This window comes from Dubosiella newyorkensis, from assembly GCF_001945605.1.
In the GTDB taxonomy this organism is placed as follows: Bacteria; Bacillota_I; Bacilli_A; order Erysipelotrichales; family Erysipelotrichaceae; genus Dubosiella; species Dubosiella newyorkensis.
The window spans coordinates 1-45,615 of sequence record NZ_MPKA01000045.1 but is presented as its reverse complement, the minus strand read 5'-3'; the positions used below and the strand labels follow the sequence as shown (position 1 = coordinate 45,615).

Below are 45,615 nucleotides of genomic sequence, written 5' to 3'. Positions count from 1 at the left end.
ATAAGCTTGGGGCTTTTCAAGCCGCAGCAAGAGCTGGGAGTTTGAAAAGCAACAAGAAATGGGTTCTTAGGGATAGGGACCCGTAGTCAATGGAAAGCGGAACAAATTTTTTCGGATTTGTCAAAAAACAGAAATTTAGGTTGTCCTCAAACTTGACATAGTACCAGATAGAACTAGGAATTTATAATCTGCTAAGAGAATTCTTTTTGAAAACATTGCGTGAAATTCGAAAGTAGGTGATCAAGAATGAGTGCGAAAGGACCATGGCTTTTAGGATGCCTATGGCTTGTCTTATCCTTTTTGATGTTCGCAATAGACAACAAAGTGCTTGGTTCAGTTTGGCTAGGCGCTTCCATCCTGGAGCTGATCATAGAATGGAGAAAGGAGAACAAATAAAAAGATTTTGATTCATTTCATCACTCGACTGGATATTGATCAAAGAGTGCGACGATCCTCGATCTGTTTTCCGCTTCTTCGCGTAAAGAACAGACGTTCGCTACGCTTCTAGAAGAAGAATTTTGAATATCCGTTGTTTCGATCGTCAAAACGACGCCTTCTTGCGTCATGGTCCAAGAATGGATGCATTGGCTGCTTGTAGAAAAACCCGACTTTGTAAAACGTGATCCGCTCAGCTTGTCATAAAGCGCGTCAGGATCTAGCGCCATCCAAGTAATTGTCCATTCGTTCTCGCTCTGGTTCAGACTGCCTGAAAACTGATCTGGAAATGATCGAAGGATCTCGATCCCCTCGGCGGAGAGCACGTCGACTAGCGGACATCTTTGATAAGTCGAATCGACTGTACTCCAGTATGGGTCGCGCTCAAACGAATTCGATGAGATGACTCCATTCACATCCAGAGAAAGATTGATATTCGTTTGTGTTTTCCCGTCGGTACGCGCCAGTGAGACTGCCTCGCTAATTGGTTGTTCCGGCCCGTTCTGTAAATCTTGAACATAGTAAATCCATCCATCCTGTTGAAAACACCAGATTGTCTGGAAACCAAGGAGTCCTTTGTCGATGTCGATCGCATATCCTTCCGGATTGGCTGTGATGGTGGCTTGCGCCACGCAATCCATCCAACGAGCAAGAGCAGTCCCATCGAGATGGTCTTTGGTTTCGAACTCTTTCAGAAGCTTCGCCACCGGTTCCGGCTTTGATTTTTCACCACCAGAACATCCACTCAGTATAGTTGCGATGGTCAAAACGGCAAGTAGAAATCGAATTCTTTTCATTCTGTATTCCTTTCTCTTTCTTCTGCTTTTGGTAAAATAATTTCCTTATTAAATAATTATAACCGAAGAGTGTTAAATAGAAAAACCCATTTCGCTGTTGTTGTGTTCATCATCGATGACAGAACCGCTCAATGGGTTTAAAAGAATTTGTATTTTGCTTTCTACTGTTTTGCTTTTCCTTGGTTGGCGACTGCATCCATCTTCGCTTGAAGCTCTTTCTCGTCCGCTAGATAGTAGTGGTCTTTAAGCTTCATGTCATCATCGAATTCAAAGACAAGCGGGATCCCTGTAGGAATGTTGACTTTCATGATCTCTTCATCGCTCAAGTTTTCTAAGTACTTCAACAACGCCCGCAAGGAATTGCCGTGCGCGACGATCAATACATTCTCGCCACCTTCGATATGCGGTTTGATCGTCTCCTCATAATAAGGAATGACGCGCTCGATGGTCGTCTTTAAACTTTCTCCTAAAGGAAGCTCGTCCTTTGGCACGTTCCGATATGGTTTTTCATTGCGAGGCGCTCTTTCATCTGTTTCTTTTAAAAGCGGAGGAAGAACGTCGAATGAACGCCGCCAGATCAAGACTTGCTCGTCTCCATATTTTTTGGCGGTATCGGCTTTATTCAAACCTTGCAAAGCGCCATAATGGCGTTCGTTGAGCTTCCAGCTTTTTTCTACTGGAATATAATCGAGATCCAATCCATCCAATACGTGATTGAGTGTGTGGATCGCTCGCTTCAAATACGAAGTATAGGCGATATCAAAATCATAGCCTTTATCTTTTAAGATCTTTCCGGCTTGTTTCGCTTCTTTGTGTCCTTTTTCGCTTAGATCGACATCGCTCCAGCCCGTGAAGCGATTTTCTTTATTCCATTCGCTTTCTCCATGACGAATGCATACGAGTTTTTTCATAGTTTGTTTTTCTCCTCTTTTTGTTTGGCTTTATCATACATGCCTTTGACTTGGATCAAATTAATGCCCACGACGACAAGAATTGCGCCATTGAGCCAAGACGGGGAACGATACATTTGAACCGCAAACGCAATAAGCAAGATCACATCAACAAGTGCGATCACATAAATTTGATTTTTCTGCATGGGATTTCCTTTCTGTGAACTAACTTTATTGTAGTCGGAAAAACTTGGATTTCCTATTCAGACACTTAGAACATCTTGCGTGCGATAATAATTGCGACATCTTGTAAGTTCAAATTGAATGAGCTAAACTAAAAATAGAATTGAGCGCTTGGTTCAATGGGTGTGAGAGTCCATGTGGGGTGGATTCTCATTTTTTGTTGTATCAATAATATTTTTTTCATAAAATAAAAGCATGAAGGAATTTGCTGAAGTATATGAAGAAGTGAGCCAAGGAAAATCGGTCCGCGTATATGAAATGGCGGACTTTTGTCAAATCGCTCCTCAAAGCCTCTATCAAATCTTAAATGGAAAACGAAAGCCGACTTCTGGCGATCTTGTGCTACGGATCGCCGAATATTTGCAGCTGCGCCCAAAAGAACGAGAAAAACTAGTCAACAGCTATTTTATGACGATCATCGGCAAAGACGTGTATATTCGAAGAAAAAGCGTGACGAATTTTTTTGATTCCTATAAAGAAGGAATCGGCGATTTGCGCTTTTTTCGAACGAGCACGATCGAAGAGCTCCCCAACTTAATGACGATCTCGAATACGCTTGATCTCGCGCAGCTTGTCTACAATATGTTTTTTGAAACCAAAAAAGAAGTGCTATGCATGTATTTGCCCTCTACTTTTCCGATCCTTGCCAATCTTGTTCGCTCTTATGAGAAAGAAGGCGGGCAGCTGCATATAGAACATATATTTGGGATCAATCGTCAAAAACAAGACACGGAACTCGAAAACAGCACGTTAAGAACGCTGCAAAACTTGATCCCGATCTATATGGGAACGACCGACTTTAAAAGCTACTATTTCTATGAAGACATGGATAGCTTCATGTACCCGTTTCCGTATTATATATTGAGTCATGCCGGATTGATCCAGATCGCTTCCGATTTCAAGAATGCCATCTTGATCAAAGATGAAAAGATCCAAAGCCTCTATTATGCCCATTTTAACGCGCAACGAAAATATTCGACCCCTTTCAATGTGGAACTAACAAAATCGAATCAAATCATGAAAAACAGCCTGTATTATTGGCAGAATAATCAAGAAAGCGTCGTATCCTATCGGTATTATCCATTTCTGTATCCGCTTTTGGATGAAGAACTTTTAAAAGAAACGACAATGGGCATGGATCCAGACTTTCTAGCTGAATCGATCGAATATATGGACTGCGTCCGCGCCAAGCTAGAAGCCTATCCATCGAAACTCTTGTTTACGTTTGAAGGAATCCAAAAATTCATGAAGTTTGGCTATCTAGGCGATATCGATTCTATGACCGAAAATACATTCAATTTGCGCGATCGCAAAGAAATCATTGGCCGATTGATCGATAAATACGATGAATATGGCTATGTGATGCTCAAAGGCATGTTTGGCGGGATCGACCCGCTCATCCAGCTGATGGTCACACCTTCAAGAGGATATGTGCAGATCTTCAACGAACACAAGCAATCCGTATTTTTAGGGATCCGCAACGAAAAGGTGCTCTTCTTGTTCAAAGACTATTTAGAAAATATCCCAGAAAATTTAGTGTATACACCCCAAGAGGCCAAACAGCTTCTAAAACGATTATTGGAGTAAGGCAATGAAAAAATGGATCAAAGCTTTGTTTTATCCTCCCAAAAAGTGGATCGGCCTTTTCGTTCTTGTTTCCATAGCTTTATTTTTGTCGGCCCATTATAGTCAAAACTTATATGGGATCACATGGATCGTATTCTGCTATACGCTTTTCATCAGCGCGCTGGCCAGCCCGCAGCTCATACGCGACCTTTTTATCGTGCTCAACCGCCATAAATGGACATCGATGTTTGTGAATGATGTCAACATCCGCATTTTTGTCTCGCTCTATTTCAATATGTTCATCACGAGTTTGAACGCGTGCTACGATTTTTTCTTCGGCTTGATCGATCAAAGCGAATGGCTCATTGGGATCGCTTTCTATTATGGTGTATTGACGGCTATCCGTTTCTATTTGTTGTCGTATGTCAACCGCTACCATGGCACCTACAAAATTCGCGGAAAACAATTTTTGGAAGATCTAAAGCGATATCGAGCGACAGGCTATTTGTTGATCGCGCTCCTAGTCCCCTATACGTTGATCGCCTATTTTATGCTCGAAAAACAACAGGCGTATTCGTATCGTGGGCTGACTCTGTATGTGATGGGTCTCTTTACGATCTATCAATGGATCATGGTCGTATTCGGACACCTTGTTTACCGTAAGATCGACGCGCCCATTTTAACAAGCAAGCGCGCTTTGAATTTTGCTTGTTCGATCGTATCGCTTTTAGCTTTTGAGACCGCTTGGTTCTCCAACGCGCCTTTTTCAACCCGACAGACGATCCTAGCCTTCAGCGCGAGCATGGGCGGGATCGTGATCTTCTGCATCGCCTTTTATATGGTTCGGCGCGCCCATTCGATCTTATCGCTCAACTTCGTTCCATTAGGAAAAGACAAGCAACACTTTTGGGAAAAGATCCAACAAAAGAAAGCGGACTATGCGGAAGAAAAGAAACGCTATGAAGAAAATCTACGCAAAAACTGGAATATGGAAGAAATCGACTCCAAAAATTGGTGGCATAAAAAAGAAAAATAAGGCCAAACAGGAATCTGTTCGGCCTTTTCAATTGCCTCGAGGAATACGAAGCTCATTTTGACGCATCGCCAAATATAGAATAGGAAGGATCCCTAGGATCCCTAAATAAAAATACCAGGCATAGGCGAATGTAGAAAACTCATATAAGATCGAAGAAAGGATCGCGCTAGCGAACAAAAAGCCAATCGTATAGCGAGAGTGCCGATTTTGTTTCCTCAATAAGATGCCCACCACCAATAAACACAAAGAAATCGCTTTGATCACGCTCTTGATTTGAAGGATCGCTTGAAAAAAACGAGCCGAACGCATGAAAGAAACGCTCAAATAGACGGCTGAATTGGCCACGATCAAGTTAGGAACACACGCGCACAACAAAAATAAATAAAAGACGAGCACGAGCCCCCACGTATTTTTTGACCACGAAAAAAGGCGGCCTAGAAAGTAGCTAGTCATCAAGCATACGAGCACATTCAAGATCGGAAACCAAACTTCATCATGCACCGTCACAAATTTGTTCAAATGCTCGCTGAACTGGATCTTGATCGCATATAGATCGATCCAGTAAAGCGCCAAAAGACCCAAGATCGAAATGAGGATCTCGACACCCGTTTTGATCTGCTTTTTTTTCATCGCTTTCTCCGAACTTGTTTTTGCTTATAAAAGACGCAAAACAACAAAAAGGCAAGGATCCCTACGATCATCACGATCCAAAATTCTCCCCACAACACATAGGTGCCCAACAAAACAAGCGAAACGACCCATAAAAGAACGCTCAAACAAAGCTGAGCGATCATAAGCGCCTCATCTTGTAAATATTTATCCCCCTTGAATGGGGTCCCAAACACTTGCAAGCCTTGGTCTTTGGCATACTTGGAAACGAGTGTCTCAACCAATAGACAAAGAGCGACGCCAATCAAAAAATAGATCCATCCAATCTCAGGAATCCAAAATGTTGAGCCTACGCAAACCCCTTGCCACACAAGCAATGTATAATAATCTTTATTCATGATGCTTTTCTCCTGTTGATTGTATTTTAGGACACCTCCTAAAAAAAAGGTACTCGCTTGCATTATACCCCCAAGGGGTATATTATGGAACTGGGTGATCGATGTGGAAGAAAAAACAGTGATCCGCGACGAGCAAGACGTCCGCAAACTCAAAAATCGTCTCCATCGAATGATGGGACAGCTGAGCGGGATCGAAAAAATGATTGATGAGAATCGGTATTGTGGCGATATCTTGATCCAGGTCGGCGCATTAGAATCTGCCCTGCAATCCTTCGGATATACGCTGCTCGATAAACATCTGCATTCCTGTGTCGTTCATGAAATCAACAACGGCAATGAGAAAGTGCTCGATGAAGTGATGGATTTAATGAAAAAATTAAAATAGGGGTGATATATAATGGAAAAACAATTTGATGTTTCCGGCATGACGTGCGCTTCGTGTTCCGCCAATGTCGAACGAGCCGTCAAAAAAGTGCCTGGCGTCGAACATGTCGATGTTTCGCTGCTCAACAATACGATGAAAGTCGACTACAACGACGAAGAAACGAACCCTAGCCAGATCATGGCTGCCGTGGATGCGATCGGCTATGGCGCCACCCTAAAAGAACAAGGAAACACAGCGTCCAAAAATTCGATGCAGGAAGAATGGGACCGACGCCAAAAACGCATGGAAGAAGAACAAAAAGAAAAAAAATCAAACCTTGTCTATTCTTTGATCCTTCTTGTTCCGCTGATGATCGTCGCCATGGGACCTATGATGGGTCTCCCGTTCTGGCAAGGCATGGAATGGGGCATGATCTCTGCGATCACGCAGCTCGTATTGACCATGATGATCTTATTCTTTCAGCGCTCCTTCTTTATCCATGGCTGGAAAGCGCTCTTTAAAAAGGCGCCCAACATGGATTCGCTTGTCGCCTTAGGGGCGAGCGCCGCCTTTGGCTATGGGCTGTATGCCATGTATAAAATGGCGTATGGCTTTGGCTTTGGTGATATGGAAATGGTCCATGGCGCCATGCATTCAATGTATTTTGAATCAGCTGCCATGATCGTGACACTCGTTTCTTTAGGCAAATACTTAGAAGCGCGCTCCAAATCAAAAACAAGCGACGCCCTAGGAAAACTGGTCGATCTTGCCCCGAAAAACGCGACCGTCATCCGCAATGGTCAAGAAGTGCAAGTGAATGCCGAAGATGTCATGGCGGGCGATATCGTCCTGATTCGTCCTGGACAGCGCATTCCAGTCGATGGGATCGTGATCTCTGGCCATGGCTATGTCGACCAGGCCGCCATTACCGGAGAAAGCATACCAGTCGAAAAAGAAGAAGGCGATCCGATCATTTCCGCCACCATGAACGTGAATGGAACCTTTCAGTTTCGCGCCACGAAAGTGGGCGACGATACGACCCTCGCTCAGATCATTCGCTTAGTCGATGAAGCCGGGAACACAAAAGCGCCTATCGCCCGCTTAGCCGACAAAGTCTCTGGCATCTTTGTTCCGATCGTGATCGGGATCGCTCTTGTGACATTCATCGTCTGGCTTGTAAGCGGCACAAGCTTTGAATTCGCCTTATCGAACGCGATCAGTGTGCTTGTTATCTCGTGTCCATGCGCCTTAGGTTTAGCGACACCTGTCGCTGTCATGGTCGGCACAGGAAAAGCGGCCGAAAATGGAATCTTGATCAAATCAGCCGAAAGCCTAGAGACGATGCATAAAGTCGATATGATCGTTTTGGATAAAACAGGAACGATCACTTCCGGAAATCCAAGCATTCACGATATTGTCGTCTTCGATCCAAAGTATGATGAAGACTCCTTTTTGCGACTGGCCGCTTCGATTGAAACGGGAAGCGAACACCCTCTTGCCAAAGCGATCGTGCTCGAAGCCAAAGCTCGAAACCTCGTTCTCGATGGACTCGAAAACTATGTTGCTTTGTCGGGCAAAGGCTTAAAAGCAAAGCTGGAAGGAAAAGAATATGTGGCCGGCAATCAAAAATTGATGGAAGAAGAAAAGATCTTCTTATCTAAGCCGATCAAAGACTATATTCATAAGCTCGCCGATCAAGGACAGACGCCACTGCTTTTTGCCTGCGAAGACAAGGTGCTTGGCATTATCGGTGTAGCGGATACGATCCGCCAAAGCTCGATCCAAGCGATACGCGCCTTTAAAGAAAAAGGAATCTACGTGGTCATGCTCACAGGCGACAATATCAAGACCGCCAATGCGATCGCCCAAGATATCCAGGTCGATGAAGTGATCGCGGACGTTTTGCCGACCCAAAAGGAAAGCGTCGTGCGCCGCTTCCAAGACGATGGCAAGTTTGTCGCGATGGTTGGGGATGGGATCAATGACGCCCCTGCGCTCGCTCGAGCCAACGTAGGGATCGCGATCGGCGCCGGAACCGATATTGCGATCGATTCAGCCGACATCGTATTGATGAAAGACAACTTGATGGATGTCAATACGGCCTATGAACTTTCAGACAAAGTCATCAAAAACATTAAGATGAATTTGTTTTGGGCGTTCTTCTACAATGTATTGGGAATTCCGGTGGCAGCTGGCGTGTTCTATCCACTGTGGGGAATTTTGTTGTCGCCAATGATCGGCAGCGCTGCCATGTCTTTATCGAGTGTATGCGTCGTATTGAACGCTTTGCGATTGCGTTTCTTTAAACCAAGCCAAGAAAGCGTGCAAGAAAAGAAAGAAGCGACAAAAGCGAAGATCCAGTATACAGAAGACTATACTGTAGGTATCGAAGAACACAAGGAGGAAAAAACAATGGAAAAAATCATGAAAGTCAATGGAATGTCGTGCAACCACTGCAAAGCCCATGTGGAAAAGGCTCTAGATGAAGTATCGGGTGTCAAGAAAGCCGTGGTCGATCTCGACAAAAAAGAAGCCCGCATCACATTGGAGGCGCCTGTCGAAAACCAAGTCTTGATGGATGCTGTCAAAAACGCGGGTTATGAGCCCGTATCGATCCAATAAGGAAAAGGAGATCCCGCGATCTCCTTTTTTTAAACGATTCGAGCTCCAAAGGGCATCAAGGCAAGCTTGGCGAATTTGAAGCACTGCAAGCCAAAGGGAATGCCAATGATCGTAACACACAAGATAATACCGCATCCAATGGTCTCGATCGCCAGGGCGAATCCGCCAAAAAGAAGCCACAATACGTTGACAAGAAAACTAACCGTCGATGTAGAATAGACGATCTGTTTGCCAAACGGCCACAACATCAGCGTTCCGAATTTAAAGCACTGCGTACCAATCGGAATGCCAATAATCGTGATACACCAAAGGATCCCGATGAAATACCAAGAAATCGCAAGCAAAAATCCTCCAAACAAAAACCAAATAATATTTCCTAAAATAGACATACGACCTCCTGACTATCCACTTATTCTACAAGCATGGATCGCAGGATGCCAGTATATTGTTGAACCTCCTTTCTTTTTTGTTGTAAATATAAATCCATGGTCCAGTCGTTTGGAAAAAGATGAAATAAGAAAGAAATACAAACTTTTTTGAATGGTTTTATCATATTTCATACGATAATCCGATATAATTAAGAATAATTAGACACAAAAAGAAAGATTTTCTTAAAACGCAACAACCAGTTGCGCACTTTCTAAGCGCGCTTGGTAGTTGATAGAGAGCGAATATGGAAAGATAAACGCAAGAAAAGGAGATTCAACTATGAATTTAGGAGAAAAAATCATTGAACTTAGAAAGAAAGAAGGATACTCGCAAGAAGAGCTAGCTTCTTTACTCGATGTATCAAGACAATCGGTATCGAAGTGGGAATTAAACGCTTCGACTCCCGATCTTGACAAGATCGTACGCTTATCGGAAATCTTTCACGTAAGCATCGATTCTTTACTGCAAGAAGATCGGATCGAACCCGAAGAACATGTAGCGCGTCTAATGCCCCAAACAGAAGTAGAAGCGCTCGTGAACTTAAAAGAAAAAAGCCGCCTCTATATCGCCATTGCTGTTTTCTTGTTTATCGTATCCCCGATCGCGCTGTTCGTGTGTGGAGGCGGATATTCGCTTGGCTTTTTTCATGATGTATTTAAAAGCGAAGATCAAGCCGGCATGATCGGATTGATCGTTCTTTTGATCCTTGTCAGTATTGGAGTGGCGATTTGCGTCTATTTTGGAAGCCGCTTAGAAAAGTATGAATGGATCGAAAAAGAACCTGTCCGTTTATCGAATACTACAAGAAATTGGGTCCAAGAGCGTTTGGAAACGATGCAGTCGAAATCTGCCCTTTGGACGATGACCGGCGTTACGATTTGTATTTTAAGCGTCATTCCATTGTTTGTTTCGATCATGATCAGCGAACAGTATGTGTTTGTAGGATTGAGCATCCTTCTGTTTTTTGTCGCTTGCGGCGTATTCATCTTTATATATAATGGCACCATGAAAGAAACGTATGAAGCGCTTCTCAATCAAGGTGAATATTCCATCAAAAACAAGCAGTTCAATAAGAAGTATAGCTACTTGCCTGGCGCCTATTGGTGCATTGTCACAGCCATTTATTTAGCGTGGAGCTTTACCACCAACGATTGGGATCACACATGGATCGTCTTTGCGGTAGGAGGTGTTCTCTTTGCGGCGATCACGATCTTGTTCAAAGGAAGTCTCGAGAAAAAATAATCAAAAAAATGTCCTGTGCGTACGCTTCAGGACATTTAATATATATAGGTGTATTTTACCAAGCCGTCGCGATATCGAGCTGATTTGGATTTGAATGAGCAAATCCTCCTGTATCGCAGACGATCGCTTTTCCAAGCGAAGAATCGACGATCGATCCGCGAGGATGCAAGCCAAGATGGGCGGCGACCATCACATAATCGCCAAGCATTTTGACGCCATCTTCCCTAACCCAATAAGGATCGTTGTTGCCCATGCCGCGCATGATCGAGACAACGCCTTCCATCGGTAAATTATAATAGGTTTCTTTTCCAGAAGGCCCGACGATCGTTCCAGCGCTTGGTGAAAGGACTGGGCCGTTCCAATTGGTTTTTAATTGTTCTTGTCTTTTTGCTTCTTCTTGTTCTTTCATGTCTTGGATGACTTCTTCATCGAGCGTGATCGAATCTTTCTCGAGATAATATGTTTTTCCATCCACTTCGACTTTCCAATAGTCGTAGTTGTTGATGCCGCTTAGTTCTACGGCATCGTATTTTGAGAAGGAAATCTGATCGATCCCGCTCTCTTCTGGTATATCTTTGCCTTTCGCATCTTCTATAAGATAGGCCGTTTCTTGTGTTGGTTCAAAAAAGTACTTTTCAAAACGAAGATTGGCTTGTTCATAGATCGGATCATGCACTTTGTTGAGTGTTATTTCCGGTGTGCTGATTGCGCTTAATCCCCCTAATAAAACGCTCGCAAACAACTGTTTCATCATGGTTGTTTCCTCCTTTTTTATTTCACAAGGAAACACTATACACGATAGAACGGGGGTTGTCAAAAAAATGTTTATTTCTTAAAAACAAAAACCATCGATTTGATGGTTTTGTTTACGAAGTGTGAACGGTTACATTAAGTCTTCCAAAAGGACGATTTCTTGTTTTGCGAGGGAAGCCGGAACATCGATGATCCGCTGGTTTTCGCTACCCCGAAACTTGAGCATGATATTCTTGCGTTCTTCCTGAAAAGGACCATCGACAAGCACATTGAGATACGAAAGCATTTCTTCGGTATATGGGCCATGTCGTTTACCGCCTAAGAGCAAATCTTGATCGAGCACGAAGCCTGTATAGCACCAAATCGATTTGGTTGGAAAACGTTCTTTGACTTTTCTAAGCAGGCGGATCAAGGCTTCCTGGTTCGAAAACTCGAAAGGCTCGCCTCCAAGAAGGGTCAAACCATCGATGTACTCGTGATCGAGAGAGTCGAGGATCTCTTGCTCTGTCTTTTTCGTGTAGGGCTTTCCATAGTCAAAATCCCAAGTTTCTTTTTGAAAACAGCCAGGACAATGGTTCGTGCACCCGGAGACGAACAAAGTCGTCCGCACGCCAAGGCCATTGGCTATATCGTATTTTTTGATCGTTCCATAATTCATGAGCTACCTTCTTTCTTCTTTATTCTAACAAGCAATTCGATTTTTCTCTAGAACTGATTTTGATATACTTGCCTCAAAAAAGTGAGGTAATATGGATTCAACAATTTTATGGATGCTTCTTTTACAAGTGGCTTTGATCGCTTTGAACGCTTTGTTTGCCTGCGCCGAAATCGCCGTCATTTCCGTCAACGAAAACAAGATCGAAAAGATGGCAGAACAAGGAAATGGCAAGGCGGCTCGTTTATTGAAGCTGATCAAAGATCCTTCGCGCTTCTTGGCCACGATCCAAGTCGCCATCACTCTGTCGGGCTTTTTAGGCAGCGCCTTTGCCGCCGATAACTTTGCTGGCTATCTTGTCGATGGACTCGTAAAACTTGGCGTAGGGATCTCGCCTTCGATCTTGAATACGATTTCTGTCGTATTGATCACGATCATTTTGTCGTATTTCACGCTCGTTTTTGGAGAGCTTGTTCCAAAACAGATCGCGATGCGTAAAAAAGAAACGATGGCGCTTTCTGTTTCTGGCTTGATTTCGACGATTTCTAAGCTATTCGCTCCTCTAGTGAGCTTATTAACGATCTCGTGCAATGGAGTGCTAAGACTTTGTGGGATCGACCCAAATCAGGAAGATGATACAGAGCTTAGCGAAGAAGAGATCCGCTTGATGGCAGAAGCTGGAAGCTTGAAAGGAACGATCGATCAAGAAGAAAACACGTGGATCCAAAATGTGTTCGAATTTGACGATTTGGCGATCGAAAGCATCATGACGCATCGAAAAGATGTCACCATGCTCGATGCCAAAGATCCCATCGAAGTGTGGGACAAGACGATCTTAGAAAGCAAACGCTCCCAGTTTCCGATCTTTAAAGAAACAAAAGATTCGATCGTAGGCATTCTCAATGCGAAAGATTATTTCCGCTTGAAGGATGGCTCCAAAGAAAACGTATGGAAGCGCGCGGTCCGTAAGCCTTATTTTGTACCCGAAAACATGAAAGCCGATGTTCTATTCAAAACAATGAAAAAAGACAAGCAGAAGTTGGTGGTCGTTTTGGATGAGTATGGCGGCGTATCTGGCGTGGTGACCATGAACGATCTTGTCGAAGAACTCGTCGGCGATTTTAATGAAGAAGAAAGCCCACGTATTTTGCCAGCTGGCATCGATCGCTGGAAAGTGCTTGGCAATGTGCCGCTGGATGCGATCAGCGAAATCACGGGAGTCGACTTGGATGAAAATGACAACGACTCCTTCAACGGAATGATGTATCAGCAACTTAGACGCGTACCAGAAGATGGAGAGCGATGCAGCTTTGTGATCAAAAACTTGCAGTTCGACGTCTTCCAAATCGAGAATCACGAAGTCAAATTCGCGACGATCATCAAAATCAAAGAATAAGAAAAAGCGAGGTCGTTGGCCTCGCTTTCGTTTTATAGATGCATGACGCGCTCTTTGATTTCTTGGGTCCGTCCTTGGTTCCAGAATTGGGTTCCGATATAGCCGCACGTTCTGCGCGCCACATTCATCTTTTCTTGATCGTGGTTGTGGCAATTTGGGCACTCCCAAATAAGCTTATGGTTTTCATCCTCTACGATCTGGATCTCGCCTGTATAGCCGCATTCTTGACAATAGTCGCTCTTCGTGTTGAGCTCGGCATACATGATATTTTCATAAATGTGATGGATCAAAGCGAGTACCGCAGGAATGTTGTTTTCCATATTTGGCACCTCGACGTAGCTGATCGCGCCTCCTGGGGAAAGCTTTTGGAATTGCGATTCGAACGTCAATTTATCAAAGGCGTTGATCTCTTCAGTGACGTGCACGTGATAGCTGTTCGTGATATAGTTGCGATCTGTGACACCTGGAATGATGCCAAAGCGGTCTTGCAGCTTTTTCGCGAATTTGTAAGTCGTTGATTCCATCGGCGTTCCATATAATGAAAAGTCGATATTTGTTTCTTGGCGCCACTTCGCGCACGCGTCATTCAAATACTGCATGACTTGTAAGCCGAATTCTGTGCCTTCTTTTTCGGTGTGCGGATGCCCTGTCATGTACGTGACGCATTCACATAAGCCGGCATAGCCAAGAGAAATGGTCGAATAGCCGCCAAAAAGCAATTTATCGATCGGCTCGCCTTTTTTCAAACGAGCAAGAGCCCCATCTTGCCATAAGATCGGCGCCACATCGCTTGGCGTGCCAAGAAGACGATTATGACGGCACATGAGCGCTTTATAACACAAGGCGAGACGCTCGTCCATGATTTTCCAGAACGTGTCGAGATCGCCTTTAGAAGAACAAGCGACATCGACAAGATTCAAAGTCACGACGCCTTGGTTGAATCGTCCATAATACTTTGGTTGATCGTTTTCATCGCGATAGGTCGTCAAGAAGGAACGGCATCCCATGCATGGATAACAATGGCCTTCGCCTTTCGTGTCGATTTTGAGAGAAAGCATGAGCTTTTCTGAAATGTAGTCAGGAACCATACGTTTCGCGGTGCATTTGGCGGCAAGCTCTGTCAAATAATAATAAGGACTGTCTGGCTTGACGTTGTTTTCCTCTAACACATAGATCAGTTTTGGGAAGGCTGGCGTGATATAGACGCCCTTCTCGTTTTTGACGCCTTGAATACGCTGTTTGAGCATTTCTTCGATGATCAAAGCGAGATCATGACGCTCTTGAGGGTCCGAAACCTCGTTCAAATACATGAAAACGGTCACGAATGGCGCTTGGCCATTGGTCGTCATCAATGTGATGACTTGGTATTGGATCATCTGCACGCCTTTTTCGATCTCGCGATGGACGCGCATTTCCGCCATTTCATTCGCCTTTTCTTCCGTGTATGGAATATCGAGCGCATCCATTTCCTCGCGGACTTCTTTGCGCGCTTTTTGACGAGAGACTTCTACAAAGGGCGCTAGATGCGAAAGCGTGATGCTCTGGCCCCCGTATTGGCTGCTGGCCACTTGCGCGATGATTTGCGTCGCCACGTTGCACGCTGTTGAAAAACTATGTGGCTTTTCGATCATCGTCTCCGAAATGACCGTTCCATTTTGGAGCATGTCTTCTAGATTGACCAAACAGCAATTGTGCATATGCTGGGCGAAATAGTCCGAATCGTGGAAGTGAATGATCCCTTGGTCGTGCGCTTCCATGACTTCTTGCGGCAATAAGAAACGTTTTGTGATGTCTTTTGAGACCTCGCCGGCCATATAATCGCGCTGCACGCTGTTGACAAGCGGATTCTTGTTCGAGTTTTCTTGCTTGACTTCTTCGTTGTTCCGCTCAAGAAGGGACAAGATCTGCTGGTCGGTCGAATTGGCTTTTCTGACAAGGGCGCGCTCATAACGATACGTGATGTAGTTGTGAGCGACCGCGAAAAAACCGCGGGCCATGATTTCTGTTTCCACCATATCTTGGATCTCCTCGACGTTAGGAGAACGCTTCAATTGGACACATTTATCTGCGACGGTCTTGGAGGCTTGCAAAATCTGCTCTTCGCTCATTTGATCGTGCGCGGTCGCCTTGCTCGCTTTGCGGATCGCGTTTTCTATTTTTTGAACATCAAAATTGACTTCTTCGCCACTTCGTTTAATTACGTTCATGTTTGCTCTGCTCCTTTGATTTTTATAGTTTTTGGAAATAGTTGACGCTTCAACTATTTCCTCTATGCACTTAGTAGTATACATAGAAATATTTGGAATGATAGTCTTGACACTCAGAAATTTTTGACTCCTGATGGAATCGCCTTTACCTATCGTATTCTGTGATTTTGATCGCTTCTCTTTAATCATACCAAACAAAATGGATGAAATAAATATTAAAAACAGAAAATCTGAATAAGAAAAATCTACTAAATTTGTATGTTCTTGTTTAGCTTTTAAACGTTTTAGGGTATAATTAAAAACGTGCATGAAGGAGAAAGTTATGGATCAAGATCTAAAAGAATCGCTTGAATGCATGTATGAGATATGCGATGAAGTCGAAAAAACATTGGGGGCTAAACTTCATCTCAACTATCCATTAAAGACGCTTCTAAAGACAGAGTGGATGGTGTTCATTATGCACTTATCTTTTTCTGACTTAAAGATCCATCCAGAAGAAAGAGGGTTTTTATATGATTCCCTAGGCTTTCGCTTCAGCGATGAAGAAATGGAAGCTTTTATGGCTGAAACCGATCTAGAACATTTTGCGACGACCATTTCCTATACGCTGCAAGTGTTCGTTCAAGCCGACAACCACCTTTTTTCAAAATATGGAAAGATCTCCTTGGCGGCTACCGCGCTCTATGAAGTCTATGAGACGCTTGGCTTAGCTGCGGTCAGTGTAGATGGAGAGATCAACATTCAAGAATACAACGATCTCTTCTCATATTTAAGAATGCTCAGCGCGTATATGAACCGAAATCTACTCTCGCTTCAAAACCATCAAACCCAATGAAATAGCTGAAACAAGTTCGTTTCAGCTTTTTTCTTTCCTATTCTTCTTCGCTCTGGAACGTCCAGCCATGCTCGCCATGATACACCATCAAACGACTCATACCTCCATCGAGAACGATCTCTTCGCCCGTGATAAAGCCAGCCGCATCGCTTGCCAAAAACATCGCCAGCTCGCATACATCATCGCACGTGCCGATCCGGCCCACTGGCTGCTGCAGCCGATCTGCAGCCGAGTGCTCTTCGTTCTTGGTATCGATCCAACCAGGCGCGATCGCATTGACACGCACTCTTCTTGCCAAAGAAATCGCCATCGCGTGGGTAAGCGCCATCAAGCCCCCTTTGGCAGCCGCATAGCTTTCGCTCTCCTCCATCGACATCGCATCCCGAGTCGAGGTGATATTGATGATCGAAGCCCCCAAGGCAAAATGATCCATCAATTGCTGACTTAAATAGAAGGGCGCGCTGATCCCGACAAGAAGGGCGTGATTGAAGCCTTCATAACTTCCTTCCTTGATCCCTTGCATGACTGGAGGGGCGTTGTTGATCAAAACATCCACATGATCGTATTTGGAAAGCACCTTTTTAATGAACGCGTCCATCATTTTTTGATTGGAAAGAGTGCCTTGAAAAAAATCGTTCGGCAAAATATCGAACACACAAACATGAGCGCCTTCTTCTTCGAAGCGCTCTTTTAACCGTTTACCAATTCCGCTCGCACCGCCAGTGACGATGACGACTTTGTCTTTAAATCGCATAATACCATTCTCCTTGATGCTTTCATACTACCACAAGAGGCGAAAGCATACGTCTATCTTGACACGATAGTGTATGCTTTTGTATAGGAGGAAGTGCGCATGCGTGTTATTCGTAAAACAAAAAAAGCCCCACAATGGCCTTATTGGCTCGTATCGATCCTTTTATTTGGGGGATCTGGATATTTAGTCTATCAATCTTTTTATGCTTCGGCGCCATTTGTGCTGCTTGCCGCATTGATCGTATTTCCGCCCATCCGTATCTTTCTTAAAAAACACCACTACAACGCCAACGCGCTGATCGGGATCCCTGTGTTCTGTCTTGTTCTAGCGGGGATCTTTGGCTATCTATCGCTGCCAGGAGAGAGCGATATTCCTTCGCTCCTTAAAGAATTCAAACCGCTTTCCGGAAGCAAGGTCAACACATTCCAAGACATGAGCTTCCGGCTCGATCCAGCGCTCCATTCTGAAGAAAAAGAAGGAAGCCTCTATTATTATCCGGTCGCTTCCCAATCCGTCCCAGTGCTTGTCGCATCTAAGGAAGAAGGAGAAACGATCAAAAATCTCGAATCGCTTTTGACACAAGAGGTCCAAAAACAACTCGGGATCAACGCGACTATCTTAGATATCATCGATGAAGACCGGTATGTCAATGGCCGCGAAAGCAAGCTCGTCTCTTATAATATCCACACTAAGAAAGGCAATGGATTGCTTTCTGGCGATCTTGTCGGCCAAACCTTTTTAGTCCCGATCGAAGGGGTGACCTACACTCTTTCCTTCTATACGTATAAAAATGATTTCAATGAGTACGATTTTTCGGATGTCGTCAATACGATCGATCTTTACGCCTTGACGCACTATCTCGATGTGCAAGAAGAGATGAACAACTATCTCAAGAAGCACGCGTGTCCTGAGAAAGCGTATCCGAGCGAATGCGACCAATTCAACACGTATCGCGCCAAGCTCAAATCGACCATCGACAACGAGGGAAGCATCGAGGAGATGGAAAACGCCAAAGAAGAAGCGGTCCGCTATGAAAACGAGGTCAAAGGTCGTATTCAAAAAGACCAAGAAGAAATGGAATATTTAAAAACGATCGGAGCAATATAAAAAGGCGAGCGCATCGCCTTTTTTTCTTTATTGGTCGTTGTCGTTGGCATTATGATCCATATCGTTCATATCATCGCCTGTATCGCTAGGCATGCTCGTATCGAATGGAGTGTCGATTCCTTGATACGTAAAACCAGTTTTGTCGAGCATCTGCATTTGCGCGAGCAGCTCGAAGGGGATCACAAAATTCGACAAGTCGTTAGGATCTTCTGGATTGGCTTGCGTCGTATAGATCGGAAATGTTTTATAATCCATTTCCTCTTCGCCTTGCAGAAGTTGCAGCTTGACGCCACGCTCTTCGATCTTGATCCGATATTCTTTTTTCATACATTTCACCTCGTGTTTTCTCCATTATAAAATAGGCGGAAGAAAAAAGAATGCTAGATGATTGGCAAAGTCGAAAATGAACAAGAAAAACACTATAATGAAAAGAAGAAAAAGGAGGATCCATGGAATTTGAAGTTTTTGGCATCGATGCCGACCAATCCGTACGTGACCAAGTTCATTACAGCGAAAGAGAATGCATGTTGCTTGCCCAAGATATCGGACAGCCCTGCTTGATCTTGCAGACATGCCATCGCTTCGAGATCTATTCAAAAAAACCGATCGATCCTGATAGGATCGTCCAAGCTTACCAAGGCTTGCCGATCAAAATCTACACCTACAAAGATCAAGAAGCGTATCGCCATCTGCTCGAAGTCGTCAATGGACTCCATTCGCAGATCTTTGGCGAAGATGAGATCCTCCACCAATTCAAAATGGCCTATGAACGCGCCTGCTTGAGCTATGACTTCGATGCCGCGCTCCATCATATTTTTCAAGAAGCGCTCCGTTGCGGCAAAGAGTGCCGACGCGACTATCAGCTTTCCAAACACCCGCTTTCCTTAAGCTATCTAGCCGCGCAGGAAATCAAAAAAAGAAAAGGCGATCTTCGAAAACGGAGGATCCTCGTATTAGGAGGTGGAAAGATCGCCCAGCAAGTGGTCGCCCACTTACAAAACACCAACGCCACCGTCCATGTCGCCTTGCGCCGCCAAGAACAAATTTCTTGTTTTTTGCGCGAAGGAATCGAACTTGCCCCGATCCCTTTTGAGGCTAAAGAACAATACGCCCAACAAGCCGATGTCGTCATCGCCGCCACTTCCGCCCCCCATATCGTGCTCGATACAAGATCCCTATCCAAAGAGACGATGCTTCTCGATCTATCTTCGCCACGCAACTTGCTTGGCGCCATAGACCAAGAAATATATACGCTCGATACGTTTGCCGTCCTCTCCAAGCGCAATTTATCGTTTCGCCAAGAAAATCTTGAATACATCCAAGAGCGCATCGAACACTTTATTCAAGAGTTCAAAGCATGGGAAACGAGGCAAGATACGAAAGAGACGATCCAAACGCTTCATGAACAAATCGACACGATCGCCAACGACACGAGCCTCTATTTAAGACGCAAGCTCGACTTGAACGAACGCGAACAACGCCTCGCTGCCCAAAGCGTGCAAGCCGCCTTGTTCCGCTTGCTTAAAACACCCCTTCAAAACGTGAAAGGCGATCAAGAACACTATCACCCGATGCTCAAAGCGCTATTTGATTTGGAAGAAAAGGAGGAAGAATACCATGTATCTTAAAATCGGATCGAGAGCAAGCAAGCTCGCGCTCGCTCAAAGCCATGAAATTGGCCGCTTCCTGCAAAGCGTGGATCCAAGCATCCGCTATGAAATCGTGCCATTTTCCACCAAAGGAGACAAGATCCTAGATAAGCCGCTCCATGAAATTGGTCAAAAAGGCTTGTTCACCCAAGAAATCGAAGACGCCTTGCGAGACAAAAAGATCGATCTTGCCGTCCATTCTCTCAAAGATCTTCCTAGCCAGCTCGATCCTATGTTCTGCTTGGCTCCTTTTTGTCTTCGCGCCGATCCAAGCGACTGCTTCATCAGTAATTCAGCCGATTTTTATCATCTTCCCTCTGGCTCGATCATTGGAACGGGCTCTTTGCGCCGAGAATTGCAGCTCAAAGCGCTTAGGAACGATCTAGTCTATCGAAACATTCGCGGCAACGTGCTCACCCGCCTGAAAAAACTGGACGAAGGCGAATACGATGGGCTCGTCCTCGCAAGCGCGGGCTTGAAACGATTAGGCCTAGAAGAGCGCATCACGCAAGTCTTTACGAAGGAAGAGTGCTTAGGCGCATGTGGACAAGGCGTGCTGGCCGTCGAGCTGTTAGCGGAAAATCAAGAACTCTACGCCCTGTTTTCCAAGCTTAAAAACGAGGTGATAGACCAAAGCGCACGCATAGAACGCGCATTCTTAACAGCGATGGATGGCTCCTGCCATACACCGATTGGCGCGCTCTATGATCCAAAAACACAAACGCTCGATATCGTCTATGGCGATACGGATTCGATCGGCCGCTACACCTTTCAAGAAAAGGATCCAGGCCGGCTTCTAGCCAAAGCGATTTTGAGCGTGAAAGGAGATTGGAATGGCTAAAGTATACTTGGTCGGTGTAGGCTGTGGAGATCCAGGCCTCGTTTCTTTGCGCGCCCAAGCGCTGATTGAACAAGCCGATTGTGTTTTATACGATCATTTGCTCGATGAACGCCTCTTAGATGCGTGCTCTTGCTCCTGCCGAAAAATTTATGTCGGCAAAAAAGGCCATGGCCTCTCTACAAGCCAGCAAACGATCCACGAATGGTTAGAACAGCTCGCTCAAGAGTATTCCTGCATCGTCCGCTTAAAGGGCGGCGATCCTTACGTGTTTGGAAGAGGCGGGGAAGAAGGCGAATTCCTGTATGAAAAAGGGATCCCATTCGAGGTGGTTCCTGGCATCTCCTCTTGCATCGCTGGCTTGAGCTATGCAGGCATCCCGATCACGTATCGCGGCCTCTCTCGTGGTTTTCGCGTCTATACCGCCTATACGCAAGAAAAGAAACGCAACGATCTGCCCTTTGATGAATTGGCGAACACGAACGATACGGTCGTCTTTTTGATGGGGCGCTCCTCGCTTCCTGAAATCGTGCATGAATATTTAAAACGAGGAAGCGATCGGCCCATCGCCCTGATCTCGAATGCGACCTGTTTTGATCAGCGTGTAGTAAGCGGAAGGATGTCGACGATCTTGACGCAAGATCTCGAATCGATCACAGCGCCCCTTTTGATCGTAGTAGGAGAAGTCGTTCAAAAACGCCAAGCGCTCGATTGGTTTTCTCGCCAAGAGCTCTCTGGGCTCTCGATCTTTTATCCGCGCCTATCTTCGCGTCTCGAACTGGCATCCACACTGCAAGAGCTTGGCGCCCAAGTGGACGCCCCCATCGCCTTTGAACAATGTCCCCATTTTGAAAATATGCAAGACATCGATTTGGTGGACTACGATTGGATCGTCTTGACTTCGCCTAGCGCGATCCGCTTCTTTATGGAGTGGATGGCTTGCGAAAAGGTCGATGTTCGAACATTGCCAAAGCTCGCTCTCGTGGGTGAAAAAAGCGCCCAAGTTCTGCAAGAATATGGTTTGTATGCCGACTGTATCGGCGAAGGGAATGTCGATTCTTTAAAAAAGCGGCTACCCGCTTCTAAGATCTTGATCCCGCATAGCGCCTCGAATCTAGAAGGGGTGAAAGGCTTTAGGGGCCAAGAGAAGATCGTGGTCTTGTATTCGAACAAGAAAAAGCCGATCCAGCCTCGCGCCAGCCTTTATGATGTGGCGATCTGTACGAGCAAAGCGGCTGTCGATGTGCTCGAAACGCATAAGATCAATGCCCGCTATTATATCGCGATCGGTCCGCAAAGCGAAAAAGCGCTCTTAGCGCGCGGATATTCAAATGTCTCTTGCGCTAAAGAAGCGAGCTATGAATCGATCGTAGAAGCAGTAAAAGGAGTAAAGAGAAAAAAATGTATAGAGGAAGAAGACTAAGAAAAAATAAAGAGATCCGCGCCCTCGTCCGGGAAAATCATGTGCGGATGGACGATTTGATCTATCCGATCTTCGTGCAGGAAGGAGAAGGGATCTGCGCCCCGATCGAAAGCATGCCTGGCCAATTTCAATATTCGATCGACCAGCTTCCGCCATTGTTGGATGAAATGAAAAAGTATGGGGTGCGCGCTTGCCTTTTGTTCGGGATCCCGGCTCATAAAGACGCATGCGGCTCGCAAGCCTACGCGCCAGAGGGGATCATTCAAAAAGCGGTGCGGGCGATCAAAGCCTACGATCCAGAATTGTATGTCATCACCGATGTATGCATGTGTGAATATACCGATCATGGACATTGTGGGATCCTTGATGAAGAAGGAGTCGTGCTCAACGATACGACGCTCACCTATCTAGCCAAGATCGCCCTTTCGCATGTGGAAGCGGGCGCGGATATGGTCGCTCCTAGCGACATGATGGATGGGCGTGTAGAAGCGATACGCCAAGTGCTGGATGAAAATGGATTCGCGGATGTGCCGATCCTATCCTACGCGGCCAAATACGCGAGCCAGTTTTATGGCCCGTTTCGAGACGCGGCCCACTCGGCCCCAAGCTTTTCGGATCGAAAAAGCTATCAAATGGATCCAGCCAATGGGAAAGAAGCGTTGCGCGAGATCGAAGCCGACATTCAAGAAGGGGCGGATGCGATCATCATCAAGCCAGCCATGTGTTATTTAGATATTTTACAGGCAGCCAAAGAACGGTTCGATGTGCCTTTTTGTGTTTACAATGTCAGTGGCGAATATTCGATGCTCATGCAGGCGATCTTGAATGGCTGGCTCAAAGAAGAGGTGATCGAAGAAACACTCGTCTCCTTCAAACGGGCAGGCGCTTCCATGATCATTACTTATTTCGCGCTAATGGAAGGGAAAAGACAATATGCTCAAAAACAATCACGACCTCTATGAAGAGGCTAAGCAATATATTCCTGGCGGAGTCAACTCGCCGGTTCGCGCGTTTCAGGCGGTTGGATGCGATCCGATCTTTATTCGCAAAGCGCAAGGCGCGCATTTGTTCGCGGAAGATGGACGCCACTATATCGACTATATCGCTTCGTGGGGACCGATGCTTCTAGGCCATGGGGCGCATATCATCAATGAAGCGATCGAAGCTCACATCAAAGATGGGATCAGCTATGGCCTTCCAAGCTGGATCGAGGTCGAGGTGGCCAAGCGGATCGTGGAGGCGTATCCTGGCGTCGACGAAGTGCGGATGGTCAATTCCGGCACGGAAGCGACGATGTCGGCCATTCGTCTTGCTCGAGGCTATACGCGCAAAGACAAGATCATCAAGTTTGAAGGGTGCTATCATGGCCACAGCGATGGCTTGCTCGTTTCAAGCGGATCGGGCGCTCTGACTTTTGGCGTGCCCACTTCGCCAGGGGTGCCGGAGGATGTCGTAAAAAACACGTTGGTGGCCACCTATAACGACTTGGATTCTGTCAAGGCGCTGATCGATGCCAATCCGGATGCGATCGCGGGCTTGATCGTCGAGCCGGTGTGCGGCAATATGGGCGTTGTTTCGCCAGAGCCTGGTTTTTTAGAGGGGTTAAGAGAATTGTGCACGAAGCATTCGATCGTCTTGATCTTTGATGAAGTGATCACAGGCTTTCGGATCAGCTACGAAGGGGCGGCGGGCTATTATGGGATCGTTCCGGACCTCGCTTGTTTTGGCAAGATCATCGGGGCGGGCTTTCCTGTTGGGGCCTATGGTGGTAAGAAAGAGATCATGGCTTGTGTTTCACCAAGCGGGCCGGTGTATCAGGCCGGGACGCTTTCAGGCAATCCGTTGGCGATGCAGGCAGGCAAGGTGATGCTCGATTATTTAAAGCACAATCCGGCGGTCTATGATCTGATCGAGGAAAAAGGAGCTTATTTGCAAGCGCATTTTCAAAAGATCCTCGATGCCAATCGGCTTCCTTTCACGCTTGTGCGCAACCATTCTTTGATGACGCTCTTTTTTATGGATTCCGTTCCGCATGATTTTAAAGAGGTGCAACGTTGCGATACGAAGAAGTATGCAAAATATTTTAAAGGCATGCTAGAGCGAGGCATCTTATTGGCGCCTAGTCAATTCGAGGCGATGTTTATTTCTTCGGCGCTCACGAAAAACGATATGGATGTGACGATCCAAGCGTTCAAAGAAGTCATGGAAGAGTTTCGCGTATGATCGTTTCGCTCGATTGGAAAGAAAGAAACGTGCTCATTGTCGGATGGGGAAGACAAGGAAAGCGGATCGCGCAAAGCTATGAAAGAGAAGGGGCGCGCGTCGTCTATAAAGATCTTGATTTTAAGTGGTCGGATGTAGAGGGGATGGATCTTGTGGTGGCGTGCACGACCGATCCGGATTTTAATCATGCTCTTGTCGAGTATGTCAATGAAAGACGGATATTTTCGCAAAGTGTCGACTTGGATGAAAAGGCGAGCCTGCATCGGATGCATTCGCTCGATCTCGATCGTTTTTCGCTCGCCTATAGCACGAGGGGTGCCTTTCCAATGTTCTATCGCGCCTTCGATCCTTGGATAGAGAATGAATTTAGGGCGAATTGGGAAAGAAGGCTTTTGGATCTGTCTTTGTTGCGGCCTCATTTGATTGGGGACAAGAAGGCGCTGGCATATTTGTTGGAGCTTTCCAAAGAACAGCTGGATTGGCTTGTTCGTCTTCTTGACAAGAAAAAGGGGATCGTGGTTTTGTTTGCCAAATCGAGTATGGATCTTTCTTGTCTTCAACACCATCTGCGTGAAGATATGGCGGCTTTTTATATGGAGGAGAAAATCGAGGCGTTGTTTTCTGTTTGTCGTTTGCTTTCGATCTCGCTTGTCGTGCAGCCGATGTTTTTGTTCGAGGGGTATTTGTATTATCAATGTTTGAAGCTTCCTGTATCGTGTTTGCCGCTTTTGTTCGACGAAAAGCTATGGAGGCGGATCGTTGCGCCTTTTGATGAAGCGAACGCGATCTTTGTGCTTCATCCCACTCGCGATCACGCGTTTCAAAAAAAGATCGAACATTTTGTGCAGAAGGGACAAGTGTGCGAGTGTGTGGATCCTTTGCCTTTGAAGCGGAATCAGATCAACGTGGTGGTGCCTTTGTTCATGCTCGAAGGCAAGCACGTTCAAGATTTGAAGAGGAAGGTCGAGAAAGCGCGTAAGAAAGGGCTTCGTGTGGTCGTTCCTTTTTGGTGTTTGTTTGAACTTGAGATAGTGCAGGATCGATTGAGGGAAGTCGATGCATGATATTTGGAATCCGTGGCATGGGTGCCGAAAGTATTCGGAAGGGTGTCAAAACTGCTATATGTATTATTTGGATGCGATGCGGGGCAAACATGGGTCGGATATTTATAAAGTAAAGACGAAGTTCAACTATCCTATACAAAAGGAGCGGGATGGTTCGTTCAAGATCAAGAGCGGGGAGATGCTTCGGGTGTGCATGATGTCGGACTTCTTTTTAAAGGAGGCGGATCCTTGGCGCCAAGAGGCGTGGGATATGATCTCTTGGCGGCGGGATGTGATCTTTTTCTTGTTGACGAAAAGGGCGGATCGGATCATGGAATGCTTGCCAGACGATTGGGAAGATGGGTATGAGAATGTGTTTTTGAATGTGGCTTGCGAGAATCAAAAGCGTGCCGAGGAGCGTTTGAAGATCTTGCGCGAGATCCCGGCTAAACATAAGGGAGTCATGGTGACGCCGATGCTTGGCGAGGTCGATCTTTCTTCGTTTTTGAAGGAGGGCTGGATCGAGCAGGTCGTTTGCGGGGGCGAGAATTATGGGGGCGAAAGAGAGTGTCGGTTCGAGTGGGTGCAGTTTCTTTCGAAGCAATGCCAAGAGGCGGATGTTCGGTTTGTCTTTATCGAGACGGGGACGCGTTTTGTCAAGGAGGGCAAGGTGTATCGGATGCCGAATAAAGGCTTGCAGGCGATCATGGCACATCGGGCGAATGTGAATGTGGAGGGGAAGCCGATCGTATGGCGTTTGTTCGATTCTCTTGGTCTTGAGATCCCGAAGTCGGATTTGTATGTGCCTTCGTTTCGTGAGCATTGTTTTTCGTGCGGAAATCGGATGATTTGTAATGGGTGCTCGAATTGTAGGGTGTGTACGTCTTCGGTGCGGGCGCAAGTGGAGAAAATGAAAGGATAAAAGGTGCGCAGGATGGAGCAGGTGGTGCGTTTGAAGGAGCGCTTTTTAGCGCATGAGATGGATGGGATCTTGGGTCGGTTGTATCAAGATCCAAATGCGCAAGTGGATCGGTATGTGAGGGCGTTAGATGCGTATGCGCAGATTTATGATGGGGATGAGGAGGTTTTTTTGTTTTCATCGCCTTCTCGTTGTCAGCTGGCTGGGATGCATACGGATATTTCGCATGGGAGGATCCTTGCTTCTTCGATCGATCTCGATACGATCGCGATCGTGAACAAGAGCGAGGATTCGATCATTGAGATCGTTTCGCAAGATTTTGATATGGAGCAGGTGGATACGAACGATACGATCAAGCGGATGTACGAGGCGCGAACGTTGGTGGGCATCGTGCGTGGGATCGTGGAATACTTGAAGCGCAAAGGCTATCGGGTGGGGGGTTTTAAGGCGTATATTTTGAGTGATGTGATCGTGGGAGCGGGATTGTCGGCTTTGGCTTCTTTTGAGGTGTTGATTGCTTCGATCCTTTCTTCGTTATACAACGAGGGGAGGATTTCGGCTTTTGATTTGGCGAAGGCGGGCCAGTTTGCGGAGAATGTGTATTATCGTAAGCCTGGAAGCATGAAGGATCAGCTTGGTTGCGCGCTTGGTGGCTTGATGGCTTTGGATTTTGCGGATGTACAGCATCCTTCTTATCAAAAGATCGAGGGGACTTTGAAGGATCTTGGGTTTTGTTTGTGTCTTGTCAATACGAATGTGAATGAGCAGGCGTTGATCAAGGATGTGCAGCGGGCGCAAGAGGAGTTGAAGGGGCTGGCTGTTTATTTTGGGGAAGAAGCGCTTAGGGATGTGGATGTGTGTGCGTTTTATGAGGCGATCCCGGATTTGCGGAGCGAATTCAAGGATGAGGTTTTGATTCGGGCGGCGCACTTTTTTTCGGAAGTGGAGCGGATCCCGCATATGGTCGAGGCTTTAGAGAAGAGGGATAAGGGGGCGTTGGTGAGTTTGTTGGCGCAGACGTCTTTAAGCGCGGAAAAAAGCATACCTTCTTTGGGGCTGGCGTTGGCGCTTTGTCAAAGCGTGTTGAAGGGGAATGGTTTGTGTCGGATCCATGGCGAAGGGGAGGATGGGACGATCCAAGCGTATGTGAAAAACGAGGCGATCGAGGACTTTAAGGAAAAGATGGATCATTTTTTTGGTGCGGGGAGCACGAAGGTGGTGCATGTACGTCCTTTTGGTTGTGTGGAAGTGACGGGTTTGGATGAAGTTTTATAATCAGCGGACGTTTTCTTATATTTCCCGGTGCATGAAGGATGCTGAGGAATTGTTGGAGAAAAACAAATGCAAGAGCGCGCGTTTTGTTTTGAAGGACGCGAAGAAGCTTTTAGAGAAGGACCGGGAGCCTTCTAGGATGTTGGCGCTTGTGTATTGCATGGAGGCGAAGATCTTTGAGAAAGAAAAAAAGGAGAGGGAGGCGCGGCATTGTTGGTTTTTGGCGGTGCAGGAATTTAAAAAGGTTGGCGATACAAGTTCGCCAGCCTATTTGGAAGCTTTCCATAAGGCGTGATATTCGACGCCTTTTTTTGTGAATTGGCTTTGGTAGAGGACGATGGTGTAGTTTTGGAAGCAGAGTTTTGGGGTAGGTAGTGTGATATGGGTCGTGTTGGCGTTTCGGATCAAGGTGATGTGGGGCTTGAATGGTTTGGGGTCGGTCTTGATTCCTTGTTGGGCGAGTTTGGTTTTGAGCGTGTTGACGTATTCGCAGAAGGTGACGGGGACTTCTAGGTTTTGGTAGATGAGGTTTTTGAAGTGGCCAAGTGTGGTAAGGCATAGGGTTTCTTTGGGGGTTGGGGTTGTTTCGAGTATCGTTTGGATTTGTTTGGCTTGGTTGGTTTCTCCGATAAAGGCGAGTGTACAGTGGAGCTGATTTTGGGGGATGAGTCGTCCTTGGACGCCTTTGTTTTGGAGTTGTTTTTGGGTGTTGGCGAGTGTTTGTTGAATGGCGATAGGGAGTTCTAGGGCAATAAAGAGGCGCATCATTGTGCGCCTTCTTTCGTTGTTTTATTTTTTTTGTCTTTTTTCTTTTTGTCTTTTTTCTTTTTGTGTTTTTTATCTTTTTTGTTTTTCTTCTTTTTCTTTTTGGTTTTTTTGTTTGTGTTGTCTTCTTCTTTTGGTTGTGGTTTTTCTTCGGCTTGTGGTTTTGTGTCGGTTACGGGTTTGGCTGGTTGTGGTGTTTTTGGTGTTTTTGGTAGTTTTGGTTTGGCTTCTTTCTTCCAGTCGGCGAGCAGCGTTTCAAGCATTTCTTTGAGTTGGTCTTGTTGTTGGGGACTTAGCGTTTTGAAGAGCACTTGGGCTTGTTCGCTTTTCATATCTTGATGGTGCAAGATATGTCCGGCTTTCATTAAAAGGTGGACGAGTGTATCTTGCGGGTTTGGTTTTTTAATTGGGTTTGTGTTTGGTTCCATGTGGGTACCTCCTTTCTACTATTGTAGTTCTTTGTTGGCAGATTGCTTGTTTGATGCTCAGTGTTTGGTTAGTTGGCTTCTTGGATCCAGTTCGTGATCAGCGGGACGATTTGTTTTTTGCGGGAGAGGATGTTTGGGAAGAAGTGGGTTTGGTCTAGGTTTTGTTGGAGCTGTTGGGCTAGTGGTCCGCTGATGTAGAAGTAGGTTCCGTTTTCTAAGATCGAGGTGAGGGCGAAGACGTAGAGGTCGATGCCGCTGCGTTTGGTGTAGGCTTCCATTTTTTCTTTTAGCTCTTGTTCTTGGATGGAGAGCAAGGAGCTTTGGGGGATGATGCTTTGGGCGATGGCGACTTGGTAGTTCGTGATTTCGAAGTGTTTCATATCTTCTTGCAAAAAGTCGTTGATATCTTTTTGAGACAGGTCGTTGGAGAAGAAGATGTCGTAGGCGAGTTCGTCGATCGTTTCGTGGGCGAGGTTGGCTAGGCGTTGGGCGAGGTCGATGTCTTTTTGGGTGGTCGTTGGCGACTGGAAGTTCAGGGTGTCGGAGATCATCGCGCCTAAAAGCAGGCCGGCGAGTTTTCGTGGTATTGGGATGTTGTGTTCGAAAAAGAGGGAGGTCACGATAGTGCAGGTGCTTCCTACTGTTTCGTTTCGAAAGTAGACGGGGCGTGTGGAGGTGAAGTCGTGGATGCGGTGGTGGTCGATGACTTCGAGGACGCTTGCTTTTTCGATATTCTTTACGGATTGGCTGAATTCGTTATGATCGACTAAGATCATGTTCTTCGTCGGTGGATACAGCATTTTTCCGGCTTCGAGGTAGCCGCAAAGTTGTTCTTCGAATACGATCGGATACGATCGATAGCGATAGCGGCTCATTTTGCGGATGACATCTTCGACGTATTCGCTTCTTTCGAAGGTGATGAGTTTGGTGGACATGAGGGCGCTGACGGGCAAAGAGAAGTAGAGGTAGCGCGAGGTGTTCATACTTCCGTGTCCTGAGAGGATAATGGCGCACTCGTGTTGTTTGGCGGCTTCTAGAACGTCTTTTTCGATCGAATCGCACCAGACGAGGATGAGCATGCCGGCGCCTTTTTCGATCAGTTCTTTTTGGGCGATCGGATCGTCGGAGACGATGACCATGCGTTCTTGGACTTGGTAGCGGAGGGCGCGGTGGCTCGAGAGGGCGACGATGCTCACTTTTCCATTCAGGTGTAGGTGTTCTGGGATGTAGATCTCTTTTCCGTTGAGGGTCTTGACGAGGTCGCTTGGTTTGGTGTGCTGGAGCATTTCGATGCCGTAGGCGGTGTCTTCTACACCTAGATTGGCGATGTCGTTGCGGGTGATCATGCCGATGATCTTGTGGTTTTGATCGTGGACGGCAAGGAAGGGCTGTTTGGCTTGTTTCATCGTTTGCAGCGCTTCGAAGAGAGTGGCGTCTTGGCTGATCTGGGTGGCTGGCAAGAGTTCGATTTCGCCTAGCGTACATCGAGCGTCTTCGAGTAGTTGCGGGGTCGGAAAATCGAAGCGGTTGAGCAAGTATTCGGTTTCTTGGGAAATGCTTCCTAATCGACAGGGAATGGCTTCTTCTCCAAGTTCATTTTTTAGATAGGCGTACGCGATCGATGCGACGATCGAGTCCGAATCGGGATTTTTGTGTCCTGTAATATAGATTGTCATGGCATTCGTCCTTTCTTTCTTGAGTATATCATTTCAGTTTAGGTAAACAAACATGATTGCGATCAGGAAAAATAAAAGATTTCGTCCTAAAAATAAGAAATAGGATTTTAAAAAGCATTTATAAACCGGTGATAATACCTTATAATTAATAAATACATATATTATGAAATTGATCGGTATACCAATCGTGGGAGAAGAATTATGGCATGTGAATTTATTCCAGTCTTAAAGAAATTACAGAAATCGTCTAAGAATTCTATAGACAACTCTAATGAATATGATGATTTTAAAAAGTATTTTCATGTTCATAGGAATATCGAAGATGAATTAAAAACAATTCTTTCTGAAATACAAAAAAATAATACGAAATCTTTGGTGCTGATTTGTGGAAATGCAGGAGACGGAAAATCGAATCTCTTAGCGGAATTGAAGAATGGAGAAGATCGGTACTTATTGAATGGTTTTGAGATAATCAATGATGCGACAGAAAGTGAAATCCCTACCCAATCCAATCTTGAGAATTTAAAAAACCGACTAAGTGCATTCAGCGATCAAAATTTAAGTACAGGGAATGAGAAAATCATTATTGCGATTAATTTAGGCGTGTTAAACAATTTTATTGAATCTTCTTTTGGGGAATCATTTCAAGCATTAAAGGATTATGTAATTCAAGAGAACATTCTTGTGGGAAATGATCGCTCTGAAGGATATAAAGAGGATAGTGTTTTCCAACACGTGAGCTTTTCTAATTTTCAAATTTTTTCATTGACACCAGAAGGTATCGATACGTCTTATTTGATGGGATTGCTGCATCGGATTTTTGACGAGAATTTAGAGAATCCATTTTATGCTGCTTACAAAACCCATTGTTTTAATTGTCCAATTCGGAATCGGTGTCCCATTAAACAGAATTATGAATTGTTTTTTTCTGATGAAAAGAAAAAATATATTTCATTAAAAGTAGCAGAAGTTGTTTTAAAGCAAAATTCTATTGTTACTACTCGTGAATTTCTTAATTTAATTTATGATATTTTAGTACCGAATAACTTTAATATGGAAGATTATGGGCGTTTAAAAAATAAAGATTTATTTAAGCGTTATTATAATGATACGACACCGATTTTATTAAATGAAAAACCACGAGTTTCGAAACTTTTAGATAGCATTCAATCACTTTCTGTTTTAAGAAATCGTAGTGAATCATTTGACGATCTCTCGTTTAAGTACAATGCTTTGCAAGATATAAAACCTGAATTATTAGAAGCTGTAAAAGGAACGCCATATTCTGAATTTAGTGAAGAGCTAGATTTATCGTCATTGCTTAATTTAGATTCAGACCTTAAAAATCTTATTTTTCGTTTCATCATTCTTTTAGGTGAAATGCACAATATGGATTTTCTGAAAGAAGGGAAATTCGATGCATTTATTGATTGTTTATATCACTATTGCATTGATGATACAAAAACAATGATTGGCTTAGAAAAGGACGTAAAGAAGTCAATCAAGTTATGGGAAGACTATAATGCGAATAACAACTTGTATGTGATCGGAGACTCACCAGAATATTTGTTATTGGAGAAAATTGATTTCAAAAGGAAAGCCACTCGATTAAATTATAGAAACAAGGAAGTTATTCAAAGATTCAGTCCATATATTGCGATTCAGTTTGAACAAATTGGAAACTCGAATCAACGGATTGACTTAATTATTAATCATTCGCTGTTTTTTTTGATGAGTTTATTGAAAGAAGGTTATCAACCAACGATTGATGATTTGAACCGCTTTACAAATTTTGAGAGCTTTATTTCAGAGTTGAAGAAACTGGGAAATCAAAGAAGTAGTATAAACATCGTGCCGAAAGAAGATGTATCAAAAATTTTTACTTTTTCAAAAATTAGCGAAAATGAAGAATACTATGAATTTGGTTTGGGAGATTAAATACTATGTATTGCTTTAAAGAAAAAGAGTTTAATGTAGCGTTTAAAGATGATTCGGGAGATTTTAAACAGCATTCATTAACTAAAACGGAGGGTGCTCTCTTTCCTTTTGGTTCTCATGACTTGCAAGAATTGAAAAAAACTGGATTTGATTTAAAAATATTGGTCTCTCAATATTTCGGACATCTATCGGGAGAAAAAAATAAAGAGATTTCTTTCGAACAAATTTTTGAGCAACTTAAAACAGATTTAATTATTGATACTGATTTGATTCCTGAGTTACAAAATATTGTTAAGGATTATTTCTTCACGGAAGAAGGTACGATCAGACCATTGAATTTAACTTTGATTCGACAAGTGAATCCGAAAGATTCAAATGTTATTTCTAAAATCGGAAACTATATGGCGTTTGTTTTAGGAGATAAAGAAAATATTAAACAAATTTTTGACGAATGCTTTGTGAACGAGGAAGAATATTTAAATGTTTTTGAGCAATGGTTCAATACGGCTGTTTCAAAAACTACGGAACAGGTTTCATCTACAAATTATTATAAGGTGAAAGAATCATTTAATGAGATTTATGAAAAAGATTTTAGATATCTCTTAAGTAATTCGATCGAAATAGACGAAACATTGTTTTTTTTGCTTAATTTATACTATTTATCTTATACATCTCAGACCTTGTTGACATTGAATCAGTTTTCTTCGGGTTCTGCTACAGAGAATACTCCTCTTTATTTTTGTTTTGGAAATGAAAAAACGGATCAAAATCGTGACTGTTATTTAAAAGGGTGGAAGTTATTACAGCCAGCCGTTCAAAATGCGTTTATTCATGCTGTATTTTTTGCTTTTATGAATATTGGATATCAATTTAATGAAATGATAGATTATATCACACTTAAAAATGAATGCGAAGATTCATTCGATCGAGCGTATATAATTAGCCAATTAAAGACTCTTTTAAATTGTTATAAGGATGGATATTTAAACAAAAAAGACGATAAAACAAAAGAGGAGTTTCAGAGGAAAGAAATACTAGATTCTTTTACTTTGGACCAAGCCCTCAAAACAATTTTTGATTGTATAAAATTAAAGGTTTCTGATGATGTAAGAAAAAAAGTCGGACAGAGTTTTGAGCTGACAATTAAACAAAGATTTTTAAAGCCGAGGGGTAGAAATGGGAATATGTTGACTATTACTGAAGCGGATCTTATTTCTTTAACAAAAATATGTATTAAAGGGAAAGACAAAATATTATTGAATTCATTGTTTGAAGAATTCCAAAAAAGAGGCATATATTTCGATTCGATTTCCAAAAAAGAAATAGAAGGTTATTTTGAGAAGCTGAGTTTAATAGATAAAAAAAGCGACAGTGGAGAGGCAAAATATGTCAAACGAATATAAAAATATGGAGAATAACATAACCAAGGAACAAAATGATGCCTTTTATATGTGGATTGCTAAGACTATATATGATTTTTTTAAAAATTTAGCCGCAGCAAAAGCCTTGGAAGATGGAGAAAAATTTTATTTAAATCTTTCAAATCCTGAAGAAGTAGAGGGGATTTATAATGCTCTTTGTAAATTAGCAAAAAAACTCAAACTCAATCAAGTGTTTGAATTAAATGGATACGAAACTTTAGAAATTTCTATATCAGGCAGTATTCAGGTCATAGTTTGTCCTAAGGATAATGCCGTTAGTGATGGATTTTTTGCTAAATTAAGGAATTTAAATCGTACAATGCTGATCTTGGATTATGCTCCAATTGATACGATCGAAAGTGGAGCTGTCAGCTTAAAAGCAACAGGATATCCTTTTTCTCCAAAGGATCTTCAAACCGAACTGTCAGATAGTATAAAGCGGTCCAACTTTAATGAGGTTGAAAAAGGTGTACTCATGTACTCTTTAGATGAAATCATCAATGATCAATATGAGGATTCATCTTCTTTGTATTTGTTTAAGCCAATTATCGTTATTTTAGAAAATGGTAAATTGAAAGATTCCGATTATTATGGATTACATTTACTACCTGATGAACGATTTCTACAGAAGAAATTAAGTAAAGCTGAAATTAAACGTATTTATGATGAGAATAAAAAAATTTATTTGAATTTAGATGACGTGTTTCAATATCAAAATATTAAAGAAGCTCTTGAAGGAAAATATAAAAGAAAATTAATTTCTGAATTAGAAAAAAAGAAAGACAACAATGAAGAATGGTTTAGTGATCTTTCTTATGAAAAGGTGAAGAAGAATGAAATCCAATCTAATCAGTCCGAACTGGATTTAGATCGCTTAATAATCGAAACATATTCGGATGAAAATGGACTCGTTGAACCTCTAGAGAGCTTTGTTCGTCATGAAGGAGAAACAAAAGCAAAAAAAAGAAATATTCATCTTCTAATCTTTAATCCTGAGCCTTATAAAACAGTTAATTTGAAAATCTCTTATCCAAAATTGCTTTCATCATTTGAATGGGCAAAAACGGGTTCTTCTAAAATAGATACCGTTTTATCAGATAATAAAAAATCGGTCTTAGTGAAAATAGACGCGGATTTTATAGGTGTTTATTCTTTAAAGATGGTTCGTGATAGAGAGAATAATATTTCCAAAGAAAAAGTGAATTTTTTTGTTGAGATTTTAGGGATTGATTCTATTTATTTGGAGCCATATAAAACATGTTTTTTAGTGTCTAAATATAAGAAGTCGCAATCTGTTAGTAATTTACCGATTACTTTGTTATGGGATCAAGAATTGTTTTTTGAAGGAAAGAATATAGATTCAGTTAAATTGGAAACTTTAGAGCCAAATTCTATTTATCCTATTCAATATAATGAAAAATTAGAATTAAAATTGGATGGTAATGATTATGAGGCGCATATAGATTTTGGAATTAAGGTTGGATTGATTGAGGTTCCTTTAAGGCTTAATACAGAGATTCAGAAAAAACTCACATTGAACGATGAGGCAATTCATATTTTGACTCTTCAGAAACAAAAAAGTTTCAAATATTATTCTTACAATGGGAAAACAACAATAGAGTTAGAGAATGTTGCGTATTCTGTTTCAAAGGCTTTAAATCACTTTTTTGATATGGAACAAAAGATCATTGCTGAACAAATGTTTGCTTCTGAAATATCTGAAGATTCTTTAATTCCGATAGAACTAGATTTACCTGAAGAAATAAAACAAGCCTATCTTTCTTTACTAGATCAATTTCGTAAAGAAAAAACGATTCCAAGTTTAGCATATTACAATGATGATTTAAGAAGAGTTGCAACAGAATATATAGAAAAAGTAAAAACTTATTTATCAAATATTAATCCGGGTAATACATTGACCGTACCGAATATGGGTGTATTACAATTAGGAACAGTTTTTAATCAGGATGATCATACGATTTACTTCACTCCTTTTCATCCTTTGAATATGTTATATAGATTAAAACTTTCCGCAATTGCGCTTGAGGGTGGATTTGATGCTTTAGATTGGAAAAACACATCAGAAAATGTGTTGATGAAGATGCTTAGTTCTTTATATCTTGTGCCATATATTAACATGAGTATTAATCAATTATATAAAGTAATAGAAGCTAAAAGCACATTAGAATGGGTATGCTATGGCTTAGCAAATGATGATCGTTTTAAGGCGGAACAAAATTTTGTAAGCAAAATAGTTAGAGAGAAAATTAAACAATTTATTGAACATTTCCCATTTCTGTTTAGTGGATTAACCAATGACATCTTAGCAATCAAATTGGTAAATATGGGAACTGGTAGCGAAGCGTTAAAAGGGATCATAGAGTTTTATATTGGCGAAATCAAAACTCATAAATCAGTTGATGATATGATTTCCATGAATATTTATATTTATCTTCAAGAAGGTGTTGTTAGTGCTTTTGAGGTGTTAAGAAACATTAATTCTTTGACTCGCTACTTAATGAATAGTTCTTATGTGGAGAATAAATTTATCGCAGATTTAGAAGTAATTCTTAGTTCTAAGATTCATTGTTATAATGTCAGAGACATAGATGATGCTTTTGTTTATTCGCATTTAACGTTTTTCGAAATGAAAGATTCCGATGAACAGGCAAGCGCCCGTAGCATAAACATGAATACAGGCTTGTCTCTCAATGGACTGGTTTCTGGTTTATCTTCCACGCATGATGGAATTTGGTATAAAACAGGGTTTGGTTTGAAAAATTCAGTAAAAAATGATCTTTCTTGCTTTAGCGATACCTTAAATTCATTATATCGAGTATTTAATACTTCGAATGGCTATGAAGAAGGGTTAACTATTATTACTCAACTTGCAGAAAATCAAAAGAAAAAATTAGAAAAATTATATAAACAAACAAACTGGGTAGTTCTAATTGAACCAAAAATAGATCTTTCATTTTTTACTTCAGATCGAAACTCAAAAGATGTAATGATTATTCATTATAGTGATCAGCTTAGCAATTCGAATGGATATGATGATATAACGGTCACTGCAAAATCAGATCAATATTGCGAAATTATCAAAGAGGAACTCTTAGATAAAGGAGTTTTAGCCGATGCATCGGAAATCCGGCAAATTGTGAATTTATTTAACGTGGTTAGTGGCAACTGGTTATTGCGCATGATCTCGAATGATCGAAAAAGCAACAATCAATTTAGTAGAGAAAAATTGAGTATATTGTCTGCTATGAAGGTTTGCCTAGCGTTTTTCGAGACAGATCAAATAATTTGGGTCCCTATTTCTATGGAAGAAATGCTTCGAGTTTCAGGCAGTACAGGGTTAAGCCGTAATGATGGAGTGTTATCGGCAAAAAATCTAGGTTTTGAAGGAGGGGTCACCTCAGATGACCTTTTATTAGTAGGATTTAGAATCACAGAGTCTGAAGGAGGTACGATTCCAGTTTATTTATATCCTGTCGAAGTCAAGATTGGTTTTAATGGGAATAACGTTCTTGATAAAGCAAAGAAACAAGTTCAGCATACAAGTCAAGGATTATATGGAGCATTACAGAATACAGGCGGTCCAAATATGAAAGTTGAGCTATTAAAGAATTACTTTATAAAACAAATCTTATTGTTTATAGAGAAATTTGACCTGTATGAAGTAGACCCATCAATTAACTGGAATTATCTTCTTTATAATATAAGAACAAAACTAATTAATGATGAATTTAAATTCGATTCCTTTGATCAAAGTTATATTGGTAAAGGAGCTATTATAACATTTACAAAAGATTGTACGGAACCATCTAAAGAATTAAAAGAGGACATTCTTTATTTATCGTTTAGTGAATTAGAAGGTTATAATTTTTTGGTAAAATCTGTAGAAAGGATCAAGCGAAAAATGAGTTGTCATTTCCAAACATGCTCTGATCGAGGAATGGAAGATAACTTTTCTACAGACGAGCCTGACTCTTGGGACGGGTACGATATAAATGAGCATGATCCCGGAATTTTTATCAATGCCAATAATCAAGGAAATGGTGGGCCAAACATTTCAGTGATTCAGGATCCACCTATAGAAATAAAAGAATTAGAACAAGTTTCGTTAGCAGAAGAGAATAAGGATGAATTTGAACAGTATAAGGATGAGGAAGAAAAGGAAACACATGGAATGACGATTCTTCTAGGAACCGATATTAGTAATGGAAAAGATGTAATTTGGGAACCAAATAATACAGAAAAATTATTCCATACGAATACCGGAATTATTGGAACTATGGGTACAGGGAAAACCCAATGCACAAAATCGATCATTACTCAATTGATTCAAAATCGTAAGTATAATTTTTCGAGTGAAGATTTAGGGATTTTAATTTTTGATTATAAAGGAGATTATAATGAGTCCAAGGAAGACTTTGTAGAAATTACCAAGGCACGAGTTTTTCAACCATATCATCTACCTTTTAATCCATTTTCTTTAATTGAATCAAAGCAATTTAGACCTTTACTTCCTACTCATACTGCAGGGACTTTTGTCGCCACTATTAGTAAAGCTTATTCTTTAGGGGTTAAACAATCTAATATATTGAAAAACTGTATTAAGAAAGCTTATGAAGAAAAAGGAATCATTTCAAATGATCCAAATACATGGTCAAAAGAACCTCCAACATTTCATAATGTTTATAATGTTTATATTTCGGACGAAGAAATTAATCATAACGATTCTCTTGGCGCTGCTATGGATGAATTACATGAGTATGAAGTTTTTGAATCCGATCCTAAGAAAACAGAATCACTTTATGGTCTTTTGAATGGGGTTGTTGTTATTGAATTAGATGGATATAATCCTCAATTACAAAATCTAATAGCCGCGATAACGCTAGATTTGTTTTATGCTCAAATGCAGGCAAAAGGTTCTAGTCGACTTGATAATATTTATCGACAATTGACGAAATTTGTTTTAGTTGATGAAGCAGAAAACTTTATGTCTTTGAACTTTCCATCTTTGAATAAAGTCATGAAAGAAGGGCGAGAATTTGGGGTGGGTATGATATTATCAACGCAATCACTATCCCATTTTAACAATAGTGAAACAGACTATTCTAAGTATATTTTAACTTGGATAGTTCATAATGTATCTGATTTATCAAATAATGACATAGGTTTCGTTTTTAAAACAAAACCAAAAAGTCCAGAAACCGAAAAAATAAAATTGGAAATTTCACAATTAATTAAACATCATAGCTTAGTTAAAGTAGGAAATGGGGATCCAATAAAAATTGAAGATTATCCATTTTGGAAACTATATAAAAAATGGAAGAATAAAAACTAAATTTTTTTGAGAATTGGGTCGAAATATTTTATTATAGTAAATTGAAAACTCAAAAAAGAAGCGGCTAAGCTTCTTTTTTGATCTACTCGTTAAAGCGGTAGATTGAAAGGATTTTTATGACAACTAATAATATTACAAAAGAAAATATTCAAGAATTAGAGGATATTATTAGAAAACTCTATCTTGTTGATGATATTCCTTGGGTTATTGGATACTCAGGTGGAAAAGACTCTACCGCAACCTTGCAATTAGTTTGGTATGCGATAAGCAAACTACCTTTAGAAAAAAGAACAAAAACAATCCATATCATTAATACGGACACTTTAGTGGAATCTCCGATTGTCTCACGATGGGCAAAAAATGCTTTGGGTAAGATGGAACATGCTTCTAAAGTTTCTGCACTTCCATTTACTACGCATGTATTGTCACCAGAATATAATCAAACATTTTGGGTGAATTTCATTGGAAGAGGGTATCCTGTTCCTAGAAGACAATTGAGATGGTGTACGGACCGTCTAAAAATTCAGCCAGTAAACAATTTCATAAAAAACAGAATTGCTGAACATGGCGAAATTATTATGATTCTTGGAACAAGAAAAGCAGAGAGTGTCAATCGTGCTCGTTCTATGGAAGCGTTGGCTAAAAAGAGAGTAAGAGACTTATTGAGCCCAAATCCAACTTTAGCAAATGAACTTGTTTTTTCGCCTTTAGAAAATTGGTCTGACGATGATGTTTGGGCTTATTTGCTCCAATATACCAATCCATGGAATCTTCCTAATACTGAATTGTTAACTCTATACAGAGGGGCGACAGCAGACAATGAATGCCCTATTATTCAAGATAAAAGTGTACCTAGTTGTGGAAAAAGTCGTTTTGGATGTTGGGTATGTACGGTTGTTTCGAAAGATAAATCCATGGAAGCTATGATCAGCAATAATCAAGAAGATAATTCGTGGTTAAAGAAATTTCTTAATTTTAGAGATGAATTTGGAAACTTAGAAAATGATCGTGAACGAAGAAGCTTTAGAAAGAGGTCAGGGGCACTCCAAGGTGGAATGGGCAGATTGAATCATGGTCCATATAAAAAGGAATGGCGCGAAATATGGCTTAGGAAGCTTCTTGAACTTCAATTGTATGTTCAGGAACAAGCTCCTAAAGAGTACAGAAATTATGAGATTATTACCTTGCCTGAATTGAGAGAAATACGTAGAATATGGGTTAAAGAAAATCATGAATTTGATGATTCGTTACCGAAAATCTATAAAGAAGTATTTAAAGTAGATTTTGATGACCCAGAATGGATTCCAGTATCCAATTATAATAAAAAAGAATGGGATTTATTAAAAAGTGTTTGTGAAGAAGTTGCACCTGAAGAAGAACTTGCTTTTGAAATGATGTATTCGTTGATTGATCAAGAAATGGAAAGCCGTAATTTGAATAAAAGAAGCGGAATTCTTAAGAATCTTGAGAAGATAATAAAACGGAATTTTTATCAAAATGAAGAGGATGCCACTCAATTTTATACTCAAAAAATGAGTAGAAAAAAAGAATTAGGTGGTAAATATAACGAACATTTTTTTGAAGGAACAAATGATGATTTTCCAGAAGAGGAGGCTGACGAATGATTATCAAAAGACTCTATCTTAAGGATTTTGGTATTTATAATGGGGAAAATGAATTTATTTTTACCAATGATAAGTCAGTCGTATTAATTGGTGGAATGAATGGTAGGGGGAAAACAACGTTTTTAGAAGCCGTTTTATTGGCTTTATATGGTTCCAACTCTTTTGCTTATAAAGAGAGTGATTTTAATAACTATGGTCGATACCTTGATTCTTTTGTAAATAAAAATAGTGTTGATCAAATTGCTTCTATAGAATTGGATTTTACTTTAGAGAATAATGGACAAGTTTACACAGTGGTGAAATCATGGAAAGGAAATACCTTACGTACAGCTGAAAATGTAACGGTTAAATTAAACGGCGAAGTCGAATCTTTTTTAACTGAACATTGGAATATTTTTATTGAGAATGAATTGCCAAGTGAGCTGTCTAGGTTTTTCTTCTTTGATGGAGAGAAAATATCGAAACTAATTGGAAAAAATATCAATACCCAAATGAAAGAGTCTATTAAAGCACTGCTAGGCATAAGTGTTTTAGATACTTTGGACCATGATATAGAGCGAATTTTAAAAAATATAACTACAGAAAAAAATGACTTCGATTTAGAAGAATCAGATCGATTAAAAAAACAAAGACAAGTTTTAGAACAAGAACTCCAGAATAAAGAAAGTTCAATGAACGAACTATCCAATCAACTTGATTCTTTGCGTAAAATTTTAGAAGAAAAAGAAACCAATTTTAAAAAGAAAGGCGGAGAAGTTACCGCTCAGAGAGAACAACAAATTAAAAAAAGAAGTGATTTAGAGCTTTTAAAAGAGCAATGTCAAAAGAAGATGCTGGACTTATCTTCAAATGAAATGCCACTTTTGTTAGTAAAAAAGAATTTGGAATCAATCAATGAAAAGGTGGCTGAAGAATATCAGGCAAGTTTTACACAATCCTCTATTCAATGGTTAGATGATAAAATTTTAGCTTTTGTAAATGAATCTGGAAAGAACACTCAAGAAAGTCAAGTTTTAGAAAATTTTATGGAATTCATAAAAGCAGATTCTAAAGTCTTAGAAAAAAATCAATCTATCTTTCAATTTAGTGAGAAAAGTAGAATGCAATTAGAAGAATTGCTTAATAATAAATTTGAAGAAGTTCAAAAAAACATTGCAAATTTGAACTCTGAATTGAAAGAATACAAAAAAGAAATAGAAAATATCAATAATTATTTAGATTTGGATATTGACCAAGAAGATTTACAAAATAGGCATAGAGAAATTATAGAGATTAATCAAAAAATTGCGAGGCTCGAACAGAAAAAGTGTTTTATTACACAGGAAAGAAACGAGTTAGAAAAAAGTTTAAAGTCTATAACTCTTAAAGTTAATCAATCCGTCGAGAAGCTTCTTAAGAATATGGAAGAAAGAGATGAAGATCATCGTTTAATAAAATATTCAAGTTTAGCTACAAAAATTTTGGCGGTATTTAAAGAAAGATTACAAAATTTAAAATTAGAAGAATTGTCCAAGACGATTGCCCAGTGCTATTTGAAAATTGCAAATAAAAAGAATTTGATTAGTGAGGTAAGGATTGATCCACAGACTTTGAATTTACATTATTTTGACTCAAATTCAAAGGAAATTCACGGTTCATCTTTATCGGCTGGAGAGAAACAGCTTATGATCATATCTTTGTTGTGGGCCTTAGCGATATGTTCAAAAAAACAATTGCCTGTAATTATTGATACACCTTTATCTCGTTTGGATTCGAATCATAGGTATGCGTTAATTGACCAATATTTTCCTTATATTAGCAAACAAACGATTTTGCTTTCCACAGATACAGAAATTGATCATGGGTATTTTTTGGCATTAAAAGAAAATATAGGGGATTCTTTTACTATAAAGTATGATCAAGAAACAAAATCTTCTAGAATTGAGAAAGGTTATTTTGGGTGGGAATAATGTTTTTAAAACAAATTAAATTGTCTTCCCAAGCAAAAGACAAATTGTCTCGCTTAAAAGGAAAGACAGGAATTGAAAATTGGAATATTCTTTGTCGTTGGGCTTTTTGCTATTCAATTTCTGAAGACACTATTCCTGCTGATTTGCCAATCGTTAGTGACAGCAATGTTGAAATGTCTTGGTATACTTTTGCTGGAGATTATGGAGACATATATGAAGCTTTAATCAAGAATTGGTGCTTAGAAAAAGATTTAAGTATTGATGATGAGAATTTGGCTAAGTATTTTAAACTTCATTTAGAAAGAGGTATTGCTCACCTAAGTGGTACTGGATTCATAAAGAGTTTTTCTGATTTGATCAATTTAACGGAGGAAAAACATGGCAATTTATCTTGATTATAATGCATCTTCTCCGATCGATGAACGTGTCTTAGATACCATGATAGATATTTATAAAAACTATCCTGGAAATCCGGACAGTCGAACTCATGATTTTGGAAAGAATACTCGAACTATTTTAGAAGAAGGAAGAAAAAAAGTTGGAAATCTTCTAAATGTTCAATCGAATGAAGTTTTTTTCACAAGTGGTGCAACTGAAAGCAATAACATTGCTGTTCTGGGACTTAAGGAATACGCATTAAGAGTAAAAAAGAATCATATTATTACAACTTCGGTAGAACATAAAGCAATCTTGGAAACGATGAAGCATCTTGAAAATGACGGTTTTATAATTGATTATGTGAATCCAAATCAAGATGGAGAGATCGACGTAAATCAAATCAAAAACTTGATAACAGATAAAACGCTTCTTGTTAGCATAATGCATGTTAATAATGAAACAGGAGTGATTTTTCCGGTTGAAGAAATTGGAGAACTGCTCGATTCTACAGACGTCCTATTCCATATTGACGCAACTCAAAGCGCTGGAAAGTTGGTTCCAGAATTAAAAAAAATCAAATATGATATGTTGACACTTAGTTCCCATAAATTAGCTGGACCACAAGGAATTGGTGCTTTGATTTTGCGAAGAAAAAATTATGAATTGCCTCCGATTAAAGCAATTATGTTTGGAGGAGAGCAAGAGGGAGGAATTCGTCCAGGGACAGTTCCAACTGCTTTAGTAGCTGGTTTCGGTAAAGCTTGTGAATTAGCTGAGCAAGAGTATGAGGGGAACTTTAAACAGCTTAAAGAATGCCAAAATGCCATTTTAAAGCTATTAGGAGACTCAACTATTAAATATTCAATTCATGGGAATATAGAGCATTTAATACCCAATACGTTGAATATAGCTTTTGAAGGGATCAATTCGGAAGCTCTTATGATTTTAACAAAGGAGTTTTGCGGGATATCGAATGGATCGGCTTGTAATTCTAAAAACTATAAGGGTAGCTATGTTCTAGAATCAATGGGTTTAAATCAATCTGAAATCGCAAGTTCTGTTCGAATTAGTTGGGGCCCCCATACAAATCTTAAGGTTTTAAAAGAAGAATTTGCTCGTTTATTGGATGTGGCAAAGAATTTACAATAAACATGAAAGATTTATACGAATTAGAAAAGTATTATAATCACTTGAATTTGAGAAAGTTTTCTATGATTCTAAGTGATTATACTCAATGCTATAAGTATTATTGGCTTGAGTCTTTAATTAAAATCAGTGTAAGTCAGAAAATAGAAATTACATTTGATGAAATTATTAATAAAATGATCTGTGAGGTTTGGCTTGTTGTAACTAGATTTCATTTAAAATTGGGAGTCAACATAAGAGGAACTAATAAGAGTTTATTAGAAGAGATTGTGCCAGTTTTGTCGGCTAAAACAAGGGAAAACCAAATAGAATCCGATTCAATGATTGAATATTTAATCAAAGAACATGAATCTTCAATTCTTCCGATTAAAAGAAAACTTATTCAATATGTTCCTTTTAGAACTCTTTCACCGTTTTTAAAAATTTCGGGTAATAATCCAATCTGGAGCAAAAAGAAAGATACAATTGAATTGATCAAAAAAATAAATGAGGAAGATCCTCTTCCTTATACGATTGGTGCTTTTGAAGGACTAAATACAAAAGTCTACATTAATCCAGAATGGGGAAATTTTTTTCGTGATCAATATTTTCTTTTGCTTGGTTGGATTCAATTTCATAAGTGTGTTTATATTCAATCCTGAGTATTCCACTAATTGAAGTCCACCCTGTACGCTAGAGAAGTCCACCTAATCCGCTGGAAAAGTCTATTCGCGTAATTATTTAAATACGGAGAGAAGTCCACTAAAAATCACGGTCAGAACGGCCGTGATTTTTAAAAATGATTACTCGTGAGTATTTTTCTGTTCACTCACTATCTTTCAATCTGGAATAAGTTTCTCTTAATGATTTTCCATGTAGGGTTATTGTAAGCGGGAATTAAAACAGCGTATAGAAAACGCTCATCGAATCAGAGACAATATCTCTACCTGCGATGAGCGTCTTTGTTTTTATTGGCATAGGCTGATCAAAATTGGATTCCAAGGCATACATTGTTCCAGTATTTCGCTGGTCAGCTTTCCAGCATGTCTTGAAAGTTCTTTTAAAAGGTGAAGGATGTATTTGTAAGGGATCAGCCCATTGGCTTTGGCGCTTTCTACGATCGAATAGAGCACTCCGCAAGCCTTGGCTCCTCTAGGACTTCCCGAAAACAGCCAGTTGTTTCTTCCTACCGCAAAATTTCGGATCGTCCTTTCGGCAAGCGAATTGGTCATCGGCAGACTTCCGTTGTCCA

Annotated in this window: 41 protein-coding genes; 26 read left to right on the top strand and 15 right to left on the bottom strand. The window is 41.3% G+C overall.

Annotated elements, in window-relative coordinates:
• Positions 1-246 precede the first annotated feature (246 nt).
• Entirely contained in the window at positions 247-396 is a 150-nt protein-coding gene (locus tag BO225_RS12290; RefSeq protein WP_158023777.1) for a hypothetical protein, read from the top strand.
• A 20-nt stretch (positions 397-416) separates the two neighbouring features.
• Here BO225_RS12290 and BO225_RS02730 read toward each other — a convergent pair whose 3' ends face one another.
• The 3 genes from BO225_RS02730 to BO225_RS02720 all read right to left on the bottom strand — a co-directional run bounded on the left by BO225_RS02730 (position 417) and on the right by BO225_RS02720 (position 2,328).
• The gene (locus tag BO225_RS02730; protein WP_076340751.1) at positions 417-1,232 is read right to left on the bottom strand and encodes a hypothetical protein; all 816 of its coding nucleotides are present in this window, start codon (positions 1,230-1,232) and stop codon (positions 417-419) included.
• Positions 1,233-1,393: 161 nt separating this feature from the next.
• The gene (gene gpmA / locus BO225_RS02725; RefSeq protein WP_076340750.1) at positions 1,394-2,143 is read right to left on the bottom strand and encodes a 2,3-diphosphoglycerate-dependent phosphoglycerate mutase; all 750 of its coding nucleotides are present in this window, start codon (positions 2,141-2,143) and stop codon (positions 1,394-1,396) included.
• Complete coding sequence (locus tag BO225_RS02720; protein ID WP_076340749.1) at positions 2,140-2,328, bottom strand: hypothetical protein; 189 nt, start codon at positions 2,326-2,328, stop codon at positions 2,140-2,142. The genes gpmA and BO225_RS02720 overlap by 4 nt, the downstream gene beginning before the upstream one ends.
• Before the next feature lie 232 nt (positions 2,329-2,560).
• Here BO225_RS02720 and BO225_RS02715 point away from each other — a divergent pair, with 232 nt between their 5' ends.
• Both BO225_RS02715 and BO225_RS02710 read left to right on the top strand, forming a co-directional pair.
• Positions 2,561-3,952, top strand: a complete 1,392-nt coding sequence (locus BO225_RS02715) for a helix-turn-helix domain-containing protein (RefSeq protein WP_076340748.1) — start codon at positions 2,561-2,563, stop codon at positions 3,950-3,952.
• A gap of 4 nt (positions 3,953-3,956) precedes the next feature.
• Positions 3,957-4,967 (top strand): hypothetical protein, encoded by a 1,011-nt coding sequence (locus tag BO225_RS02710; protein ID WP_076340747.1) that lies wholly within the window; start codon positions 3,957-3,959, stop codon positions 4,965-4,967.
• Positions 4,968-4,994: 27 nt separating this feature from the next.
• Here BO225_RS02710 and BO225_RS02705 read toward each other — a convergent pair whose 3' ends face one another.
• Together BO225_RS02705 and BO225_RS02700 are read right to left on the bottom strand one after the other, a co-directional pair.
• Positions 4,995-5,597, bottom strand: coding sequence for a hypothetical protein (locus BO225_RS02705; RefSeq protein ID WP_076340746.1), 603 nt, complete (start codon positions 5,595-5,597; stop codon positions 4,995-4,997).
• Positions 5,594-5,974 (bottom strand): hypothetical protein, encoded by a 381-nt coding sequence (locus BO225_RS02700; RefSeq protein WP_143356747.1) that lies wholly within the window; start codon positions 5,972-5,974, stop codon positions 5,594-5,596. Before BO225_RS02700 ends, BO225_RS02705 begins: the two co-directional genes overlap by 4 nt.
• A gap of 103 nt (positions 5,975-6,077) precedes the next feature.
• Here BO225_RS02700 and BO225_RS02695 point away from each other — a divergent pair, with 103 nt between their 5' ends.
• Both BO225_RS02695 and BO225_RS02690 read left to right on the top strand, forming a co-directional pair.
• The gene (locus BO225_RS02695) at positions 6,078-6,359 is read left to right on the top strand and encodes a metal-sensing transcriptional repressor (RefSeq protein ID WP_198936083.1); all 282 of its coding nucleotides are present in this window, start codon (positions 6,078-6,080) and stop codon (positions 6,357-6,359) included.
• Between the two features lie 12 nt (positions 6,360-6,371).
• Entirely contained in the window at positions 6,372-8,960 is a 2,589-nt protein-coding gene (locus BO225_RS02690; protein WP_076340744.1) for a heavy metal translocating P-type ATPase, read from the top strand.
• A 29-nt stretch (positions 8,961-8,989) separates the two neighbouring features.
• Here the strand turns inward: BO225_RS02690 and BO225_RS02685 are convergent, their stop codons facing one another.
• Positions 8,990-9,349, bottom strand: coding sequence for a YccF domain-containing protein (locus BO225_RS02685; RefSeq protein ID WP_076340743.1), 360 nt, complete (start codon positions 9,347-9,349; stop codon positions 8,990-8,992).
• Positions 9,350-9,668: 319 nt separating this feature from the next.
• On the opposite strand from BO225_RS02685, the gene BO225_RS02680 reads away from it, so the two are divergent.
• A complete protein-coding gene (locus BO225_RS02680; protein WP_076340742.1) occupies positions 9,669-10,631 on the top strand; it encodes a helix-turn-helix domain-containing protein in 963 nt (320 codons plus the stop codon).
• A 55-nt stretch (positions 10,632-10,686) separates the two neighbouring features.
• On the opposite strand, the gene BO225_RS02675 is transcribed toward BO225_RS02680, so the two are convergent.
• Both BO225_RS02675 and nrdG read right to left on the bottom strand, forming a co-directional pair.
• Positions 10,687-11,385, bottom strand: a complete 699-nt coding sequence (locus tag BO225_RS02675; RefSeq protein ID WP_076340741.1) for a hypothetical protein — start codon at positions 11,383-11,385, stop codon at positions 10,687-10,689.
• Positions 11,386-11,514: 129 nt separating this feature from the next.
• Entirely contained in the window at positions 11,515-12,042 is a 528-nt protein-coding gene (gene nrdG, locus BO225_RS02670; RefSeq protein WP_076340740.1) for an anaerobic ribonucleoside-triphosphate reductase activating protein, read from the bottom strand.
• Between the two features lie 91 nt (positions 12,043-12,133).
• Here nrdG and BO225_RS02665 point away from each other — a divergent pair, with 91 nt between their 5' ends.
• Positions 12,134-13,435 carry a hemolysin family protein gene (locus BO225_RS02665; RefSeq protein ID WP_076340739.1) on the top strand — a complete coding sequence of 434 codons (1,302 nt, stop codon included), beginning with the start codon at positions 12,134-12,136 and terminating at the stop codon, positions 13,433-13,435.
• Positions 13,436-13,467: 32 nt separating this feature from the next.
• Here BO225_RS02665 and nrdD read toward each other — a convergent pair whose 3' ends face one another.
• On the bottom strand, positions 13,468-15,642 hold the full coding sequence (gene nrdD / locus BO225_RS02660) for an anaerobic ribonucleoside-triphosphate reductase (RefSeq protein ID WP_076340738.1): 2,175 nt from the start codon (positions 15,640-15,642) through the stop codon (positions 13,468-13,470).
• A gap of 322 nt (positions 15,643-15,964) precedes the next feature.
• Here nrdD and BO225_RS02655 point away from each other — a divergent pair, with 322 nt between their 5' ends.
• Positions 15,965-16,477: a hypothetical protein gene (locus BO225_RS02655; RefSeq protein ID WP_076340737.1), complete on the top strand. Its 513-nt coding sequence runs from the start codon at positions 15,965-15,967 to the stop codon at positions 16,475-16,477.
• Positions 16,478-16,514: 37 nt separating this feature from the next.
• On the opposite strand, the gene BO225_RS02650 is transcribed toward BO225_RS02655, so the two are convergent.
• Entirely contained in the window at positions 16,515-17,231 is a 717-nt protein-coding gene (locus tag BO225_RS02650) for an SDR family NAD(P)-dependent oxidoreductase (protein ID WP_076340736.1), read from the bottom strand.
• 99 nt (positions 17,232-17,330) lie between these two features.
• On the opposite strand from BO225_RS02650, the gene BO225_RS02645 reads away from it, so the two are divergent.
• Entirely contained in the window at positions 17,331-18,338 is a 1,008-nt protein-coding gene (locus BO225_RS02645) for a hypothetical protein (RefSeq protein WP_076340735.1), read from the top strand.
• Positions 18,339-18,365: 27 nt separating this feature from the next.
• On the opposite strand, the gene BO225_RS02640 is transcribed toward BO225_RS02645, so the two are convergent.
• The gene (locus BO225_RS02640; RefSeq protein WP_076340734.1) at positions 18,366-18,665 is read right to left on the bottom strand and encodes a hypothetical protein; all 300 of its coding nucleotides are present in this window, start codon (positions 18,663-18,665) and stop codon (positions 18,366-18,368) included.
• A 122-nt stretch (positions 18,666-18,787) separates the two neighbouring features.
• On the opposite strand from BO225_RS02640, the gene BO225_RS02635 reads away from it, so the two are divergent.
• The 9 genes from BO225_RS02635 to BO225_RS02595 are packed head-to-tail and all read left to right on the top strand — an operon-like array spanning position 18,788 to position 28,000.
• Entirely contained in the window at positions 18,788-19,966 is a 1,179-nt protein-coding gene (locus tag BO225_RS02635) for an NAD(P)-dependent oxidoreductase (RefSeq protein ID WP_076340733.1), read from the top strand.
• Positions 19,956-20,828, top strand: coding sequence for a hydroxymethylbilane synthase (gene hemC / locus BO225_RS02630; RefSeq protein ID WP_076340732.1), 873 nt, complete (start codon positions 19,956-19,958; stop codon positions 20,826-20,828). Before BO225_RS02635 ends, hemC begins: the two co-directional genes overlap by 11 nt.
• Positions 20,821-22,248, top strand: coding sequence for a uroporphyrinogen-III C-methyltransferase (gene cobA, locus BO225_RS02625; RefSeq protein WP_076340731.1), 1,428 nt, complete (start codon positions 20,821-20,823; stop codon positions 22,246-22,248). Before hemC ends, cobA begins: the two co-directional genes overlap by 8 nt.
• Positions 22,227-23,210 (top strand): porphobilinogen synthase, encoded by a 984-nt coding sequence (gene hemB, locus BO225_RS02620; protein WP_076340730.1) that lies wholly within the window; start codon positions 22,227-22,229, stop codon positions 23,208-23,210. The genes cobA and hemB overlap by 22 nt, the downstream gene beginning before the upstream one ends.
• Positions 23,182-24,471: a glutamate-1-semialdehyde 2,1-aminomutase gene (gene hemL / locus BO225_RS02615; protein WP_076340729.1), complete on the top strand. Its 1,290-nt coding sequence runs from the start codon at positions 23,182-23,184 to the stop codon at positions 24,469-24,471. The genes hemB and hemL overlap by 29 nt, the downstream gene beginning before the upstream one ends.
• Entirely contained in the window at positions 24,468-25,535 is a 1,068-nt protein-coding gene (locus BO225_RS02610; protein WP_076340728.1) for an NAD(P)-dependent oxidoreductase, read from the top strand. Before hemL ends, BO225_RS02610 begins: the two co-directional genes overlap by 4 nt.
• Complete coding sequence (locus BO225_RS02605; RefSeq protein ID WP_076340727.1) at positions 25,528-26,436, top strand: DUF5131 family protein; 909 nt, start codon at positions 25,528-25,530, stop codon at positions 26,434-26,436. Before BO225_RS02610 ends, BO225_RS02605 begins: the two co-directional genes overlap by 8 nt.
• 12 nt (positions 26,437-26,448) lie before the next feature.
• The gene (locus BO225_RS02600; protein WP_076340726.1) at positions 26,449-27,708 is read left to right on the top strand and encodes a galactokinase; all 1,260 of its coding nucleotides are present in this window, start codon (positions 26,449-26,451) and stop codon (positions 27,706-27,708) included.
• Positions 27,695-28,000, top strand: a complete 306-nt coding sequence (locus BO225_RS02595; protein ID WP_076340725.1) for a hypothetical protein — start codon at positions 27,695-27,697, stop codon at positions 27,998-28,000. The genes BO225_RS02600 and BO225_RS02595 overlap by 14 nt, the downstream gene beginning before the upstream one ends.
• Here BO225_RS02595 and thpR read toward each other — a convergent pair.
• The 3 genes from thpR to BO225_RS02580 all read right to left on the bottom strand — a co-directional run bounded on the left by thpR (position 27,973) and on the right by BO225_RS02580 (position 30,574).
• Complete coding sequence (gene thpR, locus BO225_RS02590; RefSeq protein ID WP_076340724.1) at positions 27,973-28,473, bottom strand: RNA 2',3'-cyclic phosphodiesterase; 501 nt, start codon at positions 28,471-28,473, stop codon at positions 27,973-27,975. The genes BO225_RS02595 and thpR overlap by 28 nt on opposite strands.
• Positions 28,470-28,898, bottom strand: coding sequence for a hypothetical protein (locus BO225_RS12285; protein ID WP_076340723.1), 429 nt, complete (start codon positions 28,896-28,898; stop codon positions 28,470-28,472). The genes thpR and BO225_RS12285 overlap by 4 nt, the downstream gene beginning before the upstream one ends.
• Positions 28,899-28,966: 68 nt before the next feature.
• The gene (locus BO225_RS02580) at positions 28,967-30,574 is read right to left on the bottom strand and encodes a putative manganese-dependent inorganic diphosphatase (RefSeq protein WP_076340722.1); all 1,608 of its coding nucleotides are present in this window, start codon (positions 30,572-30,574) and stop codon (positions 28,967-28,969) included.
• 201 nt (positions 30,575-30,775) lie between these two features.
• On the opposite strand from BO225_RS02580, the gene dptF reads away from it, so the two are divergent.
• The 8 genes from dptF to BO225_RS02540 all read left to right on the top strand — a co-directional run bounded on the left by dptF (position 30,776) and on the right by BO225_RS02540 (position 45,025).
• A complete protein-coding gene (gene dptF / locus BO225_RS02575) occupies positions 30,776-32,512 on the top strand; it encodes a DNA phosphorothioation-dependent restriction protein DptF (RefSeq protein WP_076340721.1) in 1,737 nt (578 codons plus the stop codon).
• A gap of 5 nt (positions 32,513-32,517) precedes the next feature.
• Positions 32,518-33,915: a DNA phosphorothioation-dependent restriction protein DptG gene (gene dptG / locus BO225_RS02570; RefSeq protein WP_076340720.1), complete on the top strand. Its 1,398-nt coding sequence runs from the start codon at positions 32,518-32,520 to the stop codon at positions 33,913-33,915.
• Positions 33,899-39,286, top strand: a complete 5,388-nt coding sequence (locus BO225_RS02565) for a helicase HerA domain-containing protein (RefSeq protein WP_076340719.1) — start codon at positions 33,899-33,901, stop codon at positions 39,284-39,286. The genes dptG and BO225_RS02565 overlap by 17 nt, the downstream gene beginning before the upstream one ends.
• 116 nt (positions 39,287-39,402) lie before the next feature.
• Positions 39,403-40,911 carry a DNA phosphorothioation system sulfurtransferase DndC gene (dndC, locus tag BO225_RS02560; RefSeq protein ID WP_076340718.1) on the top strand — a complete coding sequence of 503 codons (1,509 nt, stop codon included), beginning with the start codon at positions 39,403-39,405 and terminating at the stop codon, positions 40,909-40,911.
• Positions 40,908-42,860 carry a DNA sulfur modification protein DndD gene (gene dndD / locus BO225_RS02555; RefSeq protein WP_076340717.1) on the top strand — a complete coding sequence of 651 codons (1,953 nt, stop codon included), beginning with the start codon at positions 40,908-40,910 and terminating at the stop codon, positions 42,858-42,860. The genes dndC and dndD overlap by 4 nt, the downstream gene beginning before the upstream one ends.
• Entirely contained in the window at positions 42,860-43,255 is a 396-nt protein-coding gene (gene dndE / locus BO225_RS02550; RefSeq protein ID WP_076340716.1) for a DNA sulfur modification protein DndE, read from the top strand. The genes dndD and dndE overlap by 1 nt, the downstream gene beginning before the upstream one ends.
• Positions 43,239-44,387: a cysteine desulfurase family protein gene (locus BO225_RS02545; RefSeq protein ID WP_076340715.1), complete on the top strand. Its 1,149-nt coding sequence runs from the start codon at positions 43,239-43,241 to the stop codon at positions 44,385-44,387. Before dndE ends, BO225_RS02545 begins: the two co-directional genes overlap by 17 nt.
• Positions 44,388-44,389: 2 nt before the next feature.
• The gene (locus tag BO225_RS02540) at positions 44,390-45,025 is read left to right on the top strand and encodes a hypothetical protein (protein ID WP_143356743.1); all 636 of its coding nucleotides are present in this window, start codon (positions 44,390-44,392) and stop codon (positions 45,023-45,025) included.
• Between the two features lie 306 nt (positions 45,026-45,331).
• Here the strand turns inward: BO225_RS02540 and BO225_RS13060 are convergent.
• The coding region (locus tag BO225_RS13060; RefSeq protein WP_143356741.1) for a transposase domain-containing protein at positions 45,332-45,615 on the bottom strand (284 nt) is incomplete at its 5' end.

Excerpts from the sequence above, each read along its gene's own strand:
- BO225_RS12290 (WP_158023777.1), top strand. The coding sequence starts at position 247 with ATGAGTGCGAAAGGACCATGGCTTTTAGGATGCCTATGGCTTGTCTTA.
- BO225_RS02730 (WP_076340751.1), bottom strand. The coding sequence starts at position 1,232 with ATGAAAAGAATTCGATTTCTACTTGCCGTTTTGACCATCGCAACTATA.
- gpmA (WP_076340750.1), bottom strand. The coding sequence starts at position 2,143 with ATGAAAAAACTCGTATGCATTCGTCATGGAGAAAGCGAATGGAATAAA.
- BO225_RS02720 (WP_076340749.1), bottom strand. The coding sequence starts at position 2,328 with ATGCAGAAAAATCAAATTTATGTGATCGCACTTGTTGATGTGATCTTG.
- BO225_RS02715 (WP_076340748.1), top strand. The coding sequence starts at position 2,561 with ATGAAGGAATTTGCTGAAGTATATGAAGAAGTGAGCCAAGGAAAATCG.
- BO225_RS02710 (WP_076340747.1), top strand. The coding sequence starts at position 3,957 with ATGAAAAAATGGATCAAAGCTTTGTTTTATCCTCCCAAAAAGTGGATC.
- BO225_RS02705 (WP_076340746.1), bottom strand. The coding sequence starts at position 5,597 with ATGAAAAAAAAGCAGATCAAAACGGGTGTCGAGATCCTCATTTCGATC.
- BO225_RS02700 (WP_143356747.1), bottom strand. The coding sequence starts at position 5,974 with ATGAATAAAGATTATTATACATTGCTTGTGTGGCAAGGGGTTTGCGTA.
- BO225_RS02690 (WP_076340744.1), top strand. The coding sequence starts at position 6,372 with ATGGAAAAACAATTTGATGTTTCCGGCATGACGTGCGCTTCGTGTTCC.
- BO225_RS02685 (WP_076340743.1), bottom strand. The coding sequence starts at position 9,349 with ATGTCTATTTTAGGAAATATTATTTGGTTTTTGTTTGGAGGATTTTTG.
- BO225_RS02680 (WP_076340742.1), top strand. The coding sequence starts at position 9,669 with ATGAATTTAGGAGAAAAAATCATTGAACTTAGAAAGAAAGAAGGATAC.
- BO225_RS02675 (WP_076340741.1), bottom strand. The coding sequence starts at position 11,385 with ATGATGAAACAGTTGTTTGCGAGCGTTTTATTAGGGGGATTAAGCGCA.
- nrdG (WP_076340740.1), bottom strand. The coding sequence starts at position 12,042 with ATGAATTATGGAACGATCAAAAAATACGATATAGCCAATGGCCTTGGC.
- BO225_RS02665 (WP_076340739.1), top strand. The coding sequence starts at position 12,134 with ATGGATTCAACAATTTTATGGATGCTTCTTTTACAAGTGGCTTTGATC.
- nrdD (WP_076340738.1), bottom strand. The coding sequence starts at position 15,642 with ATGAACGTAATTAAACGAAGTGGCGAAGAAGTCAATTTTGATGTTCAA.
- BO225_RS02655 (WP_076340737.1), top strand. The coding sequence starts at position 15,965 with ATGGATCAAGATCTAAAAGAATCGCTTGAATGCATGTATGAGATATGC.
- BO225_RS02650 (WP_076340736.1), bottom strand. The coding sequence starts at position 17,231 with ATGCGATTTAAAGACAAAGTCGTCATCGTCACTGGCGGTGCGAGCGGA.
- BO225_RS02645 (WP_076340735.1), top strand. The coding sequence starts at position 17,331 with ATGCGTGTTATTCGTAAAACAAAAAAAGCCCCACAATGGCCTTATTGG.
- BO225_RS02640 (WP_076340734.1), bottom strand. The coding sequence starts at position 18,665 with ATGAAAAAAGAATATCGGATCAAGATCGAAGAGCGTGGCGTCAAGCTG.
- BO225_RS02635 (WP_076340733.1), top strand. The coding sequence starts at position 18,788 with ATGGAATTTGAAGTTTTTGGCATCGATGCCGACCAATCCGTACGTGAC.
- hemC (WP_076340732.1), top strand. The coding sequence starts at position 19,956 with ATGTATCTTAAAATCGGATCGAGAGCAAGCAAGCTCGCGCTCGCTCAA.
- cobA (WP_076340731.1), top strand. The coding sequence starts at position 20,821 with ATGGCTAAAGTATACTTGGTCGGTGTAGGCTGTGGAGATCCAGGCCTC.
- hemB (WP_076340730.1), top strand. The coding sequence starts at position 22,227 with ATGTATAGAGGAAGAAGACTAAGAAAAAATAAAGAGATCCGCGCCCTC.
- hemL (WP_076340729.1), top strand. The coding sequence starts at position 23,182 with ATGCTCAAAAACAATCACGACCTCTATGAAGAGGCTAAGCAATATATT.
- BO225_RS02610 (WP_076340728.1), top strand. The coding sequence starts at position 24,468 with ATGATCGTTTCGCTCGATTGGAAAGAAAGAAACGTGCTCATTGTCGGA.
- BO225_RS02605 (WP_076340727.1), top strand. The coding sequence starts at position 25,528 with ATGCATGATATTTGGAATCCGTGGCATGGGTGCCGAAAGTATTCGGAA.
- BO225_RS02600 (WP_076340726.1), top strand. The coding sequence starts at position 26,449 with ATGGAGCAGGTGGTGCGTTTGAAGGAGCGCTTTTTAGCGCATGAGATG.
- BO225_RS02595 (WP_076340725.1), top strand. The coding sequence starts at position 27,695 with ATGAAGTTTTATAATCAGCGGACGTTTTCTTATATTTCCCGGTGCATG.
- thpR (WP_076340724.1), bottom strand. The coding sequence starts at position 28,473 with ATGATGCGCCTCTTTATTGCCCTAGAACTCCCTATCGCCATTCAACAA.
- BO225_RS12285 (WP_076340723.1), bottom strand. The coding sequence starts at position 28,898 with ATGGAACCAAACACAAACCCAATTAAAAAACCAAACCCGCAAGATACA.
- BO225_RS02580 (WP_076340722.1), bottom strand. The coding sequence starts at position 30,574 with ATGACAATCTATATTACAGGACACAAAAATCCCGATTCGGACTCGATC.
- dptF (WP_076340721.1), top strand. The coding sequence starts at position 30,776 with ATGGCATGTGAATTTATTCCAGTCTTAAAGAAATTACAGAAATCGTCT.
- dptG (WP_076340720.1), top strand. The coding sequence starts at position 32,518 with ATGTATTGCTTTAAAGAAAAAGAGTTTAATGTAGCGTTTAAAGATGAT.
- BO225_RS02565 (WP_076340719.1), top strand. The coding sequence starts at position 33,899 with ATGTCAAACGAATATAAAAATATGGAGAATAACATAACCAAGGAACAA.
- dndC (WP_076340718.1), top strand. The coding sequence starts at position 39,403 with ATGACAACTAATAATATTACAAAAGAAAATATTCAAGAATTAGAGGAT.
- dndD (WP_076340717.1), top strand. The coding sequence starts at position 40,908 with ATGATTATCAAAAGACTCTATCTTAAGGATTTTGGTATTTATAATGGG.
- dndE (WP_076340716.1), top strand. The coding sequence starts at position 42,860 with ATGTTTTTAAAACAAATTAAATTGTCTTCCCAAGCAAAAGACAAATTG.
- BO225_RS02545 (WP_076340715.1), top strand. The coding sequence starts at position 43,239 with ATGGCAATTTATCTTGATTATAATGCATCTTCTCCGATCGATGAACGT.
- BO225_RS02540 (WP_143356743.1), top strand. The coding sequence starts at position 44,390 with ATGAAAGATTTATACGAATTAGAAAAGTATTATAATCACTTGAATTTG.